Source organism: Nocardia altamirensis NBRC 108246 (assembly GCF_001612685.1).
Taxonomy (GTDB): domain Bacteria; phylum Actinomycetota; class Actinomycetes; order Mycobacteriales; family Mycobacteriaceae; genus Nocardia; species Nocardia altamirensis.
In genome coordinates, this window is the sequence record NZ_BDAY01000061.1 from 1 (window position 1) to 56,961 (window position 56,961).

Consider the following 56,961-nt stretch of genomic DNA (forward strand, 5'->3'; position numbering starts at 1 on the left):
CTCCGTACGGTTCACAGACGCTCTGGGCTCTGTGAACCGTACGGGAGGTCTGTGGGTCGCGGAGAGGGGGAACGGGCAGGTCGGTAAGTGGCGTTGGGGTTTTGCTTTGGGTTGTGTTGGATTGGGAGGCTTTGTGGCCCAACCAATCTGGATGATTGGGTGGGGACGGTGGAGGGCGCGATTCGCCGTGGGTGTGGGGGAGGGGGTTAGGAACTGCCGCCGCCGCAACTACTTCCGCCGCCGCCACAGCTACTGCCGCCGTCGGAACTGCTTCCGCCGTCGTTGCCCGATCCGTATTCGCCGGCCGACCACGTCTGGTCGCTGCTGCCCAGCCAGCCGCGGCGGCGTCTGCGTGGCCGTCCCGACCATTCGGTCAGCACATGGACGAACAAGAAAGGCCGCCACAGATTACGGCGACCACAATGAATACCTCGATCAGCGCCAGCACAAAAACAACGGTACTGGCGGATGGCGTCCGCGCCAGCCGGGGTTCGTTCAGTGAAACGAGTCCGCCGATTCTTGCGCGACCTCGCACCGGCTCCTGGACTTCGATTACTGACGCCCGGCGAACCGATCAGCGTCCGAGAATTGCTGAACTGGCGAAGGAGAGCCCGATGACGGCCGCGCGCGGTGTTGTCCGGCACCGTCGGCGGCCAGACTGCCATTGAGGCGCCACTGTGCAGGGATCGGTGCTGGCGGTCACAACGCTCGCGGCGTAGTCGGCACCGCGCCCGCGACACCGGTCGAAGGCTAACTGCACCCTCGCCTCTGCGAAGGTCGGGCACTCTATCGGCAAACACCGCTCTCAGCAAGAGGAGCTCGATGGGAAATCTCTGAGAATTATCCTCGTGCGGAAATCCCACAACGTCATTCGACATGCGGATTCCGCGTTCACCACTTAAAGGAGGTTGACCGCCCTCCGACCCGTCCGCACCATCGACCACGTAGCAAACCTTCAGCTAATGGACGTTTGCGACCGTGACCGCTGTCTATGACAGCCGAAGATCGACGGAGAGGGCAGATGAACATGCAGTTCAGTCGGCGCCGACTTCTTGGTGCGTCCACGCTGGTCCCGCTCGCGGCCGTAGGCGCGAGCCTGGCCGCAGCGCCGGCACAGGCCGGCCCGATACCGTTCCTTCCGGACATTCCGCTGCCGCCGCTTCCGGACATTCCGTTACCGCCCCCGCTGGCCCAGGTTGCCTCGGTGCCGGTGCTTCCACAGTTCGACCCAGCGCCGTGGATCCGGCAGGCCGCCTTGTTCACCTCGAAGACGTCCTACACCTTTACCTATGAGTTCCCGACCTTGCAGGGTGTTCCGGTCGCGTTCCTGGTTCCGCTGGATTCGTTCCCGACCATCGAGTGGCTGTTCACAGTGGTGGATTCGGTGGTCACCACCGCCATCGACATTGTCGGATCGTTGATACCGATGTTCAACGGTGAGATGACCGGCACGTTAGCCGACGGAAAACTGCAGTTGCTGGCCAAGCGGCAACAGCTCGAAGGCCTCCGCACCCGCTTCAAGGAACTGGGTAACGGCAAGTACCACCAGCTCGGCGACCGGCCGGGTGATGCCTACATCGATGCGCCGCCCGAGGACATGGCCCAGGCAACGATCATGCAGGCGGAGTTACTCGACCTCTTCCAGCAGGTGCAAACCGTCATCGGAAATCTTCGGCTGAATCTGCAGGAACTGCTTGCCGCGAACCAAGGTATCGGTGATTTCGGTACCAAGGATGGTTTGGCTCGCTACAACGCGATCTGGCAGACCGCGTCCATTCCCGACGTTGCCGACAATCTGCACGACGACGAGTTGTTCGCCTATATGCGCGTCGGCGGGTTCAACACGAACGTCATCGAGCGGGTGACGGATGCGCTCCCCGACAACTTCCCCGTCACTGCCGAGCAGTACCGGGAGGGCATCGGCGTCGCAGACGATCTGTCTCGTGCGATCGCCGAGGGGCGAGTGTTCCTTACCAATTACGCCGAACTCGGCAGGATGGCATCCGAACACGCGACATACAAAATCCTCACCGGAGACGGCTACAACTCCGCCCCGCTGGCCCTGTTCGCCCTCCCGCCCGGCGGCGGTCGGCTACAGCCCGTGGCGATCCAGTGCGGCCAGAATCCCGCTACCGCACCGATGTTCGTTCGTCCCAGGCCCGATGACCGAGACCGGTTCTGGGGCTGGCAGATGGCCAAGACCGTGGTGCAGACCGCGGACTTCAACCATCACGAAATGCTCGCCCATCTCGGCCGAGGACACCTGATCTCCGAAGCGCTCACCGTCGCGACGCATCGCACGTTGGCGCCGAACCACCCGCTCGGCATGCTGCTGATGCCGCATTTCGAAGGAGACATCTGGGTCAACCTGCTTGCGGCGACAGTGATTATCGCGCCGAACACCTTCGGGGATTTGATTCTGGCCCCGCAACTCGGCGACATTGTCAGCACCATCATCGAGGATCGCAAGACCTGGGACTTCTACGAGCGGATGCCGCATCGTGACTTCGCCAGGCGTGGCGTTGACAACGCGGCAGTGCTGAAGGACTTTCCCTACCGTGACGATTCCTTGCTGATCTGGGACGCCATCGAAGAATGGGTCGGCGACTATCTACGCGTCTACTACCAGAACGACGGCGACGTGCAAGGCGATACCGAACTCGCCGCGTGGTGCGCGGAAATCGCCACTGCGGGAAGGATCACCGGGTTCCGGCCGATCACCTCGGTCGACCAGCTCGTCGAGGTGGCGACGATGATCGTGTACACCACGAGCGCGTACCACGCGTCGGTCAATTTCCCGCAGTCCGGTCTGATGGCGTACACCCCGTTCGTCTCGGGCATGACGGCGGCACCCGCGCCGGTGCACACCACGGGGCACACCGAGGCGGATTGGATCAAGATGCTGCCGTGCATGCTCACGACGCTGGCGCAGTTCTTCTTTCTGCACCAGCTCGGTGACATCTACTATCGGCCGCTCGGTGACTACCGCACCAATACCTTTCCGTTCCCACCGGTTTTCGGCGATCCGCGCATTACCGGACCAGGCGGCCCGCTCGAACGGTTCCGCGCGAATCTGCGCAAGGCCGAGGACGAGATCAAGCGGCGAAACCCGAATCGCTTTCAGCCGTACGAGTTCCTGCTGCCGAGCAACATCCCGACCAGCACCAACGTCTGAGCCATCGAGCGCGAAAACCCTTGCCCCTTCTCATGATTAGGACCACCGCAGTGCGCATACCAAGGCTTGGCAGCATCGGCCGGATCAGCATCGCTACCGCTCTCATCGGCGCCGCGATGCTGACGGCCGCGCCTGCGGCAACGGCCACCGAATCGGGGCCGCCCGGTCAATTGTTCATTCCCGAGGTCGACAACGACACGGTCGCGGTGATGGACACCGCAACCGAAACGATCAACCACCGGTTCCCGATCAAGGCGCCGATCGGACTGTCGCACCCCGCGGTGCTTGCGAAGACTCCGGACGGCGCCAAGGTGTATACGGACAATTTCAGCTTGGTGTCCCCGCCGACGATCGGAATCATCGACCGCCGCAACGGAACCAGTCGGACCATGCCGATCGAATCGGTGGCACTCGGCATCTTCACCTCGGCCGACGGCAACGAAATCTACATTCCGGAAATGGGATTCGTCATCGAGGTGCTCGATGTCGCCACGGACACCATCGTGCGGCGGTTCCGCTTCGCGGATATCCCCGCCGGTGCGTTTCCCGGGCCGGACGGCCTGATATACGTCGGCTTCGTCAGCGGCCTGATCGGGGCCTACGACCCGCAGACCGGTGCGGTGGTCAAACCGCCGATCTGGAGTGGTGGGCTTGCGCCGTTCTGGTACAGCTTCACCAAGGACGGTGCCAAGTTGTACACCGACACCGTCAACCAGATCGGTGTCATCGACGTAAAGCGTTGGGCCCTGGACAAAGTCATCACCACCAGCGGCGACGGAAACTACAGCCCCCTGAATCCCGGTGCCTTCACCTCGGATATCTCACCTGACGGCCGCAAGCTGTACGTCACGCGGTTCGGCGGCGACGGGGTGCTCGTCTTCGACACCGCTGACGACAGGTTGCTCGGCACCATTCCGACGGAGGGCGACGTCATCGGAATGACGTTCAGCGGGGACGGTTCTCGCGGTTACATCGCCGATTCCGGGCGCACGTCGCGGAACCTCCCCGGCCCGCCCGGCGAGTCCATCACCTTCATGAACCTGATCACCATCGGCGCATTGGGGCCGGGACGCATCATCACCTTCGATCCCGCCACCGACAAAGTCGTCTCGACCGTGCCGACCGCGGCCGGTCCGGGGATCCCGGTGTGGTTGCCGAGCATCTGATGATCAGCTTTCTTCGAACGAGGATGATCGTCCCGCTGGTGATTGCGGCGATCGGCATTACCGCTGTGCCGGTGCACAGTTCGGCGAATCCGTCGATTCCCGGCAGCACCAGCGGCATCGACGGTCCGATCTGGATTCCGAACTACGGCACGGGATCGGTTTTCGCGATCGACGCGGCGACTATGGCTGTGCAGACCGAGATTCCGCACGTCGGCGATCACTCGATGGTGATCAAGGAGGTGCCGGATCACTCGCGGTTGTTCGTCGGCAATTTCGGTCCGTTCAACTGGAACGTCTCGGTGATCGACGTCGCGACGCAGACGGTGATCAAGCGAATTCCCACGATCGGCCCGGCGTACGCAGTGATCCAGATGTCGCACGACGGGCGCTATGTTTTCGTTCCGACGGGGCTGTCAGTGGTCAGCGTCATCGATACCCAGACGCTGGATGTGGTTCGGACGCTGCCGGTCCTGCTTCCGCCAGGACCGTCGCACATGGAGCTTTCTGCCGACGATTCCACGATGTACGTGTTCTCTCCCGCCACCGCGACCGCGTACGACGCCCACACCGGCGCAGTGCTCGCACCGCCAATCGTCCTCAACGGATTTATGCCAGGGTGGGGAGCCATCAGTGCCGACGGTGATCTGCTCTACGCGGTGAACTTCTGGTCCGGCATCACGATTGTCGATACCCGCAGTTGGTCGGTGGTGCGGACGATCCTCCTTCCGGTCGACGGTGGGCCCATTTCGGCGACGTTGACGCCCGACGGATCTACTTTGTGGGTCTGCGATTACATGGGCAAGGAAATGTATGTCCTGAATGCGCGAACGGGCGAGATCTTGCGGCGGATACCGACTCCCGACCGGAATCCGGTATACGTCGGCTTCTCATCGGATGGGGCGACGGCGTACGTCACCCTTGTCTCCGAGGGTGTTCCGCTGCCGTACTGGACTCCGTTGACGGGTCAATACACGACGTCCTTCGAAGCGTATTGGGCAAAACTGTTGCAGCTGGACACGTTTCTCGTTGCGTATGACACCGAGCAGGCCACGCCGGGACGGGAGATGACAGTCAAGGGTGCGTTCGTCGCCGGCGTGTATCCGGGATGAGTTGTCGCCCTTAGGGTGCCGAGCCGAGTGCGCTCCCGACCCCATCCCTGAGGGTCGGGAGCGCAGCCGCTTCAGCCGGGGAAAACACCCGCGAAGAATGCGCCCTTGACGGTCAGCTTCGGTCCCGGTTCACCACTGTCGACGTTGTAGGCGATCAGTGAGGTGTCGAGATTCAGCTGTTCGGCGATCATTTGCTGGAACGGATCCGTCAGCGGGCTCCAGAACCCGAGTTTCAATCCGTCCGAGACGACGGTGACGTAGGCGGTGCGCCCGTCCGGGGAGAAGCCGGCGTACACCGGGAAACTCGGGGTTGCTATTCGATTCAGAATGTCGCCGGTTTGTGCGTCCAGCACCAGGATTTCCTTGGTGTAGTAGTCGCACACCCACAGCCGGGATCCGTCGGGGGTCAGCGTCCCCGAAATCGGTTCGGCGTCGAACGGCAGCGAAATGGTGCGGGTCACCGACCAGCTCTTCGTGTCGATGATGGTGACACCGGAATGGGTGTTCACCGCATAAATCGTGTCGCCGGACAGACTCATCGCACCCCACCCGGGGACCAGGCCGTTGAGGAAGATGGGTGGTGCGAGCATCGCGCCCGTATTCGCGTCGTACTTCGTTGCCTGGCCGCTGGCGGTCAGCGCGTACAACACTGAGTCGTCGGGCGCGATCTCCACGTGTACGGGCAGCGGTGGCAAGACGATCGGCAGCGTGCGCGCCAGCTGCAAGGTGTGGGTGTCGAACACGTCGATCACCGACAGTGACGTCGGAACGTACAGATAGCGGCCGTCGTGGGACAGCTGGATCACCTCGTATGCCGCGCCGATCGTCGGGATCCGCGCGATGACCGAGCGCGTCGCAGTGTCGATCACCGAGACATTCCAGGTCAACGGGCCGAAGTTGCCGACGAACAGGCGTGAGTGGTCCGGCAGCTCCTTGATCACCATCGGGTGATCGCCCACGTTCGGAATCTCCGACACCAGCTGCATCGTCGCTGGGTCGATCGCTGCGACCGCACCGGTCCCGAAATTGGGCACCCAGATCGGCCCGTCCGGACCGCTGGCACTGCCAGGTATGGCAGGGTTCGCGGCACCGTTGATCGGGCTCATCATGCCGATCGCGACCAACAGGCACATGACGGCTTTCGCCGCTACAGCAAACCTGCTCGAGCTCCCTGCTTTCTGATTGTTCCCGACCTTGTATGGCATGTGGCTAACGATCAGCAATGGGAGGGGTGCCGGTCAACGGTCCGCACGCCGTGACCAGGCAAAACTCCCGCTCAGTGGTGCCTTGGGGTTATCCGCTTGCGGACTTTCGATACCCGAATGATGCGCCGGGCCTCTTGACTCGCGGTGGAGGTGTTGATCTCGTGTGTTGTCGATCCTCGCCACGCTGGTCGGCGCGATTGGTCGCCATCCGGCGGGCGCCACCATCCCCGTCGATGTCGGTCCGTGGACTACTGGGGTCGGGGGAGTGCGCGGGGTTCGTCATCCTGTACGGGACGGCAATCGGCACGGTGTCCTGTGGGTGTTCTGGTTGCTCTTTGTTGCTGCCGTCCAGCTCGCTTCGCGGGTGCGCTGACCCTGCACGGTGATGGGCGAGCACGTGGCCGGGGGTGCGCGTGCCTGCGGCATGGTCGCTGCCACCGTGGGCTGCCAACGGACTGCCAACCCGTCCTTGCTGCGGGTTCTGGCGGCTCGAGTATCGATATGGTGTTGCTATTCAACAGGTTTCAGCAAGAGGGGTGCAGACGATGGTCATTCGAGTTGTGCTGTCCGTCGCGGCGGCGATCGCCGCGTCCGCGTTCGTGTTCGCCGGGGAATCCGCTGCCGGGACGAACTGTACGTCGAACCCGGGGTGGGGTCAGTGGAGCTGCCGCGAGGCGGACGTGGCGACGGCCTACTGCATCAAGGAAGCCAAGCTGTGGACCCCGCCGGGTAAGTGCGTCGAGATCGGTGGTGGCCGCTCCGATCTGTGGCTGCAGAAGGTGCGCTGATCACGGCGGCAATGATCCGCGCGCGATCGCACGCGGATCGTTGCCACCTGTGGCGCTGTTCGTCCGATGTGCCGAGGCTCAGTGCACCACGACGGATGCCGAGGAACCCGATCGCATGACGGAGTCGATGTGGATCTGGCGTGCGATGAACTGTCCGCACTCGACCGTCGCGGGGATTCCCGTGAGGTGCAGCGAGTTTCCGTCCGGTAGCCCCGCGTAGTAGAGCCCTGGCAATGCGCCGAGCATGCCCTTGTGCTGGATCGGCGCGCCGTGCTCGTCGAGCGCCCGCTTCGGCAGGAAGTAATAGTCCGGCCCGAAGCCGGTGCACCAGATGATCGAGGTGATGTCGTGGTGCGCCAGGTCGAGCTTGTCTCCGAAGTTGGCTATGTGCTTCATGTTCACCTCGAGCGGTGGGTGCTGCTCCGGTGCCACGAACCCGCGCTGGCGAATTCCGGCATCGATCTTCTGCAGAATCGCGCGCAGCGATCGAGCCGAGTCCGCCGCGATGGCGACGACGTTGTCGTCCACCGAGAGGATGCTGCCGTCAGCTGCACGCGCGGAACCGACCAGGACTACGCCCTTTTCGGCCAGCGTGCCGAGGTTGAGGGCCGCGTTGCGGTTCGTCACGGCGGTCACCGGCAGGCCGGGCAACTTGGTCGGCGTACCGCCCTCGACCTGGGTGGTCTCCGCCGTCACAAAATCCTCGTACAGGGAGAATATGTACATCCAATCGTGCACTCCGCGGCCACGATAGCGATGCGGAAAGACGCGGTGGCGACCGACCGAAAGGAACACGCTGCGTCCGACATCCGCGAGTTCGTCCGCGATCTGTTGTCCGCTGATGCCTGCGCCCACCACCAGAACGGCACCGTCCGGCAATGATCCGGGATTGCGGTAATCGCGCGAATGCACCTGCTGGACGCTCGGATCGATAGCGGCCGCAAAGTCCGGTACCCGAGGGTTCGCATAGCCGCCCACCGCGGCGACGAGATTGCGCGACGTGAGGACGACGCCGCTCGACAGCTGTGTCCGGAACCTGACATCGTCGCCATCCGCCGCATCCGGCGGACACTCGACCGCTTGAACCTCGGTGTGCTGCAACACCCGAAGCTGTCGTTCCTCGGCGTAGCGACGCAGATGCCCGGCCAGTTCTCGCCCCGACATGGTGCCGTCGGGGTCGGTGCCGTCGTACTCCCATCCGGGAAACTGAATCGTGCGGTTGCCGCTGCCGACGAGCAAGCTGTCCCAGCGCTGATGCGCCCAGGCGTGGCCGACCTCGGCCCGCTCGACGACCACCGCCGCATGGCCGATGTCTTGCAGCGACGCGGCCACCCCGCACCCCTGCTGGCCGGCGCCGATGATGACGGTTTCGGAGTATTCGGTGTTCACCAGATATACCTTTCTGTCGCACGTGCGGTGGCAGTCATCGCCGTCCCGCGTTCTTCGTTAGGCTTGCCTTACCAAATCATTTGAAGTCGACTAGAGATCAAGACCTACGACGACAAAGAACGGCGGGGTGCGATGAGCGACACTCGAGCGGTGGCCGGTCAGCCGGGCGACTTGGTCGGAATCGGTACGGCAGCACGGCGATTCGGCGTCGCGGAATCAGCGCTGCGTTACTGGGAGCAGCGCGGCCTGCTGCGCCCGGCGCTACGCAAGTCCCGCTGGCGCCTCTACGGTCGCGACGAATTGCACCGGATCGGCCTGATCCGGATGTGGCGTGAAACCGGCCTGATGACCCTCGACGAGATCGGCACGGTCCTCGGTGCCCGCAATCACGAATGGCGGCAAGCGGTTCTCGGACGGCTGGACGAGATCGAACAAGAGCAGCAACGGCTTGCGACCGCGAAGGCGTTGCTCGAGCACTTGCTGACCTGCCCGGATGCCAACCCCGCCGAAGAGTGTCCGTACCTGCGCGCGATGACCGCCACCGCGGAGTGACTACTTGGCGTCCCCGTAGCACTCGACGATCGCGGTGGTGCACGGGAACCGGACCGGTGTCGGTCCGAAGGTGAGCGTGCCCGCGGTCGCGGCCGCCGCGGTGATCGCTTCGGCGACCGTCGCGGCCTCCTCCGCCGGACAGTGCACGATGACCTCGTCGTGCTGGAAGAAGACCAGTTCGGCGCGGAGCCCGGCCTGGGCCATCGCCTGCCGCAGGCCGGCCAGGACCAGCAGCGCCCAGTCGGCGGCACTGCCCTGCACCACGAAGTTGCGGGTGAACCGGCCGCGCGCACGTGCGGCGGAGGTGCTGCCGTAGCGGGGGGAACCCTCGTCGTCCTGATCCTCGTCGAGCGATGCGGCGCTCAGCGGCGGACAGGTGCGGCCCAGCCACGTGCGCACCAATCGGCCCTCCTCGCCGGCGCGCGCCGCGTCATCGACATACGCCACCGCGGCCGGATAACGCCGGCGAAGCTCGGCCATGTGCGTGAGCGCATCACCGGACGTCTGCCCGTAAATAGCGCCGAGCAGAGCGATTTTCGCCTGCGCACGATCGCCGCCGAAGGCGCGGGCAGCCAGATCCGCATACAGATCGTCGCCGCGCCCGGCCACCTCCATCAGGCCGGGATCGCGCGAGATCGCGGCAAGCACACGCGGTTCCATTTGATCGGCATCGGCAACCACCAGCGTCCATCCCGGGTCCGCCCGGATCGCCTGCCGAATCACCTTCGGAATCTGCAGGGCGCCACCGCCATTGGCGGTCCAGCGGCCCGAAACCGTTCCGCCGGGCAAATATTCGGGACGAAACCGCCCGTCGTGCACCCACTGCTCGAGCCACGACCAGCCGTGCGCGGTGTACAAGCGGTAGAGCGACTTGTATGCCAGCAGTGGTTCCACCGCAGGGTGATCGATCTGCTGCAACTCCCACTTCCTGGTGGAGGACAACAGAATTCCCGCACGCCCGAAAGCCTTGATGATCTCGTTCGGCAGATCCGGCCGAACCCGGACGCCATGCCCGAACGCCTGCGACACCTCATCGGCCAACTCCACCATCCGCCGCGGTTCCATGCTGCCTGCAAATCGCTCACCCAGCATCGTGTCCAGCAGCTCGCGATGAACATCCGCACGCCAAGGAATTCCGGCCCGCGACATCTCCGTCGCCACCAACATCCCCGCCGACTCGGCGGCCAGCAGCAATCGCATCCGCTCCGGATGCTCGGCTTTCTCCGTCCGCGCCAACTGCCCCGCGTAGACCTCGAGCAGCGCCGTGAACTCGTCGGTCCCCGCAGGCAACGGCACCGGCCCCGACTCGAACAGCGACGGCTGGGTCTCCGCGGCCCGCACCGGCGCATCCGGCGGAACAGGCAACTTGTGCAGCCGCGCCCAGGCTGCCGCCAACGACCGAGCCTGCCCCGACTGCCCCTCCTCGTGCCCGATCAGCAGCGCCTCCGCCGCCTGCACGTCATAACACCGCTCGACCCGCACCCCGCCAGCCAACAGCCCCCGATAAATCTCCGCGGTAGACCGCCACACCCACCGCTCGACCTCCGGCCGCGCCCGCACCGCCTCAACCAACGACGGCTCCGACACCACCGCCCCCGCCACCCGCCCGTCCCGATCAAGCGGACAAAGACGCGCACCCCCACCCTCGGTCTCCATCACCGCCCATCGCATGCCCAGAGTCTCGCACCGCCCACCGACACCAACCCCGAACTGTCCGGACGTGCGCGCCGAACGCTGATAAGCGCGAACATCCAAGGCAAGTTCCGAAGCGATATAGGGTGCCGATTCGACGGGCTCGTACTCGGGACCGCTAGTACCGCATATTCTGCATTTGAACAACTGCTCGACCTCTCGATGACCGTAGGAGGCTGCTATGCAGGCCGGATCCGTTGATGCTCCGGATGGTGGCAGCGTGCTGTCCGGTGAGCCGGTGGTGGCGCGACTTCGCGTGCAAGCTGCTACGCTGACCGGCGAGTTTCATCTGGATTCGCCGCCGTACCACCTGCTGCCGCAGTCGTTGATGGCTGCGGATTTCGTGCCGAGCGCCACCTTGAACGTCGAGCTGTTCTTCGGCTATTTGGGCAGCGGCGTCGAGCCGACGCCGGACCAGACGCAGCCGTTGGTCGATCGCGCGATTCGGCTGGTACACGACGGAATGCCACTGACGGAGGCGTTGGAGAACTACCGGATCGGCGTGAGCTTCTTCTGGTCGCGATTGCTGCCGCTGATCAGCGACGAGGATCGGCTGCGGCTGCCTGAGCTCGGCGTTCGCCTGGCCGAGTACGTCACGCTGGTGATGTCGCGGATCTCCGCCGCGCTGGTCGCGGACGCCCAGCAACCGGGGTGGGATCTGCTTGAACGGCAGCGGGAGATCTCCGACGCGCTGCTGGCAGGCCGGGACCCGCGGAGCTTGGCACACGGTCTCGAAATCGTCGTCGCCGACGCGTATTTCGTCGTGGTGATCCGCCTCGGCGAACTCGCGCCGGGCACCCTCACCACACTGCGCAGCCGCATCATCGAGCAGCCCGGCGCGCTGATCCGCCGGGACAGCGACGGCTGGGTCGCGCTGATCCCGGCGACGCAGGACGACACACCACCGGCGTCCTGGGTGTCGAGCCGTTTCGGTTTCGGTGGCGACCGCGCACATCCGCAACTCTGGATCGGAGTTGCCGCAGCCACCACGCATGCGGCCGTCCCCGCCGCCTACGAGGAGGCGCGGACGGTCGCCGAGGTGGCCCGCAGCGCGCAGCTCGACGCCGTCGTCTCTCATCGCGACGACATGGTGCTCGACTATGCGGTCGCCACCTCAGGCCCGGCTCGCAAAGTTCTCGCGGATGTGCTCATTCCCCTTGCGGCACAACCGATCCTGATGCACACACTCGATGTGTTCATCGACAACCAGTTCAACCTCAACACGGTGGCGAGCCTGCTGTACATCCACCGCAACACCGTGACCTACCGGCTCGGCCGCATCGCGGAGCTCACCGGCTTCGATCCGCAACAGCCCGCTGGCATCGCCACGTTGCTCGCCGCGCGCACCGCGCAGCGATTGGAGAGCCGGCCAGGCGACCGACTGTGATTTACACAAAAGGGGTCCGCAAAGTCGAGGTATTTGCCAGGTGATTGCGACGGCCCGCTCTGGAACCATTCGTGTGCATGAACAACGTGAGTGCGACGCATCGAGGCGTCGGACCAGTGGCACGGCGGGCCGACGAGGGGTCGGCCATGCCGCGCACCTGGCTGGTCGCGCTGCTCGCCGTCGTGCTGGCCATCGCCGTCACCGCGACCCCGTTCGCCAGGGTGGCGGCCGCCCCGATCGTCGGTCCCGCGGGCCACGCTCCGGCCGGTTTCGGTTTGCCTCCGGGCTATGTGCCGAGTCCGAGTCCGTATCAAACCGGATACGACATCGTTCAGAACGTGCGCATGAGCGACGGCGTGGACATCCATGCCTCGATTCGCTATCCCCTCGACCCCGTGACCCATCAGCCCGCACCGGGCCCGTTCCCCGTGGTGTTGTCGGTGACGCCCTACGGCGCGTACAACGGCCTGCTGGTCAGTGCCATCGGCGGCATTTTCGAGGAATACGACCTTCCGGTACCCGGAGACCTCGGTCCGGTCATCAACTCGGTGCTTCAGGAGGTGAGTGCACCCGCGGACCTGGTGAATCGCGGCTACATCAACGTCATTGCCGATGTTCGCGGCACGGGTGCGTCGAATGGTCAATGGTCGCCGATCAGCGAGCGCAGCTCCCAGGATGTCAAGGAACTCGTCGACTGGGCCGCGCGGATACCTGATTCCAGCGGCAAGGTGGGCATGTTCGGCTACTCGTTTCCCGGTGTCGAGGCCATGCATGCTGCCACGAAGATCGGTGAGAACTCGCCGCTGAAGGCGATTTTCGCGATGAACACCGACTACGACCTCCTGCAGGACGTGCTCGGCGACGGCCAATGGGCGCCGCTGATCTCGGCGTTCGTCATCGTCTGGCCAGGGCTGTGGTTGCAGTACGCGAACCTGTGGGAGGCCGCTCTGGTCGAACCGCTGCGCGCGATCGGGATCATCGTCGACCGTCTCAAAGGCCTCATCGGCGACGACGGCCAAGGCATTGTCGGCCTGGCCGCGCGCCTGCTGACGCAAGGCATCAACGCTGACGATCCCGTGGTCAGCGGACGCCTGCTGTCCAACGACATCGCCGGGATCGTCCGCAACGACGTCGCGGTCTACGCGGTCGGCGGCGATGCGGACATCTTCCAGGGCGCGACCTTCAAACTGTATTCCGCCCTGCAGAACACGGCCGCGGGACGCGACCCTTACGGACCGATGGACGCATCGATGAAGCCGGACCCGCGCTACCAAATCCTGCAGGGCCCGTGGCCGCATGTCACCACGGGGTTCGCACCGACCGGACGCATCCGCACCGAGGAACACACCGCGGCGTGGTTCGACCATTGGCTCAAGGGTGCGGACAACGGGATCGACCGAAACGGCAAGCCGCTCAACGTGATCGATGGCAACGGTAACGCGATGAGCACCAGCGCCTACCCGTTCGCGGAAACCACGCCGACGAGCTACTACCTCGACGGCAACCAACTCTCGACCGCACCACCCGCAGGCGATCAGGCACCGGACCGCTGGGACTACTCCCTGGTCAACAACCCGTGCAGTCGCGCGTTCGGCAAAGCCACCGGTGGCGTCTTCGAGTTCGTGATCAACCTGCTCTCGCTGGGCAATCTGCACGAACCGTGCAGTCAGACCGAAATCGGCCCGCAGAACGGATTGACCTACACCACAACACCATTCGATCAAGCCATGACGCTCGCGGGGCCGATCACGGCCACCCTGTTCGCCGCATCGACCGCGACCGACGCCGCCTTCGATGTTGCCGTCGAAGATGTCGCCCCCGACGGTAGCGTCCGCCAGCTCACCGAGGGATCGCTTACCGCCAAGCGGCGCGCGCTCGACGAGGAGCGGTCATGGCGAACCGCCGACGGCACCGTCTATGCCGCTGTCCACCAGAACACTTCGTCCTCGCAGCAACCGCTGGTCCCGGGCCAGGTCACCGAGGTCCAGGTCAGGGTCTTCCCGACCGCACAGAAAGTCGACGCCGGGCACCGGCTGCGAGTCAGGATCTCCAGCAGCAATTTCCCCGCCAGCATGCCGCATCCCCAGGACATCCCAGGGCTACTCGGCTCGACCACCACCATCGAGCATTCCGCCCGGTTTCCGTCCAAAATCGTACTGCCCCTTGGCTATGCCGCCGACAGCGCCTGGCGTTAGCGATGCCTGTGCGTGCCAGTTCTACGCCTGGGAGGCGGCGGCCCAGGACGCCGGGGTCTCGCCGGAAGGCTCCGGATTTCGCGGGGTCTCGTTCCATTTCATCACCGACACCAGGGCCGAGGTCGACGAGGTGATGCGGACCGCGGAGGCAGCAGGCGGCACCGTGGTCAAGCCGGCGGAACCCGTCGAATGGGGCGGTTACTTCGGCTTTTTCAGCGACCCGGACGGCTACCTTTGGAAGGTAGCCACCGACTCCTGACCCCGCCGGGCCGAAAACTCCGTGGGCTGCGGTGGCAGTCGGGGCTACCGTAGCCAACGTGGAGGGGACACTCGATTCGCGGACCGCGGAGAAGATGCTGCGCCAGGCATTGCCCGCCGCGTCACTCGTCGACGTCATTTCGCGCACCGCGGGCGAGCTAAGCACTGTCTACGAAATACGTTGTACCGGTACGGTTCCAGCGGTCATCGTCAAGATCTACCAGCCTCGATGGCGTTGGAAGCTGCGGAAAGAAGTGCACATCTATCAGCTGCTCGCGCAGCACGCGATCGGCCCGGTTCCCACGATCCTGCATGCCGACACCGACTATCTGGTGATGAGCTTGCTGCCGGGGGTGCCGCTCTGGGACTGCCGCTTCGATGACGATGGCCTGCGCTCGATCTACCGTCAACTCGGTGCGCTGCTCCGCGCGGTACACGCCATCGACCGGGACTCCTACGGATATCTGACCGACCGGATCCTCGACCCGCTGCCGAGCAATACCGCGTACATGCACCGCCAGTTCGACAAGAAGCTGGCCGAATTCGGTGATCTGGGCGGTGATCCCCAGCTGCATTCGGGTATTCAGCACTACGTTGCCGAACACGGTGAACTGTTCGCGCAGTGCGCATCAGCTGTGCTGTGCCACAACGATATTCACGAAGGCAACCTTTTGGTCGTCGATCACCCGGACGGGCCGGCGCTCACCGGTCTGATCGATGTGGAGAACGCGATCGCCGCCGACCCGCTGATGGATCTGGCCAAAGCCGACTACTACGCGATGCACGGTGACCCGGCCAAGCTGTCCGGCCTCATCGCGGGCTATGGCGAACTCCCGGACCGCTGGACCGACCGAGTCGGCGTCTACCGGCTTTTCCATGCGCTCGAACTCTGGGACTGGTTTGCTGAGATCGGCAAGACTGCGCGGCTGCCGGGCATCGCCGCCGATATCACGGCGATGCTCGACGGGTGACTATCGTTCGGTGATCGCGGCGAGCACGGCTCGGGTTTGCGCAGCAGCGCCCGCGGCATTGGGATGGAAAGGGAAGGCAAGCAATTGGGGGTTCTTGGCTGAAAACGGTACGAGGCCTTCGATATAGCGATCCTCGGGGCTTCGGCACACGTCGTGGCCGAGCGACGGACCGTACGTGTCGACCAATTCCACGTTGGCCTCTGCGGCGACCCGGGTCAGCATGGTGTTGAGTTCGGCCATCGTCGAAGCGAGATATGCGACGTCGTCATCGTGCACCGGAAGTGATGGTGGGCAGCCTTTGCCGTCGATCGGCACCGCATTCAAATAGTTGACCAGCAGCACCCGTGCTCGCGGCGAGCGCTCGTGAATCTGCGCGAGGACAGCCGTGACCTTCGGTGTCGTCGCGGCCACGAGAGCGGCGAACGCGTCGCGAGAATCCTGGCAGCCGTTGCTGTTCGACGTGGACGCGCCAGGGAGCAGGGTGCCAAGGTCGCGGCACCGGTCGATGAGTTCTTGCAGTCGCAGGTCGTTGCCGCCGATGCCGACCGTCACCAAATCCGTTGTCGGCGTGAGCCGGTCGAATTGGGGCGGATTCACGCCGAGCGGCACGGTCTGCGGACCGGCCATGTTGTCGGTTTTCGCACCACCACAACTGGCGTCGCGAAAGACAGCCACGCGCAGCGCCACCGCGACCTGATGCGGATAGTCGGTCGCGGACTGGTCGCAGTTGAACGGCACGAATTCCGTCGTCGGTGGCAAGCTCGTGAAGACATCGGCGGTATAGGAATCGCCGAGGGCGACATACTCGCGATAACCCGGTATGTCGGCTTCGGCGCCAACGACCGGTGCGCAGACGACGACGGCGGCGGTCACCGCGGCCAACAGCGTGGCAGGCAAGCGGAACACGAGCTACCTCCGTTCGACGGCTATCCGCCAGAAGATAGTTCCCCGGCTCCCATTCCTCGCCCCGATGTCACCCAACTCACAGGCCAGGCGACGAGGCGTCACCTGCGGGAGGTCGACGTTCACCATCGTCTCGGCACTGTGATCAGCAGGTGCGCACCCAGGTAGCGGGTGATCACCAACGGCGAAGCGACCGTTGACAGCCGGGCAAACCGGGCATACAGTCCCTGCTCAAGTAATTGGAAACTTTCCTAATAGTTCACCCGATCGTCGCTCGGGCGGAACTGGAAGGGCGGGCATCACGTGGCCACCACGCGATACACCCTCGCCGGGACACCAAGCCTGTTGCGCGCCATCAACGATCGCGCCGCACTGGAATTGTTGCTCGCCAACGGCCCGCTGTCGCGGACCCAGATCGGCGCCATGACCGGGCTGTCGAAGCCGACCGCCTCGCAGCTGCTCGGACGACTCGAATCGGCGGGCCTGGTCGTCCCGGTCGGCACGCTGGTTGGCAAGCCGGGGCCGAATGCGCTGCTGTACCAGGTGAATCCGGCCGCGGGATATGTGGCAGGGCTCGATGTTACCAACACCACGGTGCGGATTGCCGTCGCGGACATCGCCGGGACCGTGCTCGCTGAGCACCAGGTGCCGACCAAGGGGTGGTCGGCGGCCCGCACCATCGGCAAAGTGGCCGAAGCGGTTTCCGAGACGGTGAGCCTGGCAGGCCTGGCCGATGGCGCGCTGCACGAGGCGGTGATCGGGCTCGGCGGCGTCTTCGATCCGGCCACCGGCAAGCTGCGCTACGCCACCCACCTGGCGGGCTGGCATCCGCCGCGATTGGTCGCCGAATTGGAAACGGCGATCGGCACTTCGGTGTCGATCGGGAACGACGTCAACCTGGTGGCCATCGCAGAACAGACCCATGGTGCGGCGCAGGGCTGCGAAGATTTCGTGTTGCTCTGGACCGGCACCGGCATCGGCGCGGCCATCGTGATCGCGGGCCAGCTGCACCGCGGCTTCAACGGCGGCGCAGGAGAAGTCGGGTACATGCCGCTGCCCGGCGCGCCGATCGTGCACGACGTCCGCAGGAAGAACTCGGGTGGGTTCCAGGAATTGGCCGGGGAGCCAGCCGTTTTGGCGCTGGCCCGTAGCCACGGTCTCACTGCGCCGACCGGTGCGCTCGTCGTCACCGAGGCCTTGGACACACCGGGGGAGGGCGACGCGTTCCTGGCCGAGCTCGCGAGCAGGCTGGCCCTCGGGCTGGCCTCGATCGTCTCCGTGATCGACCCGGAGCTGTTGATCCTGGCAGGCGAAATGCCTTGTGCCGGTGGCGAACGGCTGCGTGGTCTCGTCGAGGACGCGTTGGCGGAGCTCACCGTCCTGCGACCGGAGGTGCGCAGCAGCGCTCTGACCGGTTCGCCTGTTCTGCAAGGCGCACTCCAGCGTGCGTTGGCGTCCACCCGCGACGCCGTCTTCTCAACCCACTGATCCTCGCCAGACCCACGCAGTACCCATCGGAGAACACTCATATGCGCAGATCAACGCTCCGCACGCTCGCCGCCGCCACCGCAAGCGCCATGGTCGCCCTACTCGTCGCAGGCTGTACCGGGCAGAGCACCGGGGGTGGTGACGACGGTTCGGACCAGGGCAAGGACGTCACCATCACGTTCTGGCACGGCTGGAGTCAGGACCACGAGGTCAAGGCCATCGAGAACAACGTGGCCGCCTTCGAGAAGCTGCACCCCAACATTCACGTCAAGCTGGTCGGCAACATCACCGACGACAAGACCGAGCAGGCACTGCGGGCGGGCGGCTCGGACGCGCCGGATGTGGTCGCCTCCTTCACCACCGACCAGGTCGGCAAGTTCTGCTCCGCCAACGTGTGGGCCGATTTGAATCCGCTGCTGAAGAAGGACGGCATCGACCCGGTCAAGACCTTCCCGGCCGCGATGCTGGAATACAGCCAGTTCCAAGGCAATCAGTGCTCGTTGCCGCTGCTGAGCGACGCCTACGGCCTGTACTACAACAAGACGGCCTTCGCCGCCGCCGGAATCGCCGCGCCGCCCAAGACCTTCAGCGAGTTCGAAGAGGCCGCGGTCAAGCTGACCATCGCCGAGGGCGACAGCTACAAACAGCTCGGCTTCATGCCGACTTACCACGGCTACGAGACCACTCCCATGCATTACCTCGGCCAGTACGGCGCGAAATACTTCGACGCCCAAGGCAAGTCGACTGTCGCCACCGACCCCAAGGTCGCCGCGATGTACACCTGGCAGAAGAATCTGATCGCCAAGCTCGGCGGCTTCGACAAGCTGGAGAAGTACCGCACCGGCTTCGGTGACGAGTTCAGTGCCAAGAACCCCTTCCACACCGGCCAGGTGGCGATGTCGTACGACGGCGAGTGGCGGACCGCATCGATCGCCACCGACCCGGTGAACTTCGACTGGGCCACCGCGCCGTTCCCCGTCCCGGACGATCAGGCCGCCACCTACGGCCGCGGCTACCAGACCGGCACCATCGTCGGCATCGCCAAGTCCAGCCGGAAGCAAACCGCCGCATGGCAATTCGTGAAGTATCTGGCCACCGACACCGATGCGCTGGTCAGCTTCGCCAATGCGATCCACAACGTGCCGAGCACGTTCGACGCGCTCGGCTCGCCGAAGCTGACGACGGACCCCAACTTCCGGACCTTCATCGAGATCGCCAAGAACCCGAACTCCTCGACGACGCCGTCGAGCATCAACGGCGGTGCGTACCAGCTCTCGCTGCGTAACTTCGGGTACGAATACGAGGCGGGGAAGCAGCCCGACCTGCGCGCGGGCCTGGCCGCCACCGCCAAGGAAATCGACGAGGCGATCGACCAGGCGAAGTGACCTGAAACGATGGCACTGTTGAGCACGGCCGGCCCGAAGGCGCTGCGGCACAAGCGCCGTCGGGACCGGATCCGCACCCTGGCTTTTCTCGCACCCTGGTTGATCGGGTTCGCCGTCTTCTTCGCTTACCCGCTGCTCGCCACCCTGTACTTCTCCTTCACGAAGTACGACGGATTCACCGAGCCGACCTTCACCGGGCTGAAGAACTGGTCCTACGTCCTCGACAAGTACCCGTTCTTCTGGCAGGGACTGCGGAACACCCTGTGGCTGATCGTGGTGATGGTGTCGCTGCGGGTGATCTTCGGGCTCGGCATCGGACTGCTGGTCACCAAGATCAAGACCGGGGTCGGCTTCTTCCGCACCGTGCTCTACCTGCCGTACCTGGCTCCGCCGGTTGCGGCCACCATGGCCTTCGCGTTCCTGCTGAACCCGGGGACCGGTCCGGTCAACCACCTGCTCGGCACTCTCGGTCTGCCGCAGCCGGGTTGGTTCACCGACCCCAGCTGGTCCAAGCCCGCGCTGACCATGCTCGCGGTCTGGGGCATCGGGGACCTGATGGTCATCTTCATGGCGGCGCTGCTCGACGTGCCGAGGGAACAGTACGAGGCAGCGAAGCTGGACGGCGCGGGCCCGTGGCAGCAGTTCCGGTACATCACCTTCCCGAACATCACCCCCATCGTGCTGTTCGCGGCGGTGACCGGCGTGATCCAGACGACGCAGTACTACACCCAGGCGATCGTGGCCAGCAAGGTCGCCAGCGGCAAGATCGGCAGTCCCGGTGAGCCTTTCGAGCCGGGCTACCCGCACGGATCGACCTGGACGCTGCCGCAGATGATCTACAACCTCGGTTTCCAGCGTTTCGACACCGGCTCGGCGTGCGTCGTCGCGGTGATCCTTTTCGCCATCTCGATGGCTTTCACCGCACTGCTGCTACGGCGCAAATCCGGCTTCCTGCAGGAGGACTGAGCGATGACCATGACGACGGCCCGGCCGATCTTCGACCTGGAGCAGCCTGCGGAACCGAGGGGACCGCGCCGTAAGCGGGTGCTGAATTGGGTTGCGGTGCACGCGCTGGCGATCGCCGCCGCGCTGATCTTCCTGCTGCCGTTCGTGTTCGTCTTCCTCACCTCGGTGATGACGGACCGGCAGTCGCTGACCTCGGACCTGTGGCCCCATGAATGGCGGTGGGGCAACTACCTCGAGGTCTGGCAGACACCAGGTTTCCTCACCTGGTGGCGCAACACGCTGATGTACGCCGGGGTCGGCACCGCGCTGACGTTGCTCTCCAGCATCCCGGTCGCCTACGCGCTGGCCAAGTTCCGCTTCCGCGGCCGCAACCTGGCGCTGATGGCGGTCGTCTCGATGATGATGCTGCCGCCGCAGGTCACCGTGATCCCGATGTATCTGGTGTGGGCCAAGCAGTTCCACCTCACCGGCTCGCTCTGGCCACTGATCATTCCGCTGGCCTTCGGTGACGCCTTCGCCATCTTCCTGCTGCGGCAGTTCCTGCTGACCATCCCCGACGAATATCTCGAGGCGGCGCGCATCGACGGCTGCGGGCATCTGCGGATCCTGCTGCAGGTGGTGCTGCCGATGGCCAAGCCTGCCATCGCGGCGGTGGCGTTGCTGCAGTTCTTCTATTGCTGGAACGACTATTTCGGGCCGCAGATCTATGCCAGCGAGAACCCGGCGGCCTGGACGCTCAGCTACGGGCTCGAGTCGTTCAAGGGCGCCCACCACACCAACTGGAACCTCACCATGGCCGCGACGGTGCTGGTGATGGCGCCGGTGATCATCCTCTTCTTCTTCGCCCAGAAGGCCTTCATCGAAGGCGTGACACTGACAGGGGTCAAAGGCTGATGCCCGCACTGAAATTGGCCATCGTCGGCGGTGGCTCCACCTATACGCCGGAGCTGATCGACGGCTTCGCGCGGCTGCGCGACACCCTCCCGATCGGCGAGCTCACCCTCATCGATCCGGCCGAGGACCGGCTGGCGTTGATCGCAGGCCTGGCCGAGCGGATCTTCGCCAAACAGGGCCACGGCGCACGGATCTCCACCGCCACCTCGATCGCGGCGGGTGTCGACGGCGCCGATGCCGTCCTCGTGCAGCTGCGCATCGGCGGGCAGGCCGCGCGGAACTCGGATGAGACCTGGCCGCTCGAATGCGGTTGTGTCGGACAGGAAACCACCGGAGCGGGCGGCCTGGCGAAGGCGCTGCGCACGGTCCCGGTGGTGCTCGACATCGCCGAGTCGATCCGCATGGCCAACCCGGACGCGTGGATCATCGACTTCACGAACCCGGTCGGCATCATCACCCGTGCCCTGCTGAACGCGGGCCATCGCGCCGTCGGCCTGTGCAATGTCGCGATCCATCTGCAGCGAAACTTCGCCGCGCACTTGGGCGTCGACCCGGAGCTGATCCGCCTCGACCATGTCGGCCTGAATCACCTGACCTGGGAGCGTGGGGTCACCCTGCTCGATCATCCGGCGGCGGCGACCGGGCAGGAGATACTGCCCAAGTTGCTCACCGACTTCGGTGCGGAGATCGCGGCGGATCTGCGCCTGCCCCGATCCATCCTCGAGCAGCTCGGCGTCGTGCCCTCGTACTATCTGCGCTACTTCTATCAGCACGACGTGGTGGTAGAAGAGCTGCGGACCGGGGGATCGCGGGCGGCCGAGGTCGCGGAGATCGAACGGCAGCTGCTCGCGATGTATGCCGACCCGACGCTGGACCACAAACCCGAACTGCTCGGAAAGCGCGGCGGCGCTTTCTATTCCGAGGCCGCGGTGCAACTGCTTGCCGCGTTGCTCGGTTCGAGCGAGGGCGTTCAGGTGGTCAACACCCGCAACGACGGCATCCTGCCGTTCCTGCCCGACGACGCCGTGATCGAGGTGCAGGCACAGGTGAACGCAGGCACGATACGCGCACTGCCGCAGCGCCCGATCGAACCGTTGTTCGCCGGTCTGATCGCGCATGTCACCGCCTACGAAGACCTCGCGTTGCGCGCCGCCCTCGACGGCAGCCGCGCTCGGGTGTTCGACGCGTTGCTTGCGCATCCGCTGGTCGGTCAGCTCGAGCTGGCCGACCAGTTGACCGACCGGCTGATCGCCCACAACCGGGCATATCTGAGCTGGGCGTGAACGAACAGGTTCGTGGCGTCCTCGCCATCGACGGTGGCAACAGCAAGGTCGACGTGGCGCTGGTCGCGCTCGACGGAACGGTCCTCGGCACCGCGCGTGGCGGCGGCTTCGCGCCGCAACTCGACGGGGTCGACCGCGCCATCGACGGGCTGACGCCGTTGGTGGCACAGGTGGCCGAGCAGGCCGGGCTGACCACGGGAAGGTTGCTGACCACCAGGGTGAGCGCCTGCATGGCCAATGTCGACCTGCCGGTCGAGGAGCAACGGCTGCACGCCGCCATCGTGGCCAGGCCGTGGGGAAGCACCGCCGCCGTCACCAACGACACCTTCGGCCTGCTCCGCGCGGGCACCGACGGCCCGCGCGGGGTCGCGGTGGTGTGTGGCGCCGGAATCAATTGCGTCGGACTGCTTCCCGACGGCACCACCGCCCGCTTTCCCGCACTCGGCAGGCTCACCGGCGACTGGGGCGGTGGCGGTGGCATGGCGGCCGAGGCCATGTGGCACGCGGCCCGCGCCGAGGATGGCCGTGGCGCGCCGACCGCGCTGTCGGCCGCCATCGGCACGTACTTCGGCCTGGCCGGCGCCAATGCGGTGGCCGAGGCGATCCATCTCGGTCAGTTGCCGAAACAGCGGCTGCACGAACTGGTTCGGGTCCTGTTCCGCACCGCCGAGGCCGGTGATCCGATCGCCCTGCGTCTGATCGACCGGCAAGCCGACGAGATCACCCGCCTCGCCGTCGTCGCACTGCGCCGTTTGCGCCTGCTCGACGAACCGACCCCGGTTGTCCTCGGCGGTGGTGTTCTTGCCGCCCGTCAGCCGCTGCTGATCGACAATCTGATGGACCGCCTGGCGGCGGCCGCGCCCCTCGCGGAGCCCCGAATCGTCGTCGCCCCACCGGTTCTCGGCGCCGCCCTGCTCGGGCTCGATCATCTCGACGCGAAACCCGCTGCCCAACAGCGTCTTCGCGCCGCCTACCCGACCACCATGACCCCGAACGGGGTCGGCCGGGGCTGACCCGTTCGCGGCAGCGTCGCCGCCCGGGTCACCGCATTCGGTGATCGACAGTCCCGCAGGGAATCAGGCCGACACCCGCTTGTCGAACGCCGCCTGGGCCCGCTGGGCCAGGTCGGCGCCGACTTTGTAACCCTGCGCCGCCAATTCCACATGTGCCTGCGGGTCGCTCGTCTCGGTGCCGTAGAGCAGCTGCAGTGAGGACTCCGCGATGTTGGAGTACTCGGAGATGCCTTGCATCAGTTGGGTTGTCAGTGAGTCCTTGTACCCGCGGCGCTCATAGCTGGATTGGTTGACGCCGGCCAGCGCGACGAAATGGAGCTCGGTGAGCGCACTCTGATCCCGGTTCGCGCCGTTCTCGTACGCCCACCCTCGACTGAACACCCGGTCGATCCATCCCTTCGCCAGTGCGGGCAGCGACCACCAATAGACCGGGAACAGCAGCACGATCACGTCCGCCGTGTCGAGCAACTCTTGCTCACGCTTGACGTCATCGGGCACCGGGCTGAGATGGCGGTGCACGGCGAGATCGGCCGCGCGCCACACGGGATCGAACCCCGATGCGGTCAGGTCATGGACGGTCGCTGTCGTGCTGCCATCCGCCTGGATGCCCTGCTCGACCGCCCTGGCGATGGCCCAGGTGGCCGAGTCGTACTCCGGATGGGAGACCACGAGCATTACGTTCGGCCGATTCCGTTCGTTCGTCATATCGCCAAGGTAAAGTATGACACTAACGTCAATGTCAAGGAGAAGGTCCGGTGCGCATCAGTGATCTGAGCAGACTCACCGGCGCGAGCCCGAGGATGCTGCGCCATTACGAGAACGCGGGCGTGCTGACCCCGCATCGCGATCCCAACGGCTACCGGCACTACCGCGAAGAAGACGTCAAGACCGTGTCGGACATCCGCTGCCTACTCGCCTCGGGGCTTTCCCTTTCCGAGGCCGCGGTCCTGATCCACATCGCCTGCAGTGCCCCGCAAAGCGCCACCGACGACGACCGCGCGGACGTGTTGTCCCAGCTCGACGAGCGCACCCGGCAATTGGACGCGGCCATCGAGCGTCTGCTCTTCGAAAAGGCGAACCTGCTCGAGCTGCGTGCCGACGTGGCGGCCGGTGGCTGAAAATCCACCGAGCTGACTACCCCGGTTGTCTCGTAGTCTGGTTTGGGACTGTCCACCTGCCGTGACCTCGACCCGCCCCGAATCCGGGCGCGAGAAGGGGGTGCGGCCGAGCCGAGCGCGAGGACCATGTCGGACAACGCCACAGCAGACCGTTCCGGTTTCGACGCGGTGATCGCCGCCGCGGACTACCCGGTGTTCATCGTGACCACCCGATCGGGCGGCCAACAGGCTGGTTGCCTGGTCGGCTTCACCTCGCAGGTCAGCATCGAACCGCCGCGGTTCCTGGTCGGAATCTCCAAGAGCAACTACACCTTCGGCGTCGCCTCGGGCGCCGAACACCTCGCGGTGCACCTGCTGAGCCAGACCCAGTCCTCGCTCGCCGCACTGTTCGGCGCCGAAACCGGCGACGACATCAACAAGTTCGCGCACTGCACCTGGCATCATGGCCCGGACGAGCTACCGATCCTCGACGCCGCCGCAGGCTGGTTCACCGGCCGCATTCTCGACCGCTACGACCTCGGCGATCATGTCGGCATGCTCATCGAACCGGTCGCCGCCTGTGCACCGCCGCCACACACCAACGCGCTGAGCTATCAGGCGGTCGCCGACCTGAAACCGGGCCACGTGGCCTGAGCACTCACATCTGTCCGGATGCCGCACGCGCCCAACCGAATTCGAGGGCTGTCTGGTACCCACCCGTGTCGGGATCGAACGGGCCGCTGACCAACTCCGCCGAGTCGGTGAGCACCTCAACCAGCCGCCAGCTCAAGGGATCCCGGCTGAGCTCACCGTGCCGTGCCGCCGTAACCGTGAGCTGCACGCTCATTCGTCGTCTGCTGTAAGTGAATTCGCATCCGAGCCGCGAGCCGGGCACTGCGTCGAGGATCAGCGCGGTCGCGGCTTCGCTGAGGACGAGCCGGATGTCGGGGATCACGTCGAGTGTGACATCGGCCATCATGCAGACGGTGTCGGTGATAGCACGCAACATCCCCAGTTCGCGCAGGTCAGCGCCTATGTCGACGGCTACGCGCTCGGTGATCACGGCTGTTGGTTCTGGCGGCGAAGACTCGAGAATCGTGTTGATCATGTGCACCGCCTCCCATCGATTCATCATGGCCATACCCGCGCCACCGCGGCCTAACCACGATCAGCACAGGGTGGCCGAGATCACCGACGCGAGCGCGGCCTTCAGGCGTCCGGTCGCCGTGAGTTGTCGCTGGTCCTGCTCACCTCGTAGCCGAGCAGCCGTTCCGCCTCTTCGATGCCGCCTTGCAGGTCACCGACGGCGTTCATCTTCGACAGGTCGAGGCCGATGGTCACCAGGGTGAGCGCGATCTCCGAGGAGAGACCGGTGATGATCACGCTCGCGCCCATCAAGCCGGACGCGTCGACGGTCTGCACCAGGTGGTTGGCCACCGTCGAGTCGATCTGTGGCACACCGGTGATGTCGATGACGACCACCTTGGCGCGATTTGCCCGAATCGCCCGCAGCAGTTGCTCGGTGAGCTGCCGGGCACGCTGGCCGTCGAGCACGCCGATGATGGGCAGAATCAGCAGCTGTTCACGCACCTGGAGCACCGGCGTGGACAGTTCGCGAATCGCTTCTTGCTGTTGGCGAATGATGCGTTCGCGTTCCTCGACGAAGGAGACGCCAACGGTATTGGCGATGCGGTTCGCGGCGGGCTCGTAGGCGTCGAGCACCGCGTTCAGCAGCTGGAAGTCGGATTGATACTTCTCGAACAGCGAGCGGGCCAGCACATCACGCAGCAGCAGGACGATGCCGAGCACCTCGTCAGTCTCGACGCCTCTCGGGATGATGCGTTCGGACAGATCGCGCGCGTAGGCCTGCAGTGCTTCGACCGAACCGGTCTCGAGTACTTCGATGTAGTTGTCGTACACCGAGGTGACTTCGGAGAACATCTCGTCGGGCGTCATCGCGGTGAGTAACTGCGCCTCGGTGATCCGGCGCGCCCACTCCTCCCGCAGGACGGTGCGATTCTGCCGCAGATGCTCCACCAGCTCGGACAGCAGACCTTCGCTGGCGCTCCTGGAATTGTTGTCCGCTGCGGCAAGGGCAGTAATCGACATTTCGGACAATGCCGCCTCCGGTCCATCCCCACGCGATCGCTGCTCACGTGCTCGAAGAAGCGGTGGCCGCCCGTTCGTTGGACTGTTCCACCGACCGCAGAATCGTATACCCATCCAGGGCGGTGGACCGGCCGAAGCGGCTACTCGGCCACCTGCCGCTCCGCCGCCGCGCCGTGTGCGGTTGGGCGGCTTCGGGATACCGGGATCGCCGACACGGTGTCGTCGTGCAGCAGCTCGTGCACATCGGCGTCGGTCAGTGGGTCGAAGCGCTGGTAGGACTGGTCGACCGGGCGGAGTTGTGCATGTGTCTCCAGACACACGACCTTGTCGGCGTAGTAGGTGAGCGTCCGCGCGATGCGGTGTGGTGCGACCGGGACGGCGAGGACGACGCGGACCGCGCCACGCTGGTAGGCCGCCTGACAGGCGATGCGCGCAGTGATGCCGGTCCGGACGCCGTCATCGACCACGAGTGCGGTGCGCCCGTGCAGCTCTGCCTGCGTGTCGTGCTTACGGAAGCGTTGGCACAGCCGATGGAGCCGGTCGCGTCCGTGCCGTTTGGCATCGGTCAGTTCGGTAGCGGTCAACATGGCGCTGCGCACGACGACCTCATCGATGAGCCGAATGTCGTTTTCGGCAAGTGCGCCGAAGGCAAGGTCGGGCCGGTGGGGGACGCGCAGTTTGTTGACGACGACCAGATCGAGCGGCAGCCGCAGTGACGCCGCCACCTCGTGTGCCACGGCAAGTCCGCCGCGTGGGATGCCGAGTGTCACGACGTCGGGGCCTCGGAAAGCCAGCAATCGGTGGGCGAGGCGACCGCCCGCGTCGCGCCGGTCGAGAAATAGTGGGCGCTGAGGTGTCCGGCGACCGCTGTGGTCGCGGGGTAGTGCTGGGCGATCCATCCTTCCCCCGTGCGTTGCGTGGCTCGATCCGGAGCCGCGCTTCGGGACTCGGGTGGATGTGTCCAATTGTACTCGGCGGTAATGCTTCCGGCGACTGTTTGGTGCGTCACGCATCGCGCTACGAAATGCACTGGGGCAGTGACGTAATCAGTGACGTCGGCGTTGCTGTGCCGGTCGCTCGACGAAATGCAGTGGGCCGGGTGCCCGGCCGCTGATCGCCGCGATAATTTCGACAGCCAGGTCCGCCACCCGGATGTTGCGCCGCTGGGACTGGGCGCGCAGCACCGCGAAGGCCGCGTCGCGGGTGCACCGCCGCTCGGCCATGACAATGCCGAGCGCCTGGTCGATGGTGGATCGCGAGGCGAGCGTGGCCCGCAATTGCTCGGTGAGCGCGGCGTTCCTGGCTGCGTCATCGCTGACGGCGAGCAATACCCCGATATGCTCGGCGGTCAACAGCGCGTCCTGTTGGATCTGTGCGGTGAAGGTGTGTGGCTGGGTCGAATACAGCGCGAGCGCGCCGAGCGCCGCACCGGACGCCGAAAAGGGTTGGACATGAACCGATTTCACCCCGTTGGCCAACATACGTCGCGGGTAGGCGCCCCAACGCTGCTCCCTGGCCACGTCCGGTATCGAAACCTGTTCTACCGTATCGATGGCTTGCGCGCTCGGGTCGCGCCCATCGCTCAACCGGGATTCTTCGACGAGTAGCACGTGAGCTTCAGTCGAACCGCCGACGATGGCTCCTTGCTCGCGGGCAAGCGTGACGCCGACCATCAGGGAGTCGGGCAGCATCCGAGCGACGATATCGGCTACAGCGCACAGTGATTCGGCGACATCACCGCCGGTCAACAGCAGCGTGGTCAGCTTCGACATGCCGATTGCGAGTTCGTCAGACATGGAACACCTTGACGGTCAACATAACTGGTATCCGTCCTGAAGTACGCGGTGGGCGATCTCTGTGATGGTGACGCCTTCGGCGAACGCACGGGCGCGCAGCAATGCCCGTGCGGCGTCGAGGTCGCATGAGCACTGCACGGCGACCATACCGACCGCCTGATGCAGGACGGCCAAGTAGTCGGCCTCGTCGAACAGGGTGCCGCGCGGATTGCCGTCGGGGTCGTTCCCGGATGCGGAGAGTAGCACTGTATTGGCCAGGGCATCAGCCACTTTCTCTGCAACAGTGGTGATTTCGGCGCGCAGCACGGTCCGGTTGGAGAATCCACACAGTGCGCCGAGCAGGTGCGAGGAGATCAGCGGGACCGCGACTACCGAGCGCATGCCAAGTCCGGTCAGCGCCGGTCCGTAATGTGGCCAGCGGGTGGCCAGCTCGGTGCTGTCGGCGGTGACGAACGCCTGACCGTCCAGCACGTCGTGGCCAGGCCCCTCGTCGACCGTCAACTCGATATCGTGGGCCGCGCGTGCTGTGCTGTCCGAGGCGGCGACGAGCGCCTCGTCCCCGGTGGGGTCGATCAAGGTGACCGCAGCGCTGTCCACCCCCAAATGCATTGCGACAGCGGTCATGAACAGTGGACGGAGCGCGGCGCGGTCGCCGAAGTGCCACCGTTGCAGGCGCAGAGCGTGCAGGAAGTGTAGGCGCGCGCAGGCGAGGTGTCTGGCTTCGATCTGTCGGTGCAACTCCGCCATGCGCTGACGGAACGGGCGCATCGATTGTGGCGGCCTTTCGAGGTCCGATTCGTATTTCACCGCGACTGCCGCAGCACGAGTCGCACGTGCCTGCTCTGCGCGGTATTCCCGCCACAGATGGGCAAGTTCGCGGTAGGCCTCCGAATACGACCGCACCTCAATAGCCTACGTGGCGGTGTCGACGGCGGAGTCAATTGCCGCTGACAGCACCGCTTTCCCCCGGGACTTCCTCCACCAGCAACACCACGCCCTCTCGGTTGCCGTCCAGTGGTGAGCAGGTCACCGCACAGGTGATCGAACGTCCGATGCGGTTGATAGCCGCGATCTCCAAGGGACCGTCGCGGTGCGCCGTCTTGAGACAGCGCTGGATGCTTTCGTGCAGCAGCTGTGTCGGCAGTCCGAAGTCCAGCGCGAAGAACACCTGCTGCTGCACCTCTTCCGAACGCAGTCCCCACATGTCTTCCGCGCCGCGATTCCAGCTCCGCACGCGCAGCTGACCATCGAGCACCACCACGCAGGCGGCGACGCTGGACAGTACGCCTTCCAAAAAGGTTCGGGTCTCGTCCAACTCGTCGGTCCGGATCCGCATCTCCTCGTTCATGGTCTCGAGTTCTTCGTTGCCCGACTGGAGTTCTTCGTTGGTGGCTTCGAGCTCTTCGTTGGTGGACTGGAGTTCTTCGTTGGTGGTTTCGAGTTCTTCGATGCTGGACTGGAGTTCTTCGTTGGTGGTCTCGAGCTCCTCATTGGTCGACTGGAGCTCCTCGTACGCGGTCTCCAGCTCCTCCCGCTTCACCTTGACTTCGAGTGAGAGCCGGGTCGGCATCGTCGTGTCGACGAAGTTGATCACCACACCGACGTCAGACCCGTCCCCGGCCCACAGCGGTTGGACGTGCACCTCGAAGTACTGGATCTCGTCCGGTCCGACCTTGCGTTCGGCCGAGCTGACCCTGATGTTGCGGCGTTCGGCCTTCGCTTGCTCGATCAGTGAGCGCAATTCGACCGGGCGATAGGAGATTTCCAGTTCGCTCAGTGGCCTGCCGACGTCGTGTGAGGTGAGGGCGAACTGGTTGCGCACCTGATTGTTCAGAATGCTCACCCGGCCTTCGGCGTCCAGGCACAGCACGCCGAAAGGTGCGGTGTCCAGCGCGAGCTCGCTGAGTTGGCGCCGCTTGACCAGGCCGTGTACCTCCGCACCGAGGTTGACGTCGAGCCGTGGGGCGGCTGCCTGGTGCACCGGCTTCGCATCGCCGGCTTGGCGCCGGAAGATGCGCTGGCGCATGTTCGCCACACTGAACTGCTCGCCGTCGGACAGCAACAACTCGGCCTTGCCGAGAAAGAGGAAGCCGCCGTTGCGCAGCGCGAAGCGGAACCGGTCCAGAATCTGGGACTGCGCCTCTGCATTGAAGTACATCAACGTGTTTCGGCACACCAGCAGGTCAAGCCGCGAGATCGGTGCGTCGCGGGTGATGTCGTGGCGGCCGAAGATCACCCGGCGCCGCAGGTCGGATCGAAAAATGAACCGATCACCGTTCTGCTCGAAGTAGCGATCCCGGAGTTCACTGGACAGGGGGCTGAGTGCCTTCGCGGAGTACAGGCCCGAGCGCGCTTCGCGAAGGGCTTCCTCGTCGACGTCGGTGCCGTAGAGCTTGACCCGCTTGACGCAGTCGTCGATGCCGAGCACTTCGGCGAAGGCGATCGCCAGCGAGTAGGCTTCCTCGCCGCTGGAGCAGCCCGCGCTCCAGATCCGAATCTCATCATCGGATTCCGTATTCGCGATCACCTCAGGAAGTACTTCGCGTTGCAGGTATTGCCATGCGTCCACATCGCGGAAGAAGCTGGTGACGTTGATCAGAATGGTGTTGAACAGGTCGCGGAACTCATCGGCGTTGCTTTCCAACAGGTCTCGATAGTCGAGGTAGTCGCTGACCTGTACCTCATGCATGCGCTTGCGGATCCGCCTGGTCAGTGAGGTGCGCTTGTAGCCGGTGAAGTCGAAGCCGCGCGAGTCGCGGATGAACAGCAGGAGGTCCTCCAGTGCCGGGTCGGCAGTGGGGATTTCGTCGCTTGCCTCGGTCATGATCTCCTCACTGGGTCGGTCATGAAGTGCGGTCCATCACCAGACTGCGGATGACGGAGGCGATCTCGTCCAGGGGCAGTACGAGATCCGCGTCGCCGGTCGCCATCGCTGCCGTTGGCATGCCGTTGAACTCCGCGGTCGCCGGGTCCTGCACGATCACCGTGCCGCCGCGAGACTTGACGGCGCTGACCCCCATTGCGCCGTCGCTGCCGGTTCCGGTCAGCACACAGGCGATCGCACGGGGACCGTACGCACCTGCTACCGACTCGAACAGCAGATCGGCCGACGGACGCACGAAATGGACGAGTTCACTGCTGGAGAGAGTCAGGACGCCGGGTGGTTCCACCAGCAGATGGTAGTTCGGCGGTGCGATGTAGACGTTGCCAGGTTCGATCGGCTCGCCCGCAGTCGCCAACCGCACGCGCAGTGCGGTCCGTCGTGCGAGCAATTCGGCGAGAACGGTTTTGTGTCGTGGGTCCAGGTGCTGGACGACCAAGACCGGAACCGGGAGTTCGGCGGGCAGCGCACCGAACACGGTGAACAGTGCGGTGATACCGCCTGCCGAGGAGGCGATAGCCACCACGGAATACTGATCAGCCGTGGTCATGGTCGCGCCAAACCAGTGGGGAGAAGCACGAGGATCACGGTATCGTCCCGGTCGCTCGTGTCCAGGTAGTCGGCGCGGGGCGGCGTGGTCTGGGTGGGGGGCGACATGGTGCCTCCGGATCGCTCGCGTGCCCGCAGCGCTGCGTTATGAAAGTCGGGGTGGTGAAAGTCGGGGTCGTAATGGTAACTCTACGCCCGAAGTGCCAGCTCAGAGCCGGGAGTCGAGGGATAAGCCGACGCCGTTGTCTGTGCCTTCGTGTTTGTGTCGGCGTGCATCGGTTATCCGCCAACCGTCCGGCCGAAAACAGCGGGTCGGTCGAACCCGACGAAAGGGGCTAGACGATGAGCACAGCGGACAAGGCCAAGAACAAGGCCGAAGATCTCGCAGGCCGAGCGAAGGAAAAGTTCGGCCAGGCCACCGATGACCGGGACATGGAGAACGAGGGCAAGGCCGATCAGGTCAAGTCCAACCTCAAGGATGCGGGCGAAAAGGTCAAGGACGCCTTCCGCAACTGATCGAACCGGCTTCTGCCGCCGAGCGGGTGTGCGCCTACCGGGTGCCGCCCGCTCGGCCATGCCCGGGTTCGTTGAGTGAACCGTGAGATCGCGAGTGCGCCGGGGATAGGGTGCAATGGTCCCTCGCGGGATCAACGGCTCGGGAGGAACACAGATGATCGCGGCACGGATGCTGGCTGTCGTTGCGACGGTAGTCGTCGGGGCCGGCTTGGTCGGCGGAGTAGGACCGGCGGCGGCGGGGCCCGCGTCATGCGCGGCGGGAAATCCGTTGCAGCCCACCGCGGAACTCTTCGCGACCGACAACACGGCGACGATCACCGATCCGGAGGATCAGCGGCTGCGCAACCGGCTGGAGGGATTCGAGCTCGCCGTCGACGGTATCGCGGTGCAGCACATCGGATTACCGGTCGGGTCAACGCTGGTGAGCGGCGTCTTCTGGTCGGATGAACGGCAGCAGGCGACCTACGAGCGCTCCCGCGAGTTCCATCTGGCCTGTGTGGACGAGGCCGAGCTGCGGCGAATCGCCGATCAGGTGCGCGTTCGATTCCAGCAGGAGTCGGTGCTGACCTTCCAACGGCTTGCGCCGAATTCGACTGGGGTGGACGCGTTCACGGTGCGGGTCGCCGGGGTCGATGTGCGGCGGTTCCGCGACAGTTTGGTCGCTGATCCGGTGGCCCGTGAGCACCTGGTCGGCGGCTCGATCACCGAGGCGAACACGTTGATCCTCGTGGTCGACCTCGCGGATACGGCGTTGGCCCAGCAGTTCGTCGCAGGCATTGGCGGCGCATGGGACGCGGCGAGCATCCAGTACGGCGATCGCGAGTTCGTCAGCGCCTGACGAGGTTTCGGCTACGTCTCGATCTTGCGCAGGATATCGCGCAGCGTCCGCAGGTCCTCGTCGGGCAATGCGACGACCTCCGCGGGCGCCGGGTCGGGCGTCGCCAGTGCCTGGGCGAGCACGGCCCGGCCAGGCAGGGTGATGGAAACCTGCTTGCGGCGTCGGTTGGTCGGATCGATCTCTCGGACGACCAGACCGCGCTCCTCCAGATCGTTGACCGCGACGGTGGCCGCCGGTGCGTCGATCCCGGCGGCGTGCGCCAGTTCCTTCACGGTCATCGGTCCTGGCCGCAGACGCTTGAGTACGCGAATCCGGCTGAACGGCAATCCCGTTCGCTCGCTCACCGCGCGCCGCCACGGGGCGAGGCTGTCCGTGACGAGCCGAGTGAGCAGCGCCCACACCTCGTCGGCGGCACGGGTGTCTTCAGGCATGAACGGGCACTTTCTGTTCGAGTAGCGGGGCGACGCGATCGCTGGAGCGCTTGGCCCACGGGGTGTTCGCGGCAATGCCAAGTATGGCGACACCCGCGGTGAGCACCGCGATCACCCACCACAGCCCGGCGCCGGTCAACGCGCCGCACAGGGCAACACCGATGCTCACACCCACCTGACGGCTGGTCGAGGCGACCGAGGCCGCGGCGCCCGCCCGGTCCAGCGGCATCCCACTGACGGCCGTGGTGGTGATCGGCGCGTTCACCATGCCGAAGCCGATGCCGAAGATCGCGAACATGATCACCAGCGCCCACACCGGCGTGGTCGGGTCCAGCGTGGTGAGCAGGACGGCGGCGACCGTCATCATGACACCGGCGGCGATCAGCGACGGCCGGGTGCCGTACTTGCCGACCAGGCGCCCGGACAGCGGCGAGAAGATCACCATCGCAATGGCCATCGCCAGGTACAGCAGGCCCGTGTGCACGGCCGAATAGTGCCGGACCGTTTGCAGATACAGCGAGCAGGTGAACAGGAACGCGCCGAGGGTGGCGAACGAGAAGATGGCGATCACCGTCGCCGAGGAGAACGGCACACTGCGGAAGAAGCGCAGATCGATGAACGGATCCTGCCTGCGTGCCTCGTAATACACGAACGCCGCCAACGCCAGCGCCGAGACCACGAAGATCGCCGGTTGCCGTTCGATCAGCCCGAAGACCATCGAGAACAGGAACACCACCGCGAGCACCTGCCCGATCGGATCGATGCCACGCACCGTCGCGGACTTCGATTCCGGCACAAAGACAGTCGTGAGAACCAGTGCGATGGCGCAGATCGGCAGGTTGATCCAGAACACGGCCTGCCAGCCGAGAGTATCGATCAGCACGCCGCCAACGGTCGGCCCGAGCGCCATCGCGATGCCGACCACCGCGCCCCAAACCCCGATCGCGCGAGCACGTTCCACCCGTTCGGTGAAGACGGTGGTGATGATCGACATCGCCACCGGGTTGAGCATCGACCCGCCGATCGCCTGCAGGAACCGCGCGCCGATCAGGACCTCGATCGTCGGCGCCAAGCTGCACAGCAGCGAACCGATCGCAAAGGTAGCCAACCCGATCCGGAACACCCGCTTGCGCCCGAACCGATCCGCCGCCGCGCCGGCCAGCATCAGCAGGCTGGCCAATGTCAGCGTGTAGACGTCGACGATCCACTGCAATCGGGACAGCGGGGCGTGCAGATCGACCTGAATGGTCGGTATCGCGACATTCACGATGGTCGCGTCCATCGACACGATCAGCAGACTCATGCAACAGGTAGCGAGCACGAGCGTCTTCCGTCGCGCTGACAGCCCTTCAACAGTTGTAACCACACAACTATTGTGTAACTACAACCTTTCCAAGCGCAAGGGCTGTGACTGATTTCGCAGCTCAGGGGCGGACTCCTCCTCGGCCGAGGGGCTACTGGCCTACCCTGACTACGGTTCGTTGGTCCGTTTTAGGGAGTCTCGGTGGGTGCGCTGGTCAAGGGACAGAACAGGGCGCTTGCCGCGGCGCGGGTCGTCGTATCGGTGCGGACCGAGGCGGCCGTCGATGTGTCGGCGCTGTTGGTGACCGAGGCGGGCGTAGTGCGCTCGGACGATGATTTCGTGTTCTTCAATCAGCCCAGTGCGCCCGGAGTCGTGTTGCAGGCGGGAGCCCCCGGGGCATTGGCGGTTTCGTTCGACGAGGTGCCTGCCGAGATAGTGCAGTTGCGCGCGGTCATCACGTTGGCCGATCCGACGGAGGCCTTCGGGCGGTACGGCGCTCCAGTGGCGACCGTGGCCGACGCGAGCGGAAATGTGTTGTACGAGTACCGGATCGAAGGCCTCGACAGCGAGTCTGTGGTCATCGCGTTGGAGCTCTATCGCCGCGGGGCGGAGTGGAAGGTCCGGGCGGTAGGGCAGGGGTATGCGGGCGGCTTCGCGGCACTCGTCACCGATCACGGTGTGCGAGTGGACGATGCGGACGAGTCCGCAGAAATGCACCGTGCGCCCGGGCAGGTCTCGCCTGCCGAACCTCAGATCCGCACCGTCCCAGGCGAAGCCGCGCTCTCCTTCGAGAAGCGTGAAAAACTCGACCTGCGCAAGCGTGCCGTCGCCAAGGTGCTCCTCGACAAGAATGCCTTCGGCGTCCGGGCGCGGGTGGTGCTGGTGATCGACAAGACCGGCAGCATGCTCAAGCAATACCGCACCCAGGTCGTGCATCGCGTGGTGCAGCGGATGGTCCCGGTGGCCATCCAGCTCGACGACAACGGCGCACTGGAGGCGTATCTCTACGCGCTGTCGTTCGCCAAGTTGCCCGACATCACCGTCGAGCACAGCGACGCATGGGCGGAGACCTTCCTGCATCTCGGCGGCACCCACGGCGGCATCGACTACGACCGGATCGGTGGCCGCAACGACGAATTGCCGATCATGCGCGACATCATGGACTCGCTACGCCCTGGCGACGGGCCGACCTTGATCCTCTTCTTCACCGACGGCGGCTTCGCGAAGAAGCGTGAGATCGCCGCGCTCATGCGCGAGGCCTCGCACCTGCCTGCCTTCTGGCAGTTCATCGGCCTCGGCAAGGCCAACTACGGTGTCCTCCGGTCGCTCGACGAGATGACGGATCGAATCGTCGACAACGCAGGCTTTTTCGCACTCGACGACATCGACCGGGTGGATGACGCCGAGCTGTATGCGCGCCTGCTCGGCGAGTTTCCCGACTGGATCAAGGCCGCCACGTCGGCGGGCGTGTTGCGCTGACCCTCCGCGTGGCGTTGTGAAATATGGTCAGTGCCTTGGCATCTGCTCTATCGCCCAGCGTGCCCACTCCTCGTTCATCGCGCAGTACCGTTCGCCCCACTCGAGCGCGATCCGGCCGTATCGGGAGTACTCGTCGTCCGGCCAGTCGATGGATTCGCGCAGTTCGCTGAGTTCGGCCGCCTCGGCGGCGGCGAGCATCGCGAGTTCGTTGAGGTAGGACTCGGCCTGCTTTCGGGACAGCACACCGAGGAAGAAGACGCGGAGCAATTTCTCGTTGCGCGCCAGCGGTTTCGGCTTGGTTTCGGTGAGCCAGCGGCGCAGCTCGGTCAGGCCGGCGTCGGAGATCGTGTATTCCTTGCGGCCGCGCGGTCCCGCGTCCGACACGGCTATCAAGCCGGCCTCGGCCAGCGCGCTGAGTTCGGTATAGATCTGGCTCTGCGTTCCCGACCATGCGTAGGCCAGCGAGGACTTGAACTGCTGGATCAGGTCGTAACCGCTGGCCGGGCACTCGGCCAGCATGCCGAGGATTGCATACCGGAGACTCATGCGGGTCACCCTACATTCCACTCTTGACAGGTCGAATCAGGTGATTCTACTTTTGACATGTCAGAATAGGAATACGCGAGCGACCGTCGCGTCGCCCACCTTCGGACCGAGCCGCTTGCGGGCGCTCGATCAGATCGGTTGTCTCCCATGACTACTGCGCTTCCCCATCTCACCGGCAACTACGCGCCCGTCACCGACGAATTGACCGTCGTCGACCTTCCCGTCACCGGGCAGATCCCGCCCGAGCTCACCGGCTGGTACCTGCGCAACGGCCCGAATCCGCATGCCGCAGCGTCGCGCCACTGGTTCGCCGGCGACGGCATGGTGCACGGCGTGCGGATCGAGAACGGTCGGGCGGTCTCGTACCGCAACCGTTGGGTCCGCACGACCACCTTCACCGACGGTGCCCGCGGCTACGACGAAGCAGGCAACCGGGATTTTTCGGCCGGGGTCGCCAACACCCACGTCGTCCGGCATGCCGGACGCACGCTTGCGTTGGTCGAGTCGTCGTATCCGTACGAGTTGACCTGTGAGCTGGACACCGTCGGCTCCTACGATTTCGACGGGAAACTGCGCACGGCGATGACCGCGCATCCGAAGACCTGTCCGGTCACCGGCGAGTTGCACTTCTTCGGCTACGAGGTGGTCAGAGAGCCGTTCCTGACCTATCACCGGGCAGACGCGGACGGGAATCTGCTGATCAGCCGCCCCATCGACGTGCCTGCCGCAACCATGCACCACGATTTCAACCTCACGGCGGAGCACGTCGTATTCATGGATCTGCCAGTCCTGTTCGATCGGGAGACCGCGGCGTCCGGCGGGGGCATGCCGTTCCGCTGGAGTGACGACCACCAGGCAAGGCTCGGGGTGCTGCGGCGCGACGACCCGTTCGGTGAGGTGCGCTGGTTCTCGATCGACCCCTGCTATGTCTTCCACCCGCTCAACGCGCACGACGAGCCGGGGAAGATCGTGCTGTTCGTGATGCGCTATCCGGAGTTGTGGCGGACCGATTCGCATGTCTTCGAGAAGGCGACGCTCTGGCGCTGGACCATCGATCTCGCCGCGGGCACCGTCGCCGAGGAACAGGTCGACGATCGGGCCGCCGAGTTCCCCCGGGTGGACGATCGCCTGATCGGCCTGGACGCGCGCTTCGGACACGTCGCGGTGGCCGTGGATTCCGGTGCACTGTTGCGCGGCGGGGATTCCGGTGCGCTGCTCCGCTACGACCTGCACACCGGCAGCAGCACGACCCACGAATTCGGGCCAGGCCGCACGCCGGGCGAGGCGGTCTTCGCCCCGGCAGACGAGAACCCCGGCGGCAACGGCTACTTGATGACCTACGTCTACGACGCCGAATCCGATCGCAGCGAGCTGGTCATCCTGGACGCCACCGACCTGACCGCAGCACCGGTCGCCACGATCCAGCTACCGCGCCGAGTCCCGTTCGGCTTCCACGGAAGCTGGCTCGCCGACTGACTTTCGGCCGCTACCAGCGCATTCGTACCTCCTAGCCGCTCGGGCGGCAGGGGGTGCGGGTCTCGGCTAGCCGATGACGGCGTTCATGATGGTGCCCGCGCTGGTGGCGACGACGCCACCGATCATCGCGCCTGCCACCATCTTCGGGGAGTCCAGGCCGCCGCCGGTCCATTTCTCCCAGGCGAACTTGCCGCCCGCGTAGACGATGGCGGTGATGCCGGCGAGCAGGACGAACCAGGTGAAGTACCGGACCAGTTGGAGGAACTTGTCGGAAACGGGCGGCGCCTCGGGCTGCGGGTTTCCGATCTGCGCAAGCAGGGTGTCGTGCACGGCAAGCAAGATCATCGTGGTCAGCTCACTCTGGATTCGGGACGGGACATAGTCGCTGACAGTGATGGTATCGGTTTGTTCGCTGCTACGCAGTCACGTCTGCACAGCAAAGGTGGTCGAAGTCGGCGCATGGCCCGCGGCCGGCGGCGTCGAGGGGTGGGTCGGCACAGGAAAGTTCGGTGTCGCGGGGGCCTTGCCGGGGTTGCGGTAGGTCGGGATGATGGAAGGGGCGGGGTGCTCGAAGACCCGGGCCGCCGCCCACTGCCGGATCCGCCGGCGGGTTGCTACTACCGCTTGGGGGCCGATTCCGCAGGTGATCGCGGCGGGTGCTGTGTTGTTCTGCGCAGAGCGCCCATGGCGCGTCGGCGGACCCGTATCCTCGACCATGATCGAATGCGTCGGTGGTTTAACAACTTTCGCGCGTGGTAGCTCGATGGTTGTAGCGGAGTGTAGGGAGTAGACGGTGAGCATCATTCTGGCGTCGGTCGGAGATACCTTCACGACTCTGGCGCAGATCAGCAACCCCACCCCGGAGGCGCCACCCCTGTCGGACAAGCTGTTACAGATGGTTCGGTACCTGACCTGGTTCGCGATCCTGTCGGGCATCCTCGCCATCGTCTTCGCAGGCGGCAAGTTCGCCTGGGAGAAATGGCAGGGCGGTGCACTCCAATCGCCCAAGATGGTCGCGGGAGCGATGATCGGCGGCGTGGTCGCCACCAGCGCGGGCACCATCATGAACGCGTTGGTCGGCTAGCACGCTCGGCGGGCGGTGCGTCCACAGAGGCTTGGCACTATTCACAGAGGTGACAACCTCTGTGAATAGTCGACAGGGTTTGTGAGAGGCGCTGGCGGCCCGGCGCGGTCAGTCGCCTGCCCATGTCCAGTGGGGTACTTCGCGGATCGGGTGCAACTGTGCGTCGGTCTTTGCGTGTGAGTTCTGCTGGGCCACTTGGGCTCCGAACGAGACGTGCTCGTAGACGGCCTGGCGGAAGTCGGGGTTGTCGAAAAGTCCTGCCTCTTCGAAGGATTCCATGTACACCTCGATGAACCGCTCTCGCTGCGCGTCGGTGATGGCCAGGCTGCGGTGCACCGCGATGAGATAGTCGAAGCCAAGCGCGCGGCTGAATCGGTCAGGCCCGCCGAAGGATTCGGCGGTGAACCAGGTGAGATGGTCGACATGATCCGGTAGTCGCTCGGTGAACAGGGTTTTCAGCACCGGATCGGCGAGTGCCTTGTCGTAGAACGCCGTTTCGACGCGATGCAACACCGCGTCGCCGCCGACGTGTTCGAACAGACTGGGCATGAGGACCTCCGAACAGGAGAGGCAAATCGAACTTCCTCATTAGAGGCCGCACATCCTTCGGTGTCTCCGGATTGCCGCGTATTGGACCCCGCCGCCTGCCCGTCGTGAGCTGCGATCGCCCAGGATTAGGAATCGCACTGTCCTAAGTCGTTCGTACCTTGGATCTCATGACGAACTCGATGAATATGGTCACGCCCCAGACGCTTTCGGCCGAGGCGATACAGCGCTATCGCAGTGAGGGGTTCCTGCACATCCCTCGGGTGCTCGATCCCGCGGAGGTGCGGGAGTTTCTCGACGACGCACGTGCGCAACTCGACCGGGAGCAGAAGGCGTCCTGGGACGACGGGCACGGCAACGTGATGGATTGGGTGGTCGAACCGGAGGCCAAGAGCGCGGCGATGCGCCGACTAGCGCTGCATCCCGGCATCACCGGGATCGCGGAGAAGCTCGCCGGTCGTCCGCTGCGCATGTTCAAGAGTGAGTTGCTCCGCAAACGGACCGTCGGTGCCGCCCCGACGCCGCTGCACATCGACGCTCCTGCGTTCCCCATCGCGGGGACCGACGTGACGTTGACCGTGTGGGTCGCGCTCGTCGACGTGCCGGTCGAGCGCGGTTGCATGACATTCATCCCCGGCTCGCATCATGGGCAGGCCGATGCCGGAATGTCTTTCGAGCCGCGTCCGCAACTGCGCTGGTGGCCGCGGGTCACGGTGCCGCTGCGCGCAGGCGACTGCACCGTCCATAGTGCGCGTCTCGCGCATGCGGCCGGGACCAATGAAACCGACGTCGCCCGAATCAGTTTGGCGACGGTGTACATGGATGCCGAAGCCACCTATGACCCAGCCCCTGCGGGGGCCGAGTCGAACTACCAGGACGAGGTGGTGGATATCGCGCCTGGGCAGCCGATGGATACCGCCCGCTATCCGCGGGTCGGGTCGAGCGCATAGCACGCTGACGCCGTCGAACGCCGTCCGTGGGTCCAGGCGGCGTTCGCCGTATTGGTGGAAGGATCAAGTAAACGGGTTTTACTAAACACTGTTCACAAGGTCGCGATCTGTGGTTGCATCTCAATTGGAACGCGTTCCACACAATGTCGTGAGGTCTGCAGCCCAGACCGGTAGGAGATAACCGTGACCGTGACCACGCCCTCGATCCCCGCAGGATTCGACTTCACCGACCCAGACATGCTCGCCAAGCGACTGCCCGTTCAGGAGTTCGCCGAGCTGCGCCGCACCGCCCCCGTGTGGTGGTGCGCGCAGTCCGGCCGGTCCAGCGGGTTCGACGACGGCGGCTACTGGGTCGTCTCCAAACTCGACCACATCAAGGAGATCTCGAAGCATCCGGAGCTGTACTCGTCGCACGAGAACGGTTCCATCATCCGGTTCAACGAAGAAGTCAGCCCCGAGCAGATCGACATGCTCAGCGACATGCTGCTGATCAACCTCGATCCGCCCAAGCACACCAAGGTCCGCCGGATCATCTCGAAGGGCTTCACGCCGCGCGCGATCGAGAGCCTGCGCGCCGCGCTCACCGAGCGCGCCGAGCGAATCGTGCACGAGGCCAAGAAGTCCGGCACCGGCGACTTCGTCGAACAGGTCGCCTGCGAACTGCCGCTGCAGGCGATCGCCGAACTCATCGGCATCCCGCAGGACGACCGCAAGAAGATCTTCGACTGGTCCAACCAGATGATCTCCTACGACGACCCCGAATTCGAAGGCGATCACCAGGCCGCCACCGCCGAGGTGATGGGCTACGCGTGGAACATGGCCGAGGAGCGCCGCAAGTGTCCGGCCGACGACATCGTCACCCAGCTGGTCAACGCCGATATCGACGGCGAAGGCCTGGCGTCGGACGAGTTCGCCTTCTTCGTCATTCTGCTCTCGGTGGCGGGCAACGAGACCACCCGCAACTCGATCACGCACGGCATGAAGGCCTTCGTGGACAACCCGGCGCAATGGGAGCTGTACAAGGAGCAGCGTCCGCGCACCGCGCCCGACGAGATCGTCCGCTGGGCGACCCCGGTGAATGCCTTCCAGCGCACCGCGACCCAGGATCTGGAGCTCGGCGGCCAGCTGATCAAGAAGGGTCAGCGGATCGGATTGTTCTACGGCTCGGCCAATTTCGACGAGGACGCGTTCAACGACCCGTTCAGCTTCGATGTGCTGCGCAACCCCAACCCGCACGTCGGGTTCGGCGGCACCGGCACCCACTACTGCGTCGGCGCCAATCTCGCTCGCCTGCAGATCGATCTGATGTTCAACGCGATCGCCGACGCGATGCCGAACCTGAGCCAGGTCGCCGATCCGGTCCGGCTTCGCTCGGGGTGGCTGAACGGCATCAAACGGTGGGACGTCAAATACGCTTGAGCGATCAAGCGTGAAGGAGGCGGTGTGAGTAACCCCAAACCGAGGGGCCGCTCGCCGGTCGTGACCGACGCGGAGATCCGGCGGGTGGCCCGGACGCTGCTGGTCGAGCACGGCCCTGACGCGGTGAGCCTGCGTGCGATCGCGCGCGCGCTCGGCATCACCGCGCCCGCGCTGTACCGGTACTACGGCTCGCTGGACGACCTGCTCGAAACGCTGCGTCTCGAGTTCTGCGCCGACCTCGCCGCCGAACTGTCGGCCGAGATCGCGACGCTGCCGGACGACGGCGTCGTCCAGTTCTTCGCCATCTGCCAGGGATTTCGACGCTGGGCGCTGGCGCACACCAGGGAGTTCACCCTGGTGTTCGCCTCGCCGGGCAGCGGAGAGGCCAGGGCGCTGCGCCGCTTCGACGAGCCGTTCGGCCGGATCTTCCTCGCCGCCGCGGGCAGGCTGCTCGCCAACTACGACATCGTGACGCCGCGCACCGACGTCATTCCGCCGGAGTTGCGCGAGGACCTCGTGCATTTCCAGACCGAGCTGCTCGCCTCGCTGTCGGAGTCCGGGCAGAAGTTTCCCGCGGAGAAGCTCGACCTCGGCGTCACCTATCTGATGATCCAGATGTGGGCCCGCCTCTACGGCCACGTGACGCTGGAGGTTTTCGGCAATTACCCCATCCCGCTGTCGAATCCGGAGGTCCTGTTCGACGCGACGCTCGCCGAGCTCGGTCGCACCATAGGCCTGCTCGACGAGCGCGAGTAGCCGAGATCCGCACTCCTTCGGTGGATCGGCACCGGTTGCGGGCGCCCGGAACCGGTGCGGATCCCCGGAGCGGGTGCGGATTTGCAGAAGGGGCACTCAGATGCGTGCGCCCTTGGCGCGATTGCAGGCGCGGCACAGGATTTGGAGGTTGGTCGCGCTGGTGGCGCCGCCGCGGCTGAGCGGGATGATGTGGTCGAATTCGAGGTAGTGGCTGTCGCCGCATTCGACGCATTTGCCGCCGTCCCGTTGCCACACTTCGGCTTTCACCTCCTGCGGGATGCTGCGGGTGTCCCGCTGGGCTGGGGTGAGGATGAGGCGTTTGGCGACCCGTAGCGCACCCTCCAGCGCGGCGGCGACGTAATCGGGGTCGGTGACGGTGAAGGTGGCGCCGCCACGGGCCGAGGTCGCGGCCAGCACCACGGCATCCAGCTCGGCGTGCACGGAAACGACCCGGTTCCACGGCAATTCGGTGCCGGTTCCGTCGCCGACGAAACGGAGCTTCTTGTTGCTGACGATGAGCCGGCCGTCGGTCAGCCGTGGACCGCGCGCCAGCTGGCGCACGTGGACGGCGGGCAGGTCGAGGTGCACCTTCTCCTCGGGGTCGAGGTGCAGGCCTGGCGTCCGCATCACCGGCAGATCGCCGGCCCGCAGCCGGGACAGGGTGCGGCCGCGATGCATTCGCCTGCGCAGGTCCTCGATCAGCGGGCCTGCCAAGGCCAGCTCGGCAACGGCATGTTCGAACGCCGCCAGCTCGTCCTGTTCGACCTCGCCGTCGGCGAAGGTGAAGGTGACCAACCGCTCCGCGTAGCTGAGCCCGACATCGCGCAATGCCTCGCGGCCCGCGGACTCCTCGATCCGCTGATACCGCAACGACGCCCAGAGGGCCGCCCACTCCGGGCCGCGCGGTCCATAGGTGGTGAGGACGCGCCATGCCTGGGTGTGCCAGTGCGTCAGGAACTCCTCGATCTCGCCCGCGCAGGACTGGCACGGCGCGAGACCACCGAACAGTTTGCGGCGACGTTGGTTTCCGCAGCGCGCGCAATGCCGGTCGCTCGGCGGCACGCCCCGTTGGGTGGCCGTGGTCCACTCCGTCCCGTCCCACCAGCGCAGCCGTGCCGGATTTTCCGGGTCCGGATGCCAGTCGGCTAGTTCGGGATTCGTCGGCGGCGCGGGCGGCGGCGCAGGTTCCTGACGCCGCGCGAGCTCGACTGTCCGGTGCCACCGGCTTTCCGGCGCCGACGGTTCGTCGAGCGGGTCGGTCCACGAGCCTGTCGAGAACTCCTCGACCGTTGTGCGCCGACTCGGATCGCTCAGGTCCGCCTCAACCTGGTTGCGTTCCAGTTCCTCCCGCGATCGACGACCACCGAACGGGTCGGCCGAGTGCGCGGTCCTGGCCCGCTCGGCTGGATCGTCGACGCTGACCCCGAATTCGGTGACCAGCCCGGTCAATCCGGTGTCCCAGCCCTGGCCGATGGCGCGGAATCGCCACTGGCCGTCCCTGCGGTAGAACTCGCCGAACATCAGCGCGGTGACGGCGTCGGCGTTCTCGATGTCGAATCCGGCCATCGGGCCGTTGGCGTCGTGGATGGTGAGGGTGAGCCCGGTGATGTCGCCGAAGGTCGCCTCGTCGACCGAGCCGCTGATCACGATCCGAGCCACGTCCGCCTCGGTGCGGGGCAGCGAGACGCTCAGCCGCGCGGTCTGCGGCGCGGGCTGCTGATCGAGCGTGACCGCCTGCGAGACGTGGCGCGGCGCGTTGTAGAACACCAGATCCCGATCGGTGCGCACCGTGCCGTCCTGGCCGAGCAGCAGGGCATGCGCGTCTACCGCATGCGCCGACCGCCACGAAACAACCACGGCAAGAAGGGATGTCGGTACCCCTGCATTAGCGCCTCTGCTGAGTTTCATCGTGCTCGAACTATGCCACGACCCTACGACACGCCGACTCCGTCGGTCCCTTCACTCGGCGGGGCGCACCGCCGTCGGCGGGGATTTCCCACGCTCACAGCGGGTTCGCGGGTGTCAGTGGCTGGCGCGGTCGCGTGCCGCACGCAGCGTGGCCGCGGCCTTGAGCACCATCTCGTGAAACTCGTCCTCGGCATCGGAATCGAGCACGATGGCCCCGCCCGCGCCGATCCGCCAGCGACCGTCGTAGCGCACGGCGGTCCGGATGACGATGTTGAGGTCGGCGGTGCCGCCGAGCCCGAGGAAGCCGATGGTGCCCGAATAGACCCCGCGCGCTTCGGTTTCCAGCTCGTCGATGATCTCCATGGTGCGCAGCTTCGGCGCTCCGGTCATCGAACCGCCGGGGAAACACGCACGCAGGCAGTCGATCACGCCCACCTCGGGGCGCAGCGTGCCGCGCACGGTGGACACCAGTTGATGCATGGTCATGTACGACTCGATGGCCATCAACTTGGGGACGTGCACGCTGCCGATCTCGCACACCCGGCCGAGGTCGTTGCGCAGCAGGTCGACGATCATCAGGTTCTCGGCCCTGGTCTTCGGGCTGTCGGCCAGTGCGCGAGCCAGCTCGGTGTCCTCGGCCGCGGTGGCGCCGCGCGCGGCGGTGCCCTTGATCGGCTTGCTCTCCACCGTGCGCCTGCGATCGACCTTCAGGAAGCGTTCCGGTGAGGAGCAGGCGATTTCGAGGTCGTCGAACCGCAGGTACGCCGCGTAGGGCGCCGGGTTGCAGCGGCGAAGGGTGCGATAGAAGTCGAGGCCGTCGTCCTCCGCGGCGGGCACGGTCGCGCTGTCGGTGAGGCAGATCTCGTAGGACTCGCCCGCGTGCAGTCGTTCCTGGCAGACCGCGATGTCGGCGAGGTACCGCTCGCGGCCGCGGGTCAGCAGTGGCTCGACGAGATCGCTGTCCGAAGGCACCTCCAGCGTCGGCGGATTCCGCCAGGTGGGCAGGGCTTCGAGGGTTTCCCTGGTGTCGCGCAGCCAGTCGGCGCCCGCGACTTTGGTGTCCGGTGTCGAATCCGTCAGCGACAGCAGGTGTGTGCGGCCGCCGACATGATCGACGACCACGATCCGGTCGGCGAAGAGCCATTGCGCGTCCGGCGTCGGCGCGCGATGCGCGACCTGCCCGCCGCAGTCGGCCTTCACCTCGTAGCCGAGGTATCCGACGTACCCGCCCGCGAAATCGAAAGGCAGGTCGGGGAGTTCGAGGTGCCGCAGCCGTAATTCGGCGGCCAGATAGTCGAGCACCCCGCCCGCGACGACGCGCCGATTCCCGTCCGACGATTCGACGGTCACCTCGCCGGTGCCGACCCGATACCGCACCACCTCGGCCAGTGGCCCGCTGGCATCGCCGAGGAACGAGAACCGATCGAGTCCAGGCTCGACATGCTCGCTGTCGAGCCAGAAAGCAGTGGGGGAGTTGCTGTACAGCCGGACGAACGCGCTTTCGGTATCGATCGGCCGCTCGATCACGGTGTGCTGTAACTGCCAGCGCCGCGGGCGCCCGCCGTAGCGGTCCAGGATTTCGGTGCGCGGCGGACGTGCGTTGAATTGCGTGGCGACGGAGGGGAATTGCTCGGATGCCGACACGGAGACGGTCGACCGTGATCCCGCGTCGGGGCGGTCGAGGGTGACGGGCCGCAGCCGCATCGTCACCGGCTCGGAGCGCCGGACAAGCGTTTCCCGGTCGGTAGGCGATACCCGGTGTGCCGCAGTCAGTTTCGCGAAGTTGCGCAGGATCGTCGCGCCGAATTCGCTGGCGATCGACTCGGGATGGAACTGCACACCCCACTGCGGTCGATCGCGATGCCGCACGCCCATGATCACTCCGTCGGCGGCCGTCGCGGTGATCTCCAGGCAGTCCGGCAGCGGTCGCTGCGCGCAGAGCGAGTGGTAGCGGACGGCGGTGAACCCTTGCGGCAGTCCGGCGAACAGGTCGCGGTCGTCGTGTTCGATCCGATCGAGGTAGCCGTGCCGCGCCGCCGGCGCGACGGCGACGGTACCGCCCGCCGCGACCACGATGCCCTGATGCCCGAGGCACACGCCGAGCAGTGGCAGCCGTGCCTCGCGGATCACCGTCGCCGAGATCCCGATATCGCGGGCCACGTCCGGCCTGCCCGGTCCCGGGGAGATCACCACGTTGTCGAAGCGCGCCAATTCGAGCTCGCCGACCTCGTCGTTCCTCACGACAGTCGGCTCGATGCCGTTCACCTGGCTGATCAGCTGATACAGGTTGTAGGTGAAGGAGTCGTAATTGTCGATCAGCAACGTGCGCATGGTGCCCGAAACCCTACGCCGCACGCGTTTCGCCTAACTGTTGTCGTGTGCCGTCAGTTTAGGTCGGCGGGTGGTGCACAATGTTGGACATGTCTGTTGCGCAACCCGTCGGTGTGGATCGCGAACTCGTCGACTTCGCCATGGTCGGCAAGTGGATGGATGAGCAGGGCCTGCCCGCAGGCGAATTCGAGGAGGTGGCCGCGCTCGGTGGTGGCACCCAGAACGTCATGCTCCGATTCACCCGCGGCGGTTGCGACTACGTGCTGCGGCGCGGCCCGAAGCACCTGCGCGCCAAGAGCAACGACGTGATCCGCCGGGAGGCGCGACTGCTCGGCGCGATCAACGGCACCGATGTGCGCGCGCCTCGAGTCATCGCGGCGTGCCCGGACGACTCGGTGATCGGCGCGGTGTTCTATCTGATGGAGCCGATCAACGGCTTCAATCCGGCCAACGAGCTGCCGGACTTGCATGCGGGCGATCCGGAGATCCGCAAGCAGATGGGCCTGTCCGCGGTCGAGGCGATCGCCAGGCTCGGCGCGCTCGACTACCAGGCGCTCGGCCTCGCCGACTACGGCAAGCCCGAGGGCTTCCTGGAACGGCAGGTGCCGCGCTGGCTCGGTGAGCTCGAATCGTATTCGGCCAACGAGGGCTACCCGGGCCCGGAGATCCCTGGCGTCGAGCGGACCGGGGAGTGGCTGGATCGCCATCGGCCCGCGCAGTGGACGCCGGGCATCCTGCACGGTGACTGCCATCTGGCGAACATGATGTTCTCCTACGACGGCCCGGAAGTTGCGGCCATGGTCGACTGGGAGATGTCGACCATCGGTGACCCGCTGCTCGATCTCGGCTGGCAGATCGCCACCCGGCCGGTGCCTGGCACCACCGGCGCTGCGCTGGTCGGCAAGTTGGGTGGAGCAGGCGGGCTGCCGACGCCGGAGGAGATGGTCGCCCACTACGGCCGGTTCTCCGAGCGCGATCTCAGCGCCGTGTCCTGGTACACCGTGCTCGCCTGCTTCAAGCTCGGCATCGTGCTGGAGGGCACGCACGCCCGCGCGTTCGCGGGCAAGGCGCCCAAGCAGGTCGGCGACTTCCTGCACGCCATCACGCTCGAGTTGTTCGAGCGTGCTCATCAGCTGATGGAATGATTGTCGGGATGTTGCGGCTGTTTGTCTGAATATTTGTCGCCGAATATATTGAGCCACGCTACCTTTGGCGCATGCCGATCGTTCCTGATGTGAAGAACTGGACCTGGGTGGTCGAACGCCCTTGTCCCGATTGCGGTTTCGACCCCAACGCGACCGCCTACGAAGCGGTGCCCGGGTTGACGCGCGACAGCGCCGCCCGGTTCGCCGAGGTCCTCGACCGTCCCGGTGTCCGGGTGCGGCCGGACGACTCGACCTGGTCTGCGCTCGAATACGGCGCGCACGTCCGCGACGTGTGCCGCCTGTTCGATGTCCGTCTCGCTCTGATGCTGGCTGGCACGGCCGACGGCTCGATCCCGCGGTTCGCGAACTGGGACCAGGACGAGACCGCCGTGACCGATCGCTACGACATTCAGGACCCCGCCCGGGTTGCGACCGAACTGGCTCAGGCGGCCGACGCCGTAGCTCGCGCCTTCGAGTCCGTTCCGCTCGCGCAGCGCGACCGGCGCGGCGAACGCAGCGACGGCGCGGTGTTCACGGTCGACTCGTTCGCTCGCTATTTCATTCACGATCTGGTGCACCACGTGCACGACGTCCGCGGCTGAGATCCGGCCCGGTACTAGAACGTGTTCGGATGGTCCGATCACCTGTACCGCTGAATTTTCGAGCCGGTACTAGAACGCGTTCCACTTTTCTCGTAGTGTGGGTGCAGTCACATATAAGCACGTGCATGCGAGAGGGTCGACAGGAATGAAGACGAAGGGCGCGATCCTGTGGGGGATCGACCAACCATGGTCGGTAGAAGAGATCGAGGTCGGCGATCCGGTCTCCGGCGAGGTGCAGATCCGGCTCGAGACGGCGGGCATGTGCCATTCGGACCATCACATCGTGACCGGCGCGACGCCGATGCCCGCCTACCCGGTGATGGGCGGGCACGAGGGTGCAGGCGTGATCACCAAGCTCGGGCCGAACACGCCCGCCGATCTCGCCGTCGGCGATCACGTGATCCTGTCGTTCATCCCCGCCTGCGGCCGCTGTCCGGCCTGCGTGAGCGGCAACATGGCGCTGTGCGATCTCGGTGCGGGCCTGCTGATGGGCCAGGCGATCAGCGACGGCACCTACCGCATCCAGGCACGCGGCGAGAACGTCATCCCGATGTGCCTGCTCGGCACGTTCGCGCCGTACATGACTGTGCACCACACCTCGGTGGTGAAGATCGACCCGACCATTCCGTTCGAGGTGGCCTGCCTCGTCGGCTGCGGTGTGCCCACCGGCTTCGGCTCGGCGACGCACGTGGCACAGGTGACGCCGGGTGACACCGTGGTGATCGCAGGCATCGGCGGTGTCGGCATGAGCGCGCTGCAAGGGGCGGTGCTCTCCGGTGCGTCGAAAGTCGTTGCCATCGACCCGAATCCGTGGAAGCGCGAGCAGGCGCAGAAGTTCGGCGCCACGCACACCTACGAGAGCATGGCCGCCGCGATCATGCCGCTGATGGACGCCACCGAGGGGCGGATGGCCGAGAAGGTCATTCTCACCATGGGCGAAATGCACGGCGACTACATCGAGGAAGGCCTCATCCTCACCGCGAAGGCGGGCACCCTGGTGGTCACCTCGATGGGCCGGATGGAACACGGCGACGTCAAGATGAACAGCTTCCTGCTGTCCATGCTGCAGAAGACGGTGAAGGGCTGCATCTTCGGCGGCGGCAACGCCCGCCAAGACGCGCCGAACCTGCTGCGCCTGTACAAGTCCGGTCAACTCAACCTGGACGACATGGTGACCCGGAGCTACTCGCTGGAGGAAATCAACCAGGGCTACCAGGACATGCTCGACGGCAAGAACATCCGCGGCATCATCAAGTACACCGAGGCCGACTGGTAACCGGCGCGCGTTCGTGACCGGCCGAGCCGCAACTCGGCCACGTCACGGCGGTGGGTGTCAGACGCTTTCGAGGGTCGCCCGTGGTTTCCGGCTGGCGAGTTTGGTTGCTACGGTGGCGATCAGCTCGTAGGGGATCGGCTTTGCGAGTGGAAACTTCAACGTTCCCTTGCCCGCTCGGTACGGTTCGATCGCGCGCTCGAAGCTGCGGTCGCCCTCGGGGATCGGGTACACGCTGATGTGCTTCTTCCATCCCGCGAAGTGCACGACGTTGTGACCGTTGACCTTGAAGGTGGGGATGTCGTAACTGATGGCTTCCGTCGCGTCCGGCAGGGCGCGCTGGATGGTGTCGCGGATTTCGTCCAGGATGCCGCGTACCTCCTCGGGGAAGGAGGCGATATAGGTGTCGACTGTGGTTGGCTGCTCTGCCACGGGATCCCTCCGATCTGTGATCGGCTACCGATGTGCATCGTTGAGAAGGTGGAGCACCACTCAGTGTAGGCAGCGCGTCGCCTTTCTACAGCTCCTTGCGATACCAGCATTCCGCATACATCTGGTCGTTGTGCGGTGACGATTCCGCATAACCGAGCCGCGCATACAACCCCCGCGCCTCAACCAGATCACGTCGGGTATCAAGCACGATCCGGTGCGCCCCGAGCGCCCTGGCCGCGGATTCCGCCGCATCGACGAGCGCAGTGGCGCCGCCGAACCCGCCCTCGGTTCGAAACCTTTGTAGCGGAATGGTATTCGGCTGGTTAGCGAGTAATGTTTTCGGTCACGTCAGCCGACGTCGCGGCGGAGCCAGGTGACCTCGGCGCCGGATTCGGTGCCGTAGCGGTAGATCTCGAGGTCCTCGTCCCATGGGGTGCCGAGGGCGCGGTCGATCTCGGCGGCCAGATCGTAGGTGGTGTATTTGCCGAGTTCGCCTGCGGCGCGCAGCATTGCGCGCAGCCGCATCTCGCCGAGCGTGACGTCACCGTTGGCGCTGGTTGAGCCGTGCCAGAGGCCGAGGCCGGGTACGAAACAGTAGCGCTCACCGTCGACGCCGTCGCTGGGGTCCTCGGTGATCTCGAACCGCAGCACCGGCCACGAGCGCAGCGACTGCGCGATCCGCGCGGCGGTGCCGACCGGGCCGAGCCATTCACTGGTCGCACGCAATTGGCCGTCCGCGGGCTGTGCGGTCCAGCGCAGCTTGGCGGGTGAGCTCAGAGCCGAGGTGAGCGCCCATTCGACGTGCGGGCACAGCGCGGCAGGCGACGAGTGGATGTACACCACACCCGCCGTCACGTCCGCGAACTGACTCGATGCGCGCACCACTAACACCTCCAGCGTCGACGGGGGACGTCTTCCCCAACGGCCCGTCTGCTGGTGTTGCCAAAGTGTACTGGAGTGCCCGATGTTACATGTGTTACTTCACCGCCGTGTTGCGTGCGAGGATGTCGCCTCCGCAATAACGGCATCACTGAGGGGCGGCCAGGCCGCTCTCGCCCAGTCGCCGAAATTCTGATCGGTCAATGCGAGACACGCCAAAGACGACGCGGGGTCGACCCACAAAAATGTCCCGGACTGTCCGAAATGGCCGAACGTGCGCGGCGAATTCGTGCTGCCGGTCCAGTGCGGCGACTTTCCGTCGCGGATCTCGAAACCCAATCCCCAGTCGTTCGGGCGCTGCGAACCGTAGCCGGGAAGCACGCCGTTGAGGCCTGGAAATTGGACCGAGGTCGCGTCGGCGTGCGTCTGCGCAGAAATCAATCGAGGATCGAGCAATTCCGCCGCGAAACGAGACAGGTCCGCCGCAGTAGAGCGGCCCGCGTGGCCCGCCGAGCCGGCCAGCGCCGAGTCTTTCATTCCGAGCGGCTCGAATACCGCGTCGCGCAGGTATTCCTCGAACGCGATTCCGGTCTCCGCGGTGACGAACTCGGCAAGCACCTCGAATCCGATGCTGGAATAGATGCGGCGAGTGCCGGGTGCCGCCTGGATATCGGTGGTGTCGAACGCGAGCCCCGAGGTGTGTGCGAGCAGGTGCCGCACCGTCGACCCCGGTGGGCCCGCGGGCTGATCGAATTCGATCGCGCCCTCCTCCACCGCGACAAGCACCGCGTAGGCCACCAACGGCTTGGTCACCGACGCGAGCGGGAACACCCGATCGACGTCGCCCTCGCTCGTCGTTTCGCCGTCGGCGGTGACGACTGCAGCCGCCGCGTGCCGGACCGGCCACTCCCTGATCTGTTCGAGTGAACGCACTCAGCGAGCCTACGAGAAGAACGCCGCTACCATCGAATGACCATGAACGCGCTCCCCACGATCCACGGCGACGTCGAACCCGGCTTCGGGCCCGTCGCCGACGCTTTCCGCCGCAACTTCGCCCAGCACGGCGAAATCGGCGCCGCCGTCGCGGTGTACGCAGGAGATCGGCCGGTGGTGGATCTGTGGGCAGGCCATCGCGACCGTCGCCGGACGCTGCCGTGGGAGCGCGACACGATCGTCCCGGTGTTCTCGTCGACGAAGGGGTTGGCCGCGTTCACCCTCGCGTCCGCGGTGTCGAAGGGCCTGCTCGACTACGAAGAGCCGGTGGCGACGTACTGGCCGGAGTTCGCCGCGCAGGGCAAGGGCGCGATCACAGTGCGGCAGCTGATCGACCATCAGGCCGGGCTGTCCAGCCTGGATCCGGTGGTGCGGCTGCACCAGATCGCGGACCTCGACGGCCTCGCGCCGATCCTCGCCGCACAGAAGCCGGCCTGGCGGCCTGGCACCCGGCACGGGTATCACGCGATCACACTCGGGTTGTATCAGGGCGAAGTGCTGCGCCGAGTCGACAAGCAGCGCCGCACGCTCGGGCGAATCTTCGCCGAGGACATCGCGAAACCGCTCGGTGTCGACTTCCACATCGGCTGGCCCGCCGACCAAGGGCTGGAACGCATCGCCACCATGGCCGCGACTCGAGGGTTCGATGCGCTGCGCTACGAGCGCGACGTTCCGCTGCGGATCGGCGCCGAGATCTTCGCCAAACGTGGTCTGGCGTACGAGGCTTTGACGAATCCGCGCTGCGGCAGTCCGGCGCGGGCGACGCGACGGGAATTCCTCGAGGTCGAGCTCCCCGGCTCCAATGGCGTCGGCAACGCTCGCGCGCTGGCCCAGGTCTACGGCGCCGCCGCGGGCCGCACCGGTGCACTGCCGATCGACAACACCGTGCTCGACCAGCTGGCCGCCGCCGATTTCGCCACCGACGTCCCGGCCGGTGATCTGGTGCTGCACGTCAAGACTCGCTACCACCTCGGCTTCCGTAAGTCCGGCGGCGACTTCCGCTTCGGTTCCGACAAACGCGCCTACGGCACTACCGGCCTCGGCGGTTCCTTCGGATTCGCCGATCCGGCAACAGGTCTCGGCTTCGGCTACGCGATGAACCGACTAGGCCTAGCCGTCCTCGACGACGTCCGCAGCCGCAACCTACGCGAGGCCATGCTCCGCTGCGTCTGAGCCACACCGTCTTTCGCGACTCCGCCGAGAGCACCGAAATCGGCATTCCTTGCGTCTGTGCCCCGGATCCCACAAAGCTTCCACACTGTTCACAAGGCCTAGACGGCTTAGACGGCTTGTGAACCGTATGCAGGGTCTGCGGGATCGACAGAGGGGGTGCGGGACTCCCCGCGGATGGAGACCTCAGCGGCGCCAGCGCTCCCGGCATGGGGGTGGGAGGGTCGGTTTCGCGCAGAGTGGGAACTGGTGGCGGGGGCTTCTCGGGCGATGCCGCCACCAGTTCCCAGTACTCAACCGACCAACTCCCAGAACGGGTGCGGAGGCGCGGGAGGGTGAGGGGGTGGGGGTCGAGTAGCCGATCGACCACCGGATCTACCGATCAGAATCTGCTTTCAAATGATCAGATTTGATGTACGTTTGAAAGTATGAGTGTTGCGGAGGATAGGCATGCGGAGATTGTTCGGGCACTGAAGACGTCGGAGTCGGTGACTGTTGCCGAGCTGGCGCGGGCGCTGCAGACCTCGGAAGTCACGGTGCGGCGGGATCTGGCGGAGCTCGAGCAGACGGGGGTGCTGCGGCGGGTGCGCGGTGGTGCGGTGAGCACGATGCTGCGTGGCGAGGAGATGCCGTTCGCGATGCGCGAGATGGAGAAGGCGGCGGCGAAGGCGCGGATCGCGGCCGCGGCCGTGGGATTGATCGCCGAGGGTGAGTCGGTCGTACTCGACAGTGGGACAACAGGTTTAGCGGCCGCGCACGAATTGTGTACGCGGCGGGTCACGGTGGTGCCGTTGGCGGTCAACTCGATGGTGGTGCTCGCGTCGGCGCCTAGCGTGACGTTGTTGCTGCCGGGCGGGACCGTGCGCAAGGGCGAGTCGTCGCTGGTCGGCCCGATGGCGGAGCAGAACATTGCGATGCTGCGGCTGGACACGATGCTGATGACGTGTTGCGGGTTGAGTCCGCGCGGCGGGATCACAGCCCACGATCTACAGGATGCGGCGGTGAAGCGCGCCGCGGCGGCCGCGTCGGCGCGGACGATCGCGATGATCGACTCGAGCAAGTTCGCGCGGACCGCGCTGGCAGTGGTGTGCGCAACGGCCGAGATCGACGTGGTCGTCACCGATGTCGACGCGCCGGAGGAGGCCGTCGCCACGCTGCGCGCCGACGGCATCGAGGTCCACTGTGTCTGACCTGCTCGACCGTTCTTCTCTTGCCCGCATCCAGGTTTCGATCGCCGCGACGTTCTTGGCCGAGGCGTTGCTGTTCGCCTCGTGGACCGCGCACATCCCGCATATCAAGGCGGAACTCGCATTGAGCGATGGTGCGCTGGGGACCGCGCTGCTCGGCGCGCCGATCGGCTCGGTGACGGCAATGCTGTTGTCGACGCGACTGTTACCGCGCTTGGGTAGCCGTCGCATGATCCAGTTGACGATCGTTGGCTACGCCCTTGGCGGTATCGCTGTCGGCTCGGCGGGTTCGCCGGTGCAGCTGTTCGGCGCGCTCGCTTTCTGGGGCCTGTTCCAGGGTTCGCTCGACGTCGCGATGAATACCCAGGCGGTGACCGTCGAGCGGGCGGTCGGCAAGCCGATCATGGCACGGCTGCACGGTATTTGGAGTATCGGCGGGTTCCTCGGCGCGCTGGTCGGCGCCGCTGCCGTTCTGGTCGGCATCGACCTGAGCGTTCAGTTCGCGGTGCTCGGCATCGCCGCGGTGGTGGCGATAGAAGTGTTGTCGCGTGCGCTCATTCCCGACAGTGCCGGTCCGCGCGTGCGAAAGGCTCAGTCGGGCACGAAGTCTCGTCGGCTACGTCCCGCGCCGATCGTTATCACGTTGGGCGGGATCGCTTTTGCCTCGATGCTCGGCGAAGGTGCGGCGGCCGACTGGTCGGCGACCTACCTGCGCGACGAACTCGGCGCGGGCGCGGCACTCGCAGGCCTCGGCTACGCCGGGTACGCGTTGGCGATGGTGACGGTGCGCCTGAGCGGAACCATGCTGCAGAGCAGGTTCCGCAACGCCTCGCTGCTTCCGGCGCTGGCACTGGTTTTCGCCGCAGGCATGAGCGTCGCGCTGCTCGCGCGCCAGCCGATAGTCGGGTTGCTCGGCTTTGCGGCCATGGGTATCGGCCTGGCATTGATCGTGCCGAGCGCGTTCAGTGCGGCAGGTGCCGCGAGCCAAGACAATTCGCCCACTAACGCGGGTTCGGCGATCGCCACGGTCGCGGCGCTCGGCTGGCTTGGTTATGTTTCCGGCCCACCGCTGATCGGTCACCTGGCCGACGTGGTCGGCCTGGACACGGCCCTGTGGGTCCTCCCGCTGCTCGCGCTGGCCATCGCAGCGACCGCCCGCTACAGCGGAGCCTTCGCTACCCGATCGAAGAGCGAGCAACCTCCCGTGGAAACCGCCGACAGCCTGCTCCGATAGTCCGAAACCCGCAACAACTGCCGTTCCGAGATTGCGCTGACAGATCCAGAACAGGAGAACCCCGCATGACCGCACTCGAAGACACCGCCCTGCATGGCGCAGCGACCGTTGCGCTCCCGTTGGACAAGGCATTCGCGTTCTTCACCGAATCGTTCGGCACCTGGTGGCCTGCGGTCTACCACATCGGACGAACCGGAATGGCCGACGCCATC

Annotated in this window: 56 protein-coding genes (1 of these 56 only partly in view); 32 read left to right on the forward strand and 24 right to left on the reverse strand. The window is 65.6% G+C overall.

Annotated elements, in window-relative coordinates; all coding sequences use genetic code 11:
• Window positions 1–1,021: 1,021 nt before the first annotated feature.
• The 3 genes from NA11_RS28995 to NA11_RS45885 are packed head-to-tail and all read left to right on the forward strand — an operon-like array spanning window position 1,022 to window position 5,450.
• A complete protein-coding gene (locus tag NA11_RS28995) occupies window positions 1,022–3,175 on the forward strand; it encodes a lipoxygenase family protein (protein ID WP_167837757.1) in 2,154 nt (717 codons plus the stop codon).
• A gap of 50 nt (window positions 3,176–3,225) precedes the next feature.
• Window positions 3,226–4,341 carry a YncE family protein gene (locus NA11_RS29000; protein WP_141717905.1) on the forward strand — a complete coding sequence of 372 codons (1,116 nt, stop codon included), beginning with the start codon at window positions 3,226–3,228 and terminating at the stop codon, window positions 4,339–4,341.
• Complete coding sequence (locus NA11_RS45885) at window positions 4,323–5,450, forward strand: beta-propeller fold lactonase family protein (protein ID WP_069165208.1); 1,128 nt, start codon at window positions 4,323–4,325, stop codon at window positions 5,448–5,450. Before NA11_RS29000 ends, NA11_RS45885 begins: the two co-directional genes overlap by 19 nt.
• A gap of 71 nt (window positions 5,451–5,521) precedes the next feature.
• Here the strand turns inward: NA11_RS45885 and NA11_RS29010 are convergent, their stop codons facing one another.
• Window positions 5,522–6,655 carry a cytochrome D1 domain-containing protein gene (locus NA11_RS29010; RefSeq protein WP_141717906.1) on the reverse strand — a complete coding sequence of 378 codons (1,134 nt, stop codon included), beginning with the start codon at window positions 6,653–6,655 and terminating at the stop codon, window positions 5,522–5,524.
• Window positions 6,656–7,200: 545 nt separating this feature from the next.
• Between NA11_RS29010 and NA11_RS29020 the strand changes: the two genes are divergently transcribed.
• Window positions 7,201–7,443: a hypothetical protein gene (locus NA11_RS29020; protein ID WP_069165267.1), complete on the forward strand. Its 243-nt coding sequence runs from the start codon at window positions 7,201–7,203 to the stop codon at window positions 7,441–7,443.
• A 78-nt stretch (window positions 7,444–7,521) separates the two neighbouring features.
• Here NA11_RS29020 and NA11_RS29025 read toward each other — a convergent pair whose 3' ends face one another.
• Window positions 7,522–8,832, reverse strand: a complete 1,311-nt coding sequence (locus NA11_RS29025) for a flavin-containing monooxygenase (protein WP_069165211.1) — start codon at window positions 8,830–8,832, stop codon at window positions 7,522–7,524.
• Between the two features lie 132 nt (window positions 8,833–8,964).
• On the opposite strand from NA11_RS29025, the gene NA11_RS29030 reads away from it, so the two are divergent.
• A complete protein-coding gene (locus NA11_RS29030) occupies window positions 8,965–9,384 on the forward strand; it encodes a MerR family transcriptional regulator (RefSeq protein WP_069165212.1) in 420 nt (139 codons plus the stop codon).
• Here the strand turns inward: NA11_RS29030 and NA11_RS29035 are convergent, their stop codons facing one another.
• Window positions 9,385–11,055 carry a bifunctional 3'-5' exonuclease/DNA polymerase gene (locus NA11_RS29035; RefSeq protein ID WP_069165213.1) on the reverse strand — a complete coding sequence of 557 codons (1,671 nt, stop codon included), beginning with the start codon at window positions 11,053–11,055 and terminating at the stop codon, window positions 9,385–9,387.
• Between the two features lie 202 nt (window positions 11,056–11,257).
• Between NA11_RS29035 and NA11_RS29040 the strand changes: the two genes are divergently transcribed.
• The 4 genes from NA11_RS29040 (at window position 11,258) to NA11_RS29055 (ending at window position 15,887) form a co-directional block, all read left to right on the forward strand.
• Window positions 11,258–12,463 carry a PucR family transcriptional regulator gene (locus tag NA11_RS29040; RefSeq protein ID WP_069165214.1) on the forward strand — a complete coding sequence of 402 codons (1,206 nt, stop codon included), beginning with the start codon at window positions 11,258–11,260 and terminating at the stop codon, window positions 12,461–12,463.
• Between the two features lie 77 nt (window positions 12,464–12,540).
• Window positions 12,541–14,658, forward strand: coding sequence for a CocE/NonD family hydrolase (locus NA11_RS29045; protein WP_084655163.1), 2,118 nt, complete (start codon window positions 12,541–12,543; stop codon window positions 14,656–14,658).
• Entirely contained in the window at window positions 14,633–14,917 is a 285-nt protein-coding gene (locus NA11_RS29050) for a VOC family protein (protein ID WP_069165216.1), read from the forward strand. The genes NA11_RS29045 and NA11_RS29050 overlap by 26 nt, the downstream gene beginning before the upstream one ends.
• A 58-nt stretch (window positions 14,918–14,975) precedes the next feature.
• The gene (locus NA11_RS29055; protein WP_218023396.1) at window positions 14,976–15,887 is read left to right on the forward strand and encodes a phosphotransferase family protein; all 912 of its coding nucleotides are present in this window, start codon (window positions 14,976–14,978) and stop codon (window positions 15,885–15,887) included.
• Here the strand turns inward: NA11_RS29055 and NA11_RS29060 are convergent, their stop codons facing one another.
• Complete coding sequence (locus tag NA11_RS29060; RefSeq protein ID WP_069165217.1) at window positions 15,888–16,793, reverse strand: SGNH/GDSL hydrolase family protein; 906 nt, start codon at window positions 16,791–16,793, stop codon at window positions 15,888–15,890.
• A 300-nt stretch (window positions 16,794–17,093) separates the two neighbouring features.
• Between NA11_RS29060 and NA11_RS29065 the strand changes: the two genes are divergently transcribed.
• The 6 genes from NA11_RS29065 to NA11_RS29090 are packed head-to-tail and all read left to right on the forward strand — an operon-like array spanning window position 17,094 to window position 23,819.
• The gene (locus NA11_RS29065; RefSeq protein WP_069165218.1) at window positions 17,094–18,278 is read left to right on the forward strand and encodes an ROK family transcriptional regulator; all 1,185 of its coding nucleotides are present in this window, start codon (window positions 17,094–17,096) and stop codon (window positions 18,276–18,278) included.
• 41 nt (window positions 18,279–18,319) lie between these two features.
• On the forward strand, window positions 18,320–19,663 hold the full coding sequence (locus NA11_RS29070) for an extracellular solute-binding protein (protein ID WP_069165219.1): 1,344 nt from the start codon (window positions 18,320–18,322) through the stop codon (window positions 19,661–19,663).
• A gap of 9 nt (window positions 19,664–19,672) precedes the next feature.
• Window positions 19,673–20,629, forward strand: a complete 957-nt coding sequence (locus tag NA11_RS29075; protein ID WP_069165220.1) for a carbohydrate ABC transporter permease — start codon at window positions 19,673–19,675, stop codon at window positions 20,627–20,629.
• A 3-nt stretch (window positions 20,630–20,632) separates the two neighbouring features.
• The gene (locus NA11_RS29080; RefSeq protein WP_084655165.1) at window positions 20,633–21,523 is read left to right on the forward strand and encodes a carbohydrate ABC transporter permease; all 891 of its coding nucleotides are present in this window, start codon (window positions 20,633–20,635) and stop codon (window positions 21,521–21,523) included.
• Window positions 21,523–22,806 (forward strand): family 4 glycosyl hydrolase, encoded by a 1,284-nt coding sequence (locus tag NA11_RS29085; RefSeq protein WP_218023397.1) that lies wholly within the window; start codon window positions 21,523–21,525, stop codon window positions 22,804–22,806. Before NA11_RS29080 ends, NA11_RS29085 begins: the two co-directional genes overlap by 1 nt.
• Window positions 22,803–23,819 (forward strand): N-acetylglucosamine kinase, encoded by a 1,017-nt coding sequence (locus NA11_RS29090; protein WP_245746255.1) that lies wholly within the window; start codon window positions 22,803–22,805, stop codon window positions 23,817–23,819. The genes NA11_RS29085 and NA11_RS29090 overlap by 4 nt, the downstream gene beginning before the upstream one ends.
• A gap of 63 nt (window positions 23,820–23,882) precedes the next feature.
• On the opposite strand, the gene NA11_RS29095 is transcribed toward NA11_RS29090, so the two are convergent.
• Window positions 23,883–24,524, reverse strand: coding sequence for an NAD(P)H-dependent oxidoreductase (locus tag NA11_RS29095; protein WP_069165221.1), 642 nt, complete (start codon window positions 24,522–24,524; stop codon window positions 23,883–23,885).
• Window positions 24,525–24,574: 50 nt separating this feature from the next.
• On the opposite strand from NA11_RS29095, the gene NA11_RS29100 reads away from it, so the two are divergent.
• The gene (locus tag NA11_RS29100) at window positions 24,575–24,937 is read left to right on the forward strand and encodes a MerR family transcriptional regulator (RefSeq protein WP_069165222.1); all 363 of its coding nucleotides are present in this window, start codon (window positions 24,575–24,577) and stop codon (window positions 24,935–24,937) included.
• Between the two features lie 126 nt (window positions 24,938–25,063).
• Window positions 25,064–25,570 carry a flavin reductase family protein gene (locus tag NA11_RS29105; protein ID WP_069165223.1) on the forward strand — a complete coding sequence of 169 codons (507 nt, stop codon included), beginning with the start codon at window positions 25,064–25,066 and terminating at the stop codon, window positions 25,568–25,570.
• A 4-nt stretch (window positions 25,571–25,574) separates the two neighbouring features.
• Here the strand turns inward: NA11_RS29105 and NA11_RS29110 are convergent, their stop codons facing one another.
• The 7 genes from NA11_RS29110 to NA11_RS29140 form a co-directional block, all read right to left on the reverse strand.
• Entirely contained in the window at window positions 25,575–26,024 is a 450-nt protein-coding gene (locus NA11_RS29110; RefSeq protein ID WP_069165272.1) for a hypothetical protein, read from the reverse strand.
• A 101-nt stretch (window positions 26,025–26,125) separates the two neighbouring features.
• Entirely contained in the window at window positions 26,126–27,025 is a 900-nt protein-coding gene (locus tag NA11_RS29115) for an STAS domain-containing protein (protein ID WP_069165224.1), read from the reverse strand.
• A gap of 140 nt (window positions 27,026–27,165) precedes the next feature.
• On the reverse strand, window positions 27,166–28,038 hold the full coding sequence (locus NA11_RS29120; RefSeq protein ID WP_084655167.1) for a phosphoribosyltransferase: 873 nt from the start codon (window positions 28,036–28,038) through the stop codon (window positions 27,166–27,168).
• 33 nt (window positions 28,039–28,071) lie between these two features.
• Window positions 28,072–28,821 carry an ANTAR domain-containing protein gene (locus tag NA11_RS29125; RefSeq protein WP_069165226.1) on the reverse strand — a complete coding sequence of 250 codons (750 nt, stop codon included), beginning with the start codon at window positions 28,819–28,821 and terminating at the stop codon, window positions 28,072–28,074.
• Window positions 28,822–28,836: 15 nt separating this feature from the next.
• Complete coding sequence (locus NA11_RS29130) at window positions 28,837–29,724, reverse strand: GAF domain-containing protein (protein ID WP_069165227.1); 888 nt, start codon at window positions 29,722–29,724, stop codon at window positions 28,837–28,839.
• A gap of 34 nt (window positions 29,725–29,758) precedes the next feature.
• The gene (locus NA11_RS29135) at window positions 29,759–31,645 is read right to left on the reverse strand and encodes a CheR family methyltransferase (protein ID WP_069165228.1); all 1,887 of its coding nucleotides are present in this window, start codon (window positions 31,643–31,645) and stop codon (window positions 29,759–29,761) included.
• Window positions 31,646–31,664: 19 nt separating this feature from the next.
• Complete coding sequence (locus NA11_RS29140; RefSeq protein WP_069165229.1) at window positions 31,665–32,252, reverse strand: chemotaxis protein CheB; 588 nt, start codon at window positions 32,250–32,252, stop codon at window positions 31,665–31,667.
• 341 nt (window positions 32,253–32,593) lie between these two features.
• Here NA11_RS29140 and NA11_RS29145 point away from each other — a divergent pair, with 341 nt between their 5' ends.
• Entirely contained in the window at window positions 32,594–32,767 is a 174-nt protein-coding gene (locus tag NA11_RS29145) for a CsbD family protein (RefSeq protein WP_069165230.1), read from the forward strand.
• A 154-nt stretch (window positions 32,768–32,921) separates the two neighbouring features.
• Window positions 32,922–33,605, forward strand: coding sequence for a hypothetical protein (locus NA11_RS29150; RefSeq protein ID WP_069165273.1), 684 nt, complete (start codon window positions 32,922–32,924; stop codon window positions 33,603–33,605).
• 11 nt (window positions 33,606–33,616) lie between these two features.
• Here the strand turns inward: NA11_RS29150 and NA11_RS29155 are convergent, their stop codons facing one another.
• Window positions 33,617–34,036, reverse strand: coding sequence for a MarR family winged helix-turn-helix transcriptional regulator (locus NA11_RS29155; protein WP_069165231.1), 420 nt, complete (start codon window positions 34,034–34,036; stop codon window positions 33,617–33,619).
• On the reverse strand, window positions 34,029–35,402 hold the full coding sequence (locus NA11_RS29160; protein ID WP_167837759.1) for an MFS transporter: 1,374 nt from the start codon (window positions 35,400–35,402) through the stop codon (window positions 34,029–34,031). The genes NA11_RS29155 and NA11_RS29160 overlap by 8 nt, the downstream gene beginning before the upstream one ends.
• A gap of 138 nt (window positions 35,403–35,540) precedes the next feature.
• Between NA11_RS29160 and NA11_RS29165 the strand changes: the two genes are divergently transcribed.
• Window positions 35,541–36,818, forward strand: coding sequence for a vWA domain-containing protein (locus NA11_RS29165; RefSeq protein ID WP_069165233.1), 1,278 nt, complete (start codon window positions 35,541–35,543; stop codon window positions 36,816–36,818).
• Between the two features lie 27 nt (window positions 36,819–36,845).
• Here NA11_RS29165 and NA11_RS29170 read toward each other — a convergent pair whose 3' ends face one another.
• The gene (locus NA11_RS29170; RefSeq protein ID WP_069165234.1) at window positions 36,846–37,364 is read right to left on the reverse strand and encodes a PadR family transcriptional regulator; all 519 of its coding nucleotides are present in this window, start codon (window positions 37,362–37,364) and stop codon (window positions 36,846–36,848) included.
• Between the two features lie 147 nt (window positions 37,365–37,511).
• Here NA11_RS29170 and NA11_RS29175 point away from each other — a divergent pair, with 147 nt between their 5' ends.
• On the forward strand, window positions 37,512–38,840 hold the full coding sequence (locus NA11_RS29175) for a carotenoid oxygenase family protein (protein WP_069165235.1): 1,329 nt from the start codon (window positions 37,512–37,514) through the stop codon (window positions 38,838–38,840).
• A 66-nt stretch (window positions 38,841–38,906) separates the two neighbouring features.
• Here NA11_RS29175 and NA11_RS29180 read toward each other — a convergent pair whose 3' ends face one another.
• Together NA11_RS29180 and NA11_RS45060 are read right to left on the reverse strand one after the other, a co-directional pair.
• Window positions 38,907–39,185, reverse strand: coding sequence for a hypothetical protein (locus NA11_RS29180; RefSeq protein ID WP_069165236.1), 279 nt, complete (start codon window positions 39,183–39,185; stop codon window positions 38,907–38,909).
• Between the two features lie 78 nt (window positions 39,186–39,263).
• A complete protein-coding gene (locus NA11_RS45060; protein ID WP_141717907.1) occupies window positions 39,264–39,557 on the reverse strand; it encodes a hypothetical protein in 294 nt (97 codons plus the stop codon).
• Between the two features lie 76 nt (window positions 39,558–39,633).
• Here NA11_RS45060 and NA11_RS29185 point away from each other — a divergent pair, with 76 nt between their 5' ends.
• The gene (locus NA11_RS29185; protein WP_069165237.1) at window positions 39,634–39,924 is read left to right on the forward strand and encodes a hypothetical protein; all 291 of its coding nucleotides are present in this window, start codon (window positions 39,634–39,636) and stop codon (window positions 39,922–39,924) included.
• 108 nt (window positions 39,925–40,032) lie between these two features.
• On the opposite strand, the gene NA11_RS29190 is transcribed toward NA11_RS29185, so the two are convergent.
• The gene (locus NA11_RS29190) at window positions 40,033–40,473 is read right to left on the reverse strand and encodes a globin domain-containing protein (RefSeq protein WP_069165238.1); all 441 of its coding nucleotides are present in this window, start codon (window positions 40,471–40,473) and stop codon (window positions 40,033–40,035) included.
• A 167-nt stretch (window positions 40,474–40,640) separates the two neighbouring features.
• Between NA11_RS29190 and NA11_RS29195 the strand changes: the two genes are divergently transcribed.
• From NA11_RS29195 to NA11_RS29205, 3 genes are all read left to right on the forward strand, one after another.
• On the forward strand, window positions 40,641–41,420 hold the full coding sequence (locus NA11_RS29195; protein ID WP_069165239.1) for a phytanoyl-CoA dioxygenase family protein: 780 nt from the start codon (window positions 40,641–40,643) through the stop codon (window positions 41,418–41,420).
• A gap of 189 nt (window positions 41,421–41,609) precedes the next feature.
• A complete protein-coding gene (locus NA11_RS29200; protein ID WP_069165274.1) occupies window positions 41,610–42,839 on the forward strand; it encodes a cytochrome P450 in 1,230 nt (409 codons plus the stop codon).
• A 24-nt stretch (window positions 42,840–42,863) separates the two neighbouring features.
• Window positions 42,864–43,595, forward strand: coding sequence for a TetR/AcrR family transcriptional regulator (locus NA11_RS29205; RefSeq protein ID WP_069165240.1), 732 nt, complete (start codon window positions 42,864–42,866; stop codon window positions 43,593–43,595).
• Window positions 43,596–43,691: 96 nt separating this feature from the next.
• Here NA11_RS29205 and NA11_RS29210 read toward each other — a convergent pair whose 3' ends face one another.
• Complete coding sequence (locus NA11_RS29210; RefSeq protein WP_069165241.1) at window positions 43,692–45,503, reverse strand: TerD family protein; 1,812 nt, start codon at window positions 45,501–45,503, stop codon at window positions 43,692–43,694.
• Window positions 45,504–45,617: 114 nt separating this feature from the next.
• Window positions 45,618–47,834 (reverse strand): aminodeoxychorismate synthase, encoded by a 2,217-nt coding sequence (gene pabB / locus NA11_RS29215; protein WP_069165242.1) that lies wholly within the window; start codon window positions 47,832–47,834, stop codon window positions 45,618–45,620.
• Between the two features lie 80 nt (window positions 47,835–47,914).
• On the opposite strand from pabB, the gene NA11_RS29220 reads away from it, so the two are divergent.
• The 3 genes from NA11_RS29220 (at window position 47,915) to NA11_RS29230 (ending at window position 50,857) form a co-directional block, all read left to right on the forward strand.
• On the forward strand, window positions 47,915–48,979 hold the full coding sequence (locus NA11_RS29220) for a phosphotransferase family protein (RefSeq protein WP_084655168.1): 1,065 nt from the start codon (window positions 47,915–47,917) through the stop codon (window positions 48,977–48,979).
• 71 nt (window positions 48,980–49,050) lie between these two features.
• Window positions 49,051–49,581, forward strand: coding sequence for a DinB family protein (locus NA11_RS29225; RefSeq protein ID WP_069165243.1), 531 nt, complete (start codon window positions 49,051–49,053; stop codon window positions 49,579–49,581).
• Between the two features lie 145 nt (window positions 49,582–49,726).
• Window positions 49,727–50,857 (forward strand): NDMA-dependent alcohol dehydrogenase, encoded by a 1,131-nt coding sequence (locus NA11_RS29230; RefSeq protein ID WP_069165244.1) that lies wholly within the window; start codon window positions 49,727–49,729, stop codon window positions 50,855–50,857.
• 57 nt (window positions 50,858–50,914) lie between these two features.
• Here the strand turns inward: NA11_RS29230 and NA11_RS29235 are convergent, their stop codons facing one another.
• From NA11_RS29235 to NA11_RS29245, 4 genes are all read right to left on the reverse strand, one after another.
• Window positions 50,915–51,286 (reverse strand): iron chaperone, encoded by a 372-nt coding sequence (locus NA11_RS29235; protein WP_069165245.1) that lies wholly within the window; start codon window positions 51,284–51,286, stop codon window positions 50,915–50,917.
• Window positions 51,287–51,371: 85 nt separating this feature from the next.
• Window positions 51,372–51,596 carry a GNAT family N-acetyltransferase gene (locus tag NA11_RS44190; protein ID WP_084655169.1) on the reverse strand — a complete coding sequence of 75 codons (225 nt, stop codon included), beginning with the start codon at window positions 51,594–51,596 and terminating at the stop codon, window positions 51,372–51,374.
• Window positions 51,597–51,634: 38 nt separating this feature from the next.
• Window positions 51,635–52,168, reverse strand: a complete 534-nt coding sequence (locus NA11_RS29240) for a DUF3145 domain-containing protein (RefSeq protein ID WP_069165276.1) — start codon at window positions 52,166–52,168, stop codon at window positions 51,635–51,637.
• 99 nt (window positions 52,169–52,267) lie between these two features.
• Window positions 52,268–53,098 carry a serine hydrolase domain-containing protein gene (locus NA11_RS29245; RefSeq protein ID WP_069165246.1) on the reverse strand — a complete coding sequence of 277 codons (831 nt, stop codon included), beginning with the start codon at window positions 53,096–53,098 and terminating at the stop codon, window positions 52,268–52,270.
• Window positions 53,099–53,134: 36 nt separating this feature from the next.
• Here NA11_RS29245 and NA11_RS29250 point away from each other — a divergent pair, with 36 nt between their 5' ends.
• The 4 genes from NA11_RS29250 to NA11_RS29265 all read left to right on the forward strand — a co-directional run.
• Complete coding sequence (locus NA11_RS29250) at window positions 53,135–54,331, forward strand: serine hydrolase domain-containing protein (protein WP_069165247.1); 1,197 nt, start codon at window positions 53,135–53,137, stop codon at window positions 54,329–54,331.
• A gap of 425 nt (window positions 54,332–54,756) precedes the next feature.
• The gene (locus NA11_RS29255; protein WP_069165248.1) at window positions 54,757–55,518 is read left to right on the forward strand and encodes a DeoR/GlpR family DNA-binding transcription regulator; all 762 of its coding nucleotides are present in this window, start codon (window positions 54,757–54,759) and stop codon (window positions 55,516–55,518) included.
• On the forward strand, window positions 55,511–56,749 hold the full coding sequence (locus tag NA11_RS29260; protein WP_069165249.1) for an MFS transporter: 1,239 nt from the start codon (window positions 55,511–55,513) through the stop codon (window positions 56,747–56,749). The genes NA11_RS29255 and NA11_RS29260 overlap by 8 nt, the downstream gene beginning before the upstream one ends.
• 65 nt (window positions 56,750–56,814) lie before the next feature.
• Window positions 56,815–56,961 carry the 5' end (the start) of an SRPBCC family protein gene (locus tag NA11_RS29265; RefSeq protein WP_069165250.1) on the forward strand. 336 nt of this gene lie beyond the right edge of the window, so 147 of the gene's 483 nt are visible here — the first part of the coding sequence; the start codon lies at window positions 56,815–56,817; its stop codon lies beyond the right edge, outside the window.

Coding starts and splice junctions, on each gene's coding strand:
- NA11_RS29170 (WP_069165234.1), bottom strand. CDS start 37,364: ATGAGTCTCCGGTATGCAATCCTCGGCATGCTGGCCGAGTGCCCGGCC.
- NA11_RS29135 (WP_069165228.1), bottom strand. CDS start 31,645: ATGACCGAGGCAAGCGACGAAATCCCCACTGCCGACCCGGCACTGGAG.
- NA11_RS29075 (WP_069165220.1), top strand. CDS start 19,673: ATGGCACTGTTGAGCACGGCCGGCCCGAAGGCGCTGCGGCACAAGCGC.
- NA11_RS29175 (WP_069165235.1), top strand. CDS start 37,512: ATGACTACTGCGCTTCCCCATCTCACCGGCAACTACGCGCCCGTCACC.
- NA11_RS29115 (WP_069165224.1), bottom strand. CDS start 27,025: ATGTCGATTACTGCCCTTGCCGCAGCGGACAACAATTCCAGGAGCGCC.
- NA11_RS29010 (WP_141717906.1), bottom strand. CDS start 6,655: ATGCCATACAAGGTCGGGAACAATCAGAAAGCAGGGAGCTCGAGCAGG.
- NA11_RS29105 (WP_069165223.1), top strand. CDS start 25,064: ATGTCGGACAACGCCACAGCAGACCGTTCCGGTTTCGACGCGGTGATC.
- pabB (WP_069165242.1), bottom strand. CDS start 47,834: ATGCGCACGTTGCTGATCGACAATTACGACTCCTTCACCTACAACCTG.
- NA11_RS29020 (WP_069165267.1), top strand. CDS start 7,201: ATGGTCATTCGAGTTGTGCTGTCCGTCGCGGCGGCGATCGCCGCGTCC.
- NA11_RS45060 (WP_141717907.1), bottom strand. CDS start 39,557: ATGGTCGAGGATACGGGTCCGCCGACGCGCCATGGGCGCTCTGCGCAG.
- NA11_RS29250 (WP_069165247.1), top strand. CDS start 53,135: ATGACCATGAACGCGCTCCCCACGATCCACGGCGACGTCGAACCCGGC.
- NA11_RS29210 (WP_069165241.1), bottom strand. CDS start 45,503: ATGAAACTCAGCAGAGGCGCTAATGCAGGGGTACCGACATCCCTTCTT.
- NA11_RS29095 (WP_069165221.1), bottom strand. CDS start 24,524: ATGACGAACGAACGGAATCGGCCGAACGTAATGCTCGTGGTCTCCCAT.
- NA11_RS29180 (WP_069165236.1), bottom strand. CDS start 39,185: ATGATCTTGCTTGCCGTGCACGACACCCTGCTTGCGCAGATCGGAAAC.
- NA11_RS29125 (WP_069165226.1), bottom strand. CDS start 28,821: ATGTCTGACGAACTCGCAATCGGCATGTCGAAGCTGACCACGCTGCTG.
- NA11_RS29145 (WP_069165230.1), top strand. CDS start 32,594: ATGAGCACAGCGGACAAGGCCAAGAACAAGGCCGAAGATCTCGCAGGC.
- NA11_RS29085 (WP_218023397.1), top strand. CDS start 21,523: ATGCCCGCACTGAAATTGGCCATCGTCGGCGGTGGCTCCACCTATACG.
- NA11_RS29150 (WP_069165273.1), top strand. CDS start 32,922: ATGATCGCGGCACGGATGCTGGCTGTCGTTGCGACGGTAGTCGTCGGG.
- NA11_RS29045 (WP_084655163.1), top strand. CDS start 12,541: ATGAACAACGTGAGTGCGACGCATCGAGGCGTCGGACCAGTGGCACGG.
- NA11_RS29030 (WP_069165212.1), top strand. CDS start 8,965: ATGAGCGACACTCGAGCGGTGGCCGGTCAGCCGGGCGACTTGGTCGGA.
- NA11_RS28995 (WP_167837757.1), top strand. CDS start 1,022: ATGAACATGCAGTTCAGTCGGCGCCGACTTCTTGGTGCGTCCACGCTG.
- NA11_RS29190 (WP_069165238.1), bottom strand. CDS start 40,473: ATGCCCAGTCTGTTCGAACACGTCGGCGGCGACGCGGTGTTGCATCGC.
- NA11_RS29195 (WP_069165239.1), top strand. CDS start 40,641: ATGACGAACTCGATGAATATGGTCACGCCCCAGACGCTTTCGGCCGAG.
- NA11_RS29225 (WP_069165243.1), top strand. CDS start 49,051: ATGCCGATCGTTCCTGATGTGAAGAACTGGACCTGGGTGGTCGAACGC.
- NA11_RS29140 (WP_069165229.1), bottom strand. CDS start 32,252: ATGACCACGGCTGATCAGTATTCCGTGGTGGCTATCGCCTCCTCGGCA.
- NA11_RS29040 (WP_069165214.1), top strand. CDS start 11,258: ATGCAGGCCGGATCCGTTGATGCTCCGGATGGTGGCAGCGTGCTGTCC.
- NA11_RS29230 (WP_069165244.1), top strand. CDS start 49,727: ATGAAGACGAAGGGCGCGATCCTGTGGGGGATCGACCAACCATGGTCG.
- NA11_RS29255 (WP_069165248.1), top strand. CDS start 54,757: ATGAGTGTTGCGGAGGATAGGCATGCGGAGATTGTTCGGGCACTGAAG.
- NA11_RS29120 (WP_084655167.1), bottom strand. CDS start 28,038: ATGCGTGACGCACCAAACAGTCGCCGGAAGCATTACCGCCGAGTACAA.
- NA11_RS29220 (WP_084655168.1), top strand. CDS start 47,915: ATGTTGGACATGTCTGTTGCGCAACCCGTCGGTGTGGATCGCGAACTC.
- NA11_RS29070 (WP_069165219.1), top strand. CDS start 18,320: ATGCGCAGATCAACGCTCCGCACGCTCGCCGCCGCCACCGCAAGCGCC.
- NA11_RS29155 (WP_069165231.1), bottom strand. CDS start 34,036: ATGCCTGAAGACACCCGTGCCGCCGACGAGGTGTGGGCGCTGCTCACT.
- NA11_RS29035 (WP_069165213.1), bottom strand. CDS start 11,055: ATGCGATGGGCGGTGATGGAGACCGAGGGTGGGGGTGCGCGTCTTTGT.
- NA11_RS29050 (WP_069165216.1), top strand. CDS start 14,633: ATGCCGCCGACAGCGCCTGGCGTTAGCGATGCCTGTGCGTGCCAGTTC.
- NA11_RS29080 (WP_084655165.1), top strand. CDS start 20,633: ATGACCATGACGACGGCCCGGCCGATCTTCGACCTGGAGCAGCCTGCG.
- NA11_RS29110 (WP_069165272.1), bottom strand. CDS start 26,024: ATGATCAACACGATTCTCGAGTCTTCGCCGCCAGAACCAACAGCCGTG.